This is a genomic window from Ralstonia sp. TCR112, assembly GCF_007997035.1.
In the GTDB taxonomy this organism is placed as follows: Bacteria; Pseudomonadota; Gammaproteobacteria; order Burkholderiales; family Burkholderiaceae; genus Ralstonia; species Ralstonia edaphi.
Window position 1 is genome coordinate 57,672 of record NZ_VOSS01000007.1, and the last position, 57,315, is coordinate 114,986.

Here is a 57,315-nt window from a genome sequence, read left to right on the forward strand (position 1 = left end):
GCGCATGTCGGTCAGCACCAGCGCAAAGCGCTGGCGGGAAAGCGCCTCGCGCGCCTCGGCCAGCCCGCTGGCGAGCACGACGTCGTGCCCCATGCGGCGCAGGGAAATTTCCAGCAGCTCGCGCAGGTCGGCTTCGTCATCGACGACGAGAATGGGTTCGCGAACGATGGCGGCTTTGGACATGGATCAGCAGAAGATCGGCGGAAATGCGCGGCCGGCGGACTATTCCGTTACGGCCAAGGCAGGTTGATCAAACATCAGGGTGATGACGAAGGCGCGGCGCGGCAACGTGTCGCGCGCCTCCATGGTCAACGCTCCGGTGCGATCGAGCAAGGATTCCAGTGCGATGGCACCGTAGCGGATCTGCGCATCGTTGGCGCTACACAACTCGCGCGCCATGTAGAGGCCCAGGCCAGTGCCTTGTGCGTCATTCGTGAAGAACGGCTCGAACAGGCTGCGTTGCTGCTCGGTAGGCACTTCGGGCCCGTCGTTCCAGATCACGAGTTCAGCGTGGGTGTCGTCCAGCGCGTAGGCCGCGAGTTGGATCGAGCCGGGAACGCGGCGGCAATAACGCAGCGCGTTGTCGAGCATGTTGCCCACCACCTGCTGCAACTGCGCCGGGTCGAACAGCACGGGCTTGTCGAGGTCGACGGCCACGCGCACGAGGTTCGGGTTGATCTCGGTGGCTTCGCCTGCGCGGCGCAGGGCCTCGGCACGCCAGCGCTCGACAACCTCCGGCAGCACTTGGGCCAGTTGCACGCGCACACGCTCCCCACGCGGGCGGCGCGAGAGCATCAGCACGTCAGCGACCACCTGGTCGAGCCGGCGCACGTTATCCCGGATGATGCGCAGCAGGCGCGTCTCCACGCCGGAGCTTTCCGGGCGCGGGTGCGCCCCGCCATCCTGGCCGTCGCCCGGATCGTCCAGCAGTTCGGCGGCCTGGCTGATCGCGGCCAGCGGGTTGCGGATCTGGTGCGCAACGCTGGCCACCAGCCGCCCCATCGAGGCCAGCTTTTCCTGTTGCGCCTGCTCCGCCACACGTTCCCAGCTTTCCACGTGGACCAGCACGGTGTCGTGCAACTCGTGGCGCAGAAAGGCTTCGTCGTCGCCGACCAGCCCTGCGAGATGGCGTCGGCCGATGGAATGCGCGGACGCACCTCGCCGCCCTCACCCGGCAGGCCCAGACCGATCGAGCTGACCAGGCTATCCATGTAGACGCTGCGCAGGTTGGCCAGGCTCGGCAGGATGAAGCGCAGGCGCAGGCGGGCGCTCAACATGGCGCGGCCTGCCCGGCCGCCCGCAGCGATAGGCAACAGATCCAGGATGCGCGGTGCATCGTCGTCGCCGGTGCCGTCGGTCGGACGGCTCTTGCGGCGCAGCCACTGGCGCAGCGTTTCGAGCAACGGGCGCAGGTGCGGCACGTCCTTCAGGTCGAACAACATCGCGCCGCTGCCGACAAAGGCGCTCTGCGGCACGCCCAGCAACATGGCTGCGGCCGGGTTGGCGGCAACGACGCGGCCATCGGCGCGCACGAGCATCACGCCGTCCTGCATGTCGTAGACCATCAGGCGGTTGACCAGCTGTTGCAGGCGCAGCTCGCGCTCGCGGGCCATCGTCAACCGTTCCTGCGCGATCTGGCGGTGCGACAGGCCGTACATCATCGACGCGGCCATCATGTAGACCAGGCCGTAGAGCCCCGCGGATGCCAGCCCCGGCGCAATCACGCCGTCGCTCATCATCTGCAGGAACGGATCGGCCAGCACCACGATGGATGCCACTGCCGCCGTGAACAGCGCAAACAGCAGGCTGGTAAGCGCGCCGGCGGCCAACACCGGCACCAGCAACACCATCGCCACGCTGGCCGACAAATGCGAGAGCGTGGCGTACGCCAGCCCCAGGAACAGCAGATCGAGCACCACATCGAGCCGCACGCGGAATTGGAATCGCGTGCGCCACCATCCGGCTGCGGCCAAGATCAGCAGGGCCATCGCCAGATACGGCAGCGTCAGGCTGAGCAGCGCGTCGCTATTTGCCGGGCCGACCGCTTCGTTGTGCTCGCGCGGCACCATCACGAACAACAGCAGCACGAGCGCCACGGCGGCGCGGCTGAAAGCGAAATAGCGCAGCAGGCGCCACTGGAATTCAGGCGGATCGGGCTCCAGCCAGACCGATCGCAAGGCGCGCCAGGCGTTCAGGCGCGAGAGCAGGCTGCGCGCGCCGGACGGCGTTGCCCGCGCGGCACCCGACGCTTCGGGCGCATGCGTTGCCCCGGTCAGCATGCTCGGGGCAACGATAGCGGCCGCCGCCTAGCGCGATCATGTTGGTGCGCGGCGCGTGCACGCCGCACACGGCACATTGCTCGATGGGTTGGGAGGTCTGAGGCTCAGGCGTGCGCTTGGCTGTGCCCTGTCCGCGCGAGGCGGACTGCCCTTGCCCCGAGGAGCGGGACGGCCGCGTCCCAAGGCGGCTCAACCACCACCAGCCGGCGAGCAGCATCAGGATCAGCAGGACAGGACGGGACATGGGGAACAGGCAAGAACAAGTAGCAGCGCAAGCGCCAGGAACGCGCTAGGCGCGATGCAGGATGACTTCGAGCACGAAGCGGCTGCCCACGTATGCCAGCAGCAGGGTCGCAAAGGCGGCCATCACCCAGCGCAGCGCAATGCGTCCGCGCCAGCCGCGAAAACGCCGCCCGACCAGGATGCCGCCGAACATCGCCCACGACAGCACGGCAAAGATGTTCTTGTGATCGAAATGGAAGGCGCTGTGGAACAGCTGTTCGGAGAACAGCACGCCCGACGCGATCGTCAGCGTCAGCAAGACAAAGCCCGCCCCGATCAGCCGGAACAGCAGTTTTTCGAGCGTCAGCAGCGGCGGCAACAGATCGAGCCAGCGGCTGAACCAGCCTGTCTCTGCGGGGCGGTTGATGGTGTGCAGGCGGCGCTCTGCGGCCAGCATCAGGATCGCGTGGAATGCCGCCAGCGTGAACAGCCCATAGGCGACGTTGGCAATGGCGAAGTGCAGCTTGAACAGCGGGCTGGCCGCATAGCCGAGAATTTGCGTGCCTGGAAAGGCCAACGGCAACAGGCTTCCGACCAGCGCCACCGGCATCACCAGCAGGCCGAGGCCGGCCAGGGAGAAGAAGAGACTCTCGATCCAGAAAATGCCCACGCCCAGCCATAGCATGGCCGACAGCGCGTACGCAAAGCCAAATACCATGGCGCTGGCCGGGAAAATCGTCTCGTGCAACAGCAACCCATGCGCAACCAAAGCGGCCAGCAAGCCCCAGCGCCACCAACCGGGGACCGTGTCGGCAGCGCCCGGCGGCGGCGGAACGAGCACCGTGGCACCCGGCGACTGACCGCCTGCCGCCATGGCTCCCGCCGGGGCCTGGGCACCCAGCCCGCCGCGTCGCGCCCACGCTACCGAAGCGAGGATGCCGTAGAGAAGCGCCGTCAGCGCATACAGTACAATTGACATTTGCACAGTTTACCGCAGCGCACCCCAGTTTTGGCTGGGCCTGCCCTCCTTCGAAAGTCTTGTCGGACGGCAACGCAACATGCGCGCATTAAGCACATTCCCAGCCGGTGCAAGTTGAACGCGCGCCGGTCTTCTCTTCATCCCGTCCCCAATTCCGGATTCCTGTCACTGTCATGCTGGATAACCTGACCCAACGGCTCGCGCGCGTGGTCAAGACCATGCGCGGCGAAGCGCGCCTGACCGAAGCCAACACCGCCGAGATGCTGCGCGAAGTTCGCATGGCGCTGCTCGAAGCCGACGTGGCGCTGCCGGTCGTGCGCGAGTTCATTGCCCGCGTCAAGGAAAAGGCCCTCGGCGAAGACGTCATCACCAGCCTTTCGCCCGGCCAGGCGCTGGTCGGCATCGTGCAGCGCGAGCTGACGGCCATCATCGGCGGCCAGGAAGCGCTGGAAGGCGTCGGCAGCAACATCATGGGCGGCCGCGCGGCGAGCTGAACCTCAACGTCACGCCGCCAGCGATCATCCTGATGGCCGGCCTGCAGGGCGCCGGCAAGACCACCACGGTCGGCAAGCTCGCCAAGTGGCTCAAAGAGAACAAGAAGAAGAAAGTGCTGACGGTGTCGTGCGACGTGTATCGCCCCGCCGCCATCGCGCAGTTGAAGACCGTTTCCGAGCAGGTCGGCGCAGACTTCTTCCCCTCGCAACCCGACCAGAAGCCGGTCGACATTGCGGCAGCAGCCCTGGACTGGGCCAAGAAGCACTATCACGACGTGCTGATCGTCGATACGGCCGGCCGCCTGGGCATCGACGAGGCGATGATGCAGGAGATCGCCGCGCTGCACGCCCGGCTCAAGCCGGCCGAAACGCTCTTCGTGGTCGACGCGATGCTCGGCCAGGATGCCGTCAACACCGCCAAGGCGTTCAACGACACCCTGCCGCTGACCGGCGTGGTGCTGACCAAGCTCGACGGCGATGCGCGCGGTGGCGCGGCGCTGTCGGTGCGTCACATCACGGGCAAGCCGATCAAGTTCGTCGGTGTGGCCGAAAAGCTCGACGGGCTGGAACCGTTCTATCCCGACCGCATGGCCCAGCGGATTCTGGGCATGGGCGACATCCTTGCGCTGGTGGAGGAAGCCCAGCGCGGTGTCGACATGGAAGAGGCGCAGAAGCTTGCCGCAAAGATCAAGAAGACCGGCGGCTTCGACCTCGAAGATTTCAAGGCGCAGATCGGCCAGATGAAAAAGATGGGCGGCCTGGGCAGCCTGATGGACAAGCTGCCGGCGCAGCTCGCGCAGCAGGCGCAAGGTGCCAACATGGACCAGGCCGAAAAGCAGGTCCGCCGCATGGAAGGCATCATCAACAGCATGACGGCTGCCGAGCGCGCCAAGCCTGAACTGATCAAGGCGAGCCGCAAGCGCCGCATTGCCGCGGGCGCGGGCGTGCAGGTGCAGGAAGTCAACCGTCTGCTCAACCAATTCGAGCAGATGCAAGGCATGATGAAAAAGCTCAAGGGCGGCGGCATGATGAAGATGATGCGCGCCATGGGCGGCATGAAAGGCGGCATGAAGGGGCTGTTCGGCGGCCGCTGAGCGGGCTACCCTCCTTCCTGAATCGCACTTTTGATCGACACACCGAACCGTTTCACCGAACTGACACGATGCTGAGCGCAGAACAGGCCCGCGAACTCTGGGCCAACTCCGAAGAAATCGTCAGCGAAGACGCCGTGCGCGGCTCGCTGGACCGCATGGCCCAAGAGATCACCGAGAAGATCGGCGACACGTTCCCGATGGTCCTGTCCGTGATGGGCGGCGCGGCCGTCTTTACCGGCATGCTGCTGCCCAAGCTGGCCTTCCCGCTGGAGTTCGACTACATCCACCTCTCGCGCTACAACAACACGACGGTGGGCGGCGAGATGCAGTGGCGCGTGGCGCCGCGCGAGTCGGTCAAGGGCCGCACGGTGCTGGTGCTCGACGACATCCTCGACGAAGGCGAGACGATGGCCGCCATCCGCTCGCGCATCATCGACATGGGTGCCGCCGAGTTCTACTCCGCCGTGCTGTGCGAGAAGACGCTCAGCAAGTCCAAGCCGCTGTACCCCGACTTCTGCGGCTTCAACGTGCCCGATCGCTACGTGTTCGGCTGCGGCATGGACGCCAAGGGCTACTGGCGCAACCTGCCGACCATCCGCGCGCTCAAGAACACCTGACGCAGCACCGCGGCAAGCAAAAAGGGCGACACCTCAGTCGCCCTTTTTTTGTTGCCCGCGCGCGGTTCAGAGTTGATGCGCGAACGTACGGATGCCCTTGAGCAGCATCTCCACCGAGATCGCGACGAGGATGAGCCCCATCAGCCGCTCGAACGCCATCACCGTGCGCTCGCCCACGAGGCGCTGGATGTGCGTGGCGCTCAGCAGCACTACGGCGCACACGGCCATCGTCGCGCATAGCGAACCGACCCACGTCCACATGCGGCCCGGCGCCTGCGACACCAGCAGCATCACCGTGGCCATCGCCGATGGCCCCGCGATGGCCGGGATCGCCAGCGGCACGATGAAGGGCTCGCCCGTGGGCTGAGAATCGGCAGCGCCTTCACGCGGGAAGATCATCCGCAGCGCGATCAGGAAGAGCACGATGCCGCCGGCAATCTGCAGCGACATGTCGGTCAGGCTCATCATGCGCAGGAAGCTCTCGCCGAAGAACATGAAGACGAGCAGCAGCACAAACGCAATGCCGACCTCGCGCAGCACGACGCGGTTGCGGCGCTCGGGGGCCACTGGCCGCAGCGCAGAGATGAAGATCGGAATGTTGCCGAGCGGATCGGTGATCAGCACCAGCAGGACGGTCGCCGAGAGAAACGTGTATTCCATCACCTGACGTCGATCAGGCGCCGCGACGATAGGGACGTTCACGCAGCCATTTGGTGGCGATCCACTTCTCGCCACGCTCCACCGGCAGGCCGGCGTGCAGCGTGTCTTCATCCAGCGTGCCGTCGGGCCGCTTGTAGACGAAGAAGACGGCGTTGCCCTTGACCGGCGCCACCTCCAGCCCGAGCTTCGGAAAGCCCGTCGCGCCGCCGGCTGGCACGCTGTTCAGGTAGATGACCATCGTGGCCACGCGCTGACCGCCCACTTCAAGCTGGCGCGCCTCGCCGCTGCGCCCCGGGTTGAAGAAATCGAAGTGCGGCTGATATTCGCCGCCGGGCTGGTAGTTCAGCACCTGGAAGCCTTCGCCGTGTTCGACCGGCACGCCCACCGCCTGTGCGATGCGCGCTTCGATCTTGGCGATCAGCGGGTGCTCGCCGACCTGGAACATCCCGCCCTGGCTGGTCCGGGCCGAGATCAGGTTTTCCTCGCCGGTATCGGGGTTCACGACGGGTGAACGCTTGAGGCGATTGCGCCCGATCGCGATCAGCTCGTCACACTCCTGGTCCGACAGAAAGTGCTGGAACAGCACGATGCGCGGCGTCTCGATTGCAAACAGGATCGGGATGTCGCCATCCGCGGTATGCACTGCGTTGCTGTTTTCGACGGACTGATCGGCAACGGGCGTCGGCGCGGGGGCGGCAAGCGGAGCAGGCGCGCGGCTGGCCAGCGCCTCATCGACGACACGGCGCGCAAAGGCGCGGTCGTAGCCGGATTGCACCATCGAAGCCACCAGGGATTCGGCCTCGAAACCTTCGGTCACGTGACGCTGCAGCCAGTCGCGCAGCGCGTCAGACATGGTCGCGTACGGTTGGGTGGTGGACATGCGGGATGGAGATGCGGGCGAGCGAGAGATGGCCCTATTGTAGGCCGACCGTTCGCCGACTGAAGATCACGAACCGCCAGCCGGACCGCCAGCAATACGTAGCGGCGAGAACGGATTGCGCGCCGGCACTTCCGGCAACGTCTTGGCACGCGCAGCCGGCACAGCGGGCTCGGCAGGCACCGGCGCCGACACCGTCATCGCACTCGACTCCTGATACTGCCAGCGCTTCCAGGCGGCAAGCACGGCATTCGGATACTGCGGCTGGCCCCGGCTGCCGTTGTAGCGGCCCAGCGCCAGGTACAGATTGCCGCCTTCCATGTCGAGGTAATGACGCAGGATCGTGCAGCCGTAGCGCAGGTTGCTCTGCAGATGGAAGAGCTTGCGGGAGTCGTTGTCGCCGATGCTGCGCGTCCAGAACGGCATGACCTGCATCAGGCCCATCGCACCGGCGCTGCTGATGGCGTACTTGCGAAAACCGCTTTCCACCTGGATGAGGCCGAGCACCAGCGCCGGGTCGAGGCCAGCGCGCTTGGCTTCGTAATACGCCGTCTCGATCAGTTCGACGCGTACCGACGCCTGCGGAATCTTGCCCGACATGCGCACCGACATCTCGGCCAGCCAGCGCAGGTAGCCGAGTTGCTCGTCGTTGCTGGCAAATACGGGGCGCAGCGGGCGGCTGTCGGCCACCGCGGCAGACAACGCGCTGCGCACGGAGTCCGCCAGGTATTCCTCTTTCTGGGCGCCTGCCCACGCCGCCTGCGTGCCCGCGAGCAACGCCCCCGCGCACAGCGCAGCGGCGATCGGGCGGGCAGAGAACAAGCGGCGCATGCGGTGCAGTCCTGTTATTGCGTTATTGCGCGAGACGCGCCTTCAGCGTGGCCAGCACGTCGGCCGGTGCCACGGCGGTCGCGGCTTCGTCGCGGCGGCCCTGGAATTCCAGCTTGCCTTCCTTGAGGCCGCGGTCGCCCACCACCACGCGGAACGGCACGCCGATCAGTTCCCAGTCGGCAAACATCGCGCCGGGGCGCTCGCCGCGGTCGTCCAGCATCACGTCGATGCCGGCGGCAACGAGTTCGGCGTGCAGGCGGTCGGCTTCTTCTCGCACGGCGTCGGAGCGGTCGTAACCCACGGGGCAGATCACCACCTGGAACGGCGCAATCGAGGCCGGCCAGATGATGCCGCGCGCATCGTAGTTCTGCTCGATGGCCGCACCCAGGATCCGCGTGATGCCGATACCGTAGCAGCCCATCACCATCGGCTGCGTCTTGCCGTTTTCATCGAGGAACGTCGCGTTCATCGCCTCGGAGTAGCGCGTGCCCAGCATGAAGACGTGACCGACTTCGATGCCTCGGCAGATCGCCAGCGTGCCCTTGCCGTCCGGCGAGGGATCGCCGGCCACCACGTTGCGCAGGTCGTAGACCTCGGGCTCGGGCAGATCACGGCCCCAGTTCACGCCAGTGAAGTGGTAATCCTCTTCGTTGGCGCCGACCACGAAATCGCTCATGGCAGCCGCCGTGCGATCGGCCACCACCTTCACGGGCAGCTTGGTACCGATCGGGCCGAGATAGCCAGGGCGCGTGCCGAATGCACGCAGGATTTCGCCTTCGCTGGCAAAGCGGAAGTCGGCCAGGCCGGGCACCTTCGATGCCTTGACCTCGTTGAGTTCATGGTCGCCGCGCAGCAGCAGCAGCCAGATCTGGGGTTCGCCGCCCTCGACTTCGGTGGCCAGCACGATGGACTTGATCGTGCGCTGCAGCGGAATCCCCAGTTGTTCGGCAACGGCCTCGCACTTGGCGCGGCCAGGCGTATGCGTCTTGGTGAGCGCCTCGGCGGCGGCACCACGCGGTGCGGCCGGAGCGACGGCTTCCGCAGCCTCGATGTTGGCGGCGTAGTCCGAATCCGGGCAGTAGATGATGGCGTCTTCGCCCGTATCGGCAATCACGTGGAATTCGTGCGAGCCCGACCCGCCGATGGCGCCGTTATCGGCAGCCACGGCACGGAATTCCAGGCCGAAGCGCTGGAAGATGCGCGTGTAGGCGTCGTACATCTTCTGATATGACACCTTCAGGCCTTCGGCGTCGCGGTCGAAGGAGTACGCGTCCTTCATCGTGAATTCGCGGCCGCGCATGATGCCGAAACGCGGACGGCGCTCGTCACGGAACTTGGTCTGGATCTGGTAGAAATTGACCGGCAGCTGCTTGTACGAGCGGATTTCGGTGCGCGCGATGTCGGTCACAACTTCCTCCGACGTCGGCTGCATGACGAAGTCACGCTCGTGGCGGTCCTTGAAGCGCAGCAGCTCATCGCCCATCTTGTCCCAGCGGCCGGTCTCCTGCCACAGCTCGCCCGGCTGCACCACCGGCATCAGCACCTCCACCGCGCCGGCGGCATTCATTTCCTCACGCACGATCTGCTCGACCTTGCGGATCACGCGCAGACCCACGGGCATGTACGTATAGAGGCCCGCGCCAAGCTTCTTGATCATGCCGGCACGCATCATCAACTTGTGCGAGACGATCTCCGCGTCGGCGGGCGCTTCCTTGAGCGTGGAAATGAAGAATTGGGACGCTTTCATGCGACTGACAATAAGGGATGACGCGGCCAACCAAAGCCGCGAAAACAAGGGCAAAAGCCACCGGAATCAGGAGATGAGACGAGGCGCCAGGCGCACATTCGCGCAATCGGCACCCCTCCCCCAGGAGGCGCGAGTGAGCGGCAACATTTCGGCTTCTGTGACAGCCGAGCGACGGGCCGCTCTATAATCGTCGTAATTCTAAAGTATTCGAGGTGCAGTCATGCTCGATCGTGAAGGCTTCCGCCCGAACGTCGGCATCATCCTCATCAACGCAAGAAACGAGGTGTTCTGGGGCAAGCGCATTGGCGAGCACTCCTGGCAGTTTCCACAAGGCGGCATCAAGTACGGCGAGACGCCCGAACAAGCGATGTTCCGCGAACTGCACGAAGAAGTCGGCCTGTTGCCAGAACACGTCCGGATCGTCGGTCGCACGCGCGACTGGCTGCGGTATGAGGTGCCGGACAAGTTCATCCGCCGCGAAATACGCGGCCACTATCGGGGCCAGAAACAGATCTGGTTCCTGCTGCGCATGGTCGGTCGCGACTGCGACATCCAGCTGCGCGCCACCGAGCATCCGGAATTCGATGCGTGGCGGTGGAGCCAGTACTGGGTGCCGCTCGAAGCCGTCATCGAGTTCAAGCGCGAGGTGTATCAGCTGGCGCTGTCGGAGCTTTCGCGCTTCGTGCAACGTCAGACCCGCGCGCCGCTGTCGCCCTACGGACGCGGCGGCCAGCACCGAGAGCGCGACGCACGCGATAACCGCGAACGTTCCAGCAGCCAGGGCGGCCGGAACGAACAGCACGCCCAGCCGGCCCTGACCGTCACCACCACGACGGTCATCGTCGAAACGGTGAGCGTATCCGCGCCGGCCCCTTCCTCTCCCAACCCTGACGACACGGCTCCCAAGGACAATTCGTGAATCTGATGACGACGACACGTGGAGCGCGCCGCGCTCTCGTGCCGCTCGCGCTGGCGGCTGCGCTGGCGTTGACGGCATGTGGCCATAACCGCACCGGCGACCTCGAAGACCGGCTGTTGATGGACCCATTCAACGACAAGCCTTTCAAGGAAGATGCCGTGACCTTCCCGGCCCCGCCGGTCGATCGTGATGCCGTGCCGTTCGATGTGGGCGGCCGAAGCGACTCGCCGCTGCGCTTCGCCATCGATCCGAAATCGGTGTCGATCGGCAAGGACAACGTGGTGCGGTACACCGTACTGATCACCAGCAAGACCGGCGCGCGCAACGTGAACTACGAAGGCCTGCGCTGCGACACGGCCGAGCGGCGCATCTATGCGACGTTGCGCAACGACACCAACCAGTGGGTCGGCAACCGCGCGGTCGACATGAACGAAACGGCGAATGCCGAATCGGCAAGCATGAACGCCTACAAGCCCGCGACGGATTGGCAACGCGTTGGCAATGGCGGGCCGACGGACTATGCGTCGGCGCTGATGCGCTCGTACTTCTGCGACGTGCGTTCGGTAGCGGGAGATGGAAAGGCCTCTACGCTGGTGCAACGGTTGGGGCAGAGCGGCCGGTATTTCGGGCCCTGAGCGGCGGACGCCCGCGTACAGCATCATCTGCCTCAAACACAAAGGCCAACCTCGCAGGGTTGGCCTTTTGTTTTGATGCGCAGCCGAGCGGCTGGATCAGAGCAGCACCAGGTTGTCCCGGTGCACCAGCTCCGCGGCGCTGACGTAACCAAGCACCGCCTCAATCTCCGAGGACGCCTTGCGTGCGATCAGCCGCGCCTCAGCCGACGAATAGTTCGTCAGCCCGCGCGCCACTTCACGGCCCGCCGCGTCCACGCAAGAAATCACCTCGCCGCGCGCGAATTCGCCCTGCACTTCCGTCACGCCGATCGGCAGCAACGACTTGCCGCCGGCCGTGAGTTTTTCCACCGCACCGGCATCCAGCACCACGCGACCGCGCAGCTGCAGGTGGTCGATCATCCACTGCTTGCGCGCCGTCATCCGCCCCGTCGGCGCGCGGAGCTGCGTGCCGATGGCCTCGCCGGCAGCCAAGCGCGCAAGCACGTCAGGTTCACGACCCGAAGCAATGATGGTATGCGCGCCCGACTTGGCCGCGCGCTTCGCCGCCAGAATCTTCGTCAGCATGCCGCCCTTGCCGATGCTCGAACCAGCGCCGCCGGCCATCTGTTCAAGGTCGGGCGTGCCGGCTTGCGCTTCGTCGACAAACCGGGCGCCGGGATCCTTGCGCGGATCAGCGGTGTACAGACCGCGCTGGTCGGTCAGGATGATCAGCGCGTCGCCTTCGATCAGGTTGGTGACGAGCGCGCCCAGCGTGTCGTTGTCGCCGAACTTGATTTCATCGGTGACGACCGTGTCGTTCTCGTTGATGATCGGCACGACACCAAGGCTCAGCAGCGTGAGCAGCGTGGAGCGTGCATTGAGATAGCGCTCGCGATCGGCCAGGTCGCCATGCGTGAGCAGAACCTGCGCCGTGCGGATGCTGTGCCGCGCGAACTCGGATTCGTACACCTGCGCCAGCCCCATCTGCCCGACAGCGGCGGCGGCCTGCAACTCGTGGATTTCCTTCGGACGCTTGGCCCAGCCCAAGCGCTGCATGCCCTCGGCGATGGCGCCTGAACTGACCAGCACGACTTCCTTGCCAGCCGCCCGTAGCGCCGCGATTTGCGCGGCCCAGCGGGCAATGGCAGCCTGGTCGAGGCCACGGCCGTCGTTGGTAACCAGGCTGGAACCGACCTTGACGACAAGGCGGCGCGCATCGGCAATCAGCGAATGCAGGGCCATGGTGGGCGTGTCTCCGAAGGATGTTTGTTGTGTTTACGCTTGATCGTCGTGGTCGACGTTGTGCAGGCTCGGGTCCAGACGCTGGTCGGGCGCGGCAGCCGCGGCATCTTCTTCGGCGCGCAACTCGTCGAGGTATTCCTGAATCGCGTGGACAAGCGCCTGCGTGCCATCGTGCGTCAACGCAGAAATGCGATGCACGGGCCCCTTCCACTTGAAGCGCTTCACGAAGTCCTTCACGCGCGCTTCGCGTTCGTCCTCGGGCACCATGTCGAGCTTGTTGAGCACGAGCCAGCGCGGCTTGTCGAAGAGTTCAGCGTCGTATTTCTTCAGCTCGCCGACAATCGCCTTGGCTTCGGCCACCGGGTCGACGCTCTCGTCGAACGGGGCAAGATCGACCACATGCAGCAGCACGCGCGTGCGTTGCAGATGCCGCAGGAACTGATGCCCCAGACCGGCGCCTTCCGCTGCGCCCTCGATCAGACCAGGAATGTCGGCCACCACGAACGACTTCGACGGGCCCGTCCGGACCACGCCGAGGTTCGGGTGCAGCGTCGTGAACGGGTAGTCGGCAATCTTCGGGCGCGCGTTGGAAATCGCGGTGATCAGCGTCGACTTGCCGGCATTCGGCATGCCGAGCAGACCCACGTCGGCCAGCACCTTCAACTCCAGGCGCAGGTTGCGGCGCTCACCGGCCTTGCCGTCGGTCTTCTGGCGCGGTGCGCGGTTGGTACTCGACTTGAAGTGGATGTTGCCCCAGCCGCCCTCGCCGCCCTGCGCCAGGCACAGGCGCTGCCCGTGGACGGTCAGGTCGGCGATCAGCTCTTCCGTGTCGGCATCGTAAATGGCCGTGCCCACAGGCATGCGCAGCGTGATGTCGTCGCCTGCAGCGCCGTAGCAGTCGGCGCCCCGGCCGTTTTCGCCGTTGCGCGCGAGATGCTTCTTGGCAAAGCGGTAGTCGATCAGGGTGTTGATGTTGCGGTCAGCCACGGCCCACACGCTGCCGCCACGCCCACCGTCGCCGCCGTCGGGTCCGCCGAACGGGACGAATTTCTCGCGGCGCATCGAGGCGCTGCCGTTGCCGCCGTCACCAGCGATCACTTCAATCCGGGCTTCGTCGATGAACTTCATGGAGGTCTCCGCCCGTGCGGCGTGCGCACGGCAGGTAAAAAGGAAATCGGCGCCACTCGCGCCATTGCTAACAGAACGCGCCTGGAAACACGCGCCAAGAGCAGCGTGCCGCCCAGGATCGGGGTCGCGTTTTGTTAGCAGCCAGAAACGAAAAAGCCCCGCACGGGTGCGGGGCCTTTCTACTACAAGGCTGAATCAGGCCGCCGGAACAACGTCGACGAACTGCTTCTTGCCTTCGCCGCGGGTGGCGAACTTCACGTGGCCATCGACCAGCGCGAAGAGGGTGTGGTCCTTGCCCATGCCCACGTTCACGCCAGCGTGCGTGCGGGTGCCGCGTTGGCGAACGATGATGCCGCCAGCGTTGATGGCTTGGCCGCCGTACACCTTCACGCCCAGGCGCTTCGACTCGGAATCGCGGCCGTTCCGTGTGGAACCGCCGCCTTTTTTCTGTGCCATGACTGAACTCCTATCCGGTTACGTAGACGACGCAGCCTTAGGCCACGATCGAGTCGATACGCAACTCGGTGTAATTTTGACGATGCCCTTGGCGCTTTTGATAGTGCTTACGACGGCGCATCTTGAAGATGTGCACTTTGTCGTGACGACCGTGGGAGATGACGGTGGCTTTGACGGCAGCCCCGCTCACCAGCGGCGCACCAACCTTGAGTTGGTCGCCGGCGCCCACTGCGAGCACCTGGTCAAGCGTGATTTCTGCGCCAACGTCCGCCGGTATCTGTTCTACTTTCAGTTTTTCGCCAGCAGCAACCTTGTATTGCTTACCGCCGGTTTTTACGACCGCGTACATTGTCGGACCTCGATAAAAGAACTAAAACGTGACTCTTGTGCCACTCGCAGCCCACATGCGCAGACAGCGGACACAGAGAACTCGCAACTATACAAGAAAACCCAAGCAAATCAAAGACTAATCGAGTTACGAGGGTGCTGCGCCCACGCAACAGCCAGCCGCGCCATGCATCCACCGCCGCGCCATCGGGCGAACTGCCTGCTTGCTCTATAATCTCGCGGTTTTTTGCGTCGCATCGATCGCGCGCAAGTCGACCATCAGCTCCACGCCTTCTGTCGGAATTCGCCTTGACCCAGACCTCCGCCTCCGTCCTGCTCGCCCCTGTCGCTGAAGACATGCGCGCCGTCGATGCCGTGATCCGCCGCCGCCTGGGCTCGGAGGTGGTGCTGATCAACCAGATCGGCGAATACATCATCAGCGCCGGCGGCAAGCGCCTGCGCCCCGTGATTCTGTTGCTGGTGGCGAATGCGCTCGGCTACAAGGGCGAGCATCAGCACGAGCTGGCTGCCGTGGTCGAGTTCATCCACACCGCCACGCTGCTGCACGATGACGTGGTCGACGAATCCGACCTGCGCCGCGGACGCAAGACCGCCAATGCGGTATTTGGCAACGCTGCGAGCGTGCTGGTGGGCGACTTCCTGTATTCGCGCGCCTTCCAGATGATGGTGCAGGCCAACAGCATGCGCATCATGCAGATCCTGGCCGACGCGACCAACATCATCTCCGAAGGCGAAGTTCTGCAGCTGCTGAACATGCACGATCCGGACGTGACGGAAGAGCGCTACCTGCAGGTCATCCGCTACAAGACCGCCAAGCTGTTCGAGGCGGCCGCGCAGATCGGCGCGGTGCTCTCGGGCGCGGACGCGCGACCGAAGAAGCCGCGGCTGAATATGGCCGCCGCATCGGCACGGCGTTCCAGATCGTCGACGACCTGCTCGACTACACGTCCACCGCCGACCAGATGGGCAAGAACGCTGGCGACGACCTGCGCGAAGGCAAGCCGACGCTGCCGCTCATCCATCTGCTATCGAACGGCACGGAAGAACAGCGCGCGCTGGTGCGCCAAGCCATCGAGCAAGGCGGCACGGAACATTTCGACGCCATCTTCGCGGCCATCCAGGCTTCCGGCGCGCTGGAGTACACGCGCCAGGCCGCCGAGCGCGAAGCCGCTGCCGCCGAAGCAGCAGCAAACGCATTACCCCCTTCCCTTTTCCGTCAGACGCTGATAGACTTGTGTGCTTTCTCGCTGCAACGTCAGTCCTGACACGCACGAGATCTGTGAAGAAGCATCGGGGTGTAGCTTAGCCTGGTAGAGCGCTACGTTCGGGACGTAGAGGCCGGAGGTTCGAATCCTCTCACCCCGACCAGAAATTCCCTTGTCGATCAAGGACATCAAGCCCAGCAATTGCTGGGCTTTTTTGTTTCTGAACGACCACCCGAGGGGAATCTGCATTCGCTGCATGCGCAACGGCTGCCCGCATCGGCGCGGCAAACCCCTCTGTTATAGTGGGCGCTTCGCCGCCCCTCCTCTCCTGCCTTGGACTCTTGGCCGCTCTGGGCACAAATCGGCGCCGTCGTGGTGCTATTGTGCTGCTCCGCCTTCTTCTCGATTTCCGAAACTGCGATGATGGCGCTCAACCGCCATCGCCTGCGGCATCTTGCCAAGTCCAACGTATCGGGCGCGCGCAATACGCAGCAGTTGCTCGGTCAGACCGACAAGCTCCTCTCGCTCATCCTGATCGGCAACAACCTGATCAACACCGCCGTGCCGGTGCTGATCACCACCCTGGCGATCCACTACTTCGGCAACAACGGAACGACGCTGTCGATTGCCACGGCCATCGTCGCGTTTCTGATCATCGTGTTCGCCGAAATCGCCCCGAAGATCGTGGGCGCGACTTACCCCGAGCGCGTTGCGTTTCCCGCCAGCTTCATCATCAAGCCGCTGATGCAGGTTTCGACGCCGCTGGTCGCGGTGGTCAACGCGTTTGCAATGGGGGTGCTGCGGCTGGTGCGCATCAATACGCGCAAGGCGCCGGAGCAGCGCATGTCGACCGAGGAATTGCGCACGCTGGTCCTGGAATCAGGCAATTTCATTCCGCACAAGCACCGCAGCATCCTGCTCAACCTGTTCGATCTGGACGCCATCACCGTGGACGATGTGATGACGCCGCGCGCCCGGGTGGAATCGCTCGACCTGTCGCGCCCGATCGAGGAAGTCATCCAGCAGCTCGAAACCTGCTACCACAACAAGCTGCCGGTGTTCGAGCAGGACAGCGATCAGGTGATCGGCATCCTGCACGTGCGCAAGGCGCTGTCGCTGCTGGGGCACACCGAACTTACGCACGACGATTTCCGCGGCCTGCTCGCCGAGCCGTATTTCGTGCCGAGCGGCACGCCCGTCTTCCGGCAACTACAGTACTTTCAGGAGAACCGCCGCCGCCTTGGCCTGATCGTCAATGAATACGGCGACATGCTCGGGCTGGTGACGCTCGAAGACATCATCGAAGAGATGATCGGCGAATTCACCACCACGCTGCCCAACGCCGGCAAGCTGGCCTGGGACAAGGAAGGCACTTATCTTGCGGATGCGGGAATGTCGTTGCGCGACGTGAACCGGCGCTTGGGGCTGAGCCTGCCGACCGACGGCCCGAAGACCCTCAACGGACTGGTACTCGAAGTGCTGGAAGAGATTCCGGAGGCGACGGTTAGCGTGAAGATTGCGAACTGCGTGATGGACATCGTCCAGATGGACAGCCAGTCGATCCGCACGGTACGGCTGCATCGGCCGCCGCAGTCAAAGCGCAGTTGACGCCACACCCGAGGCCAAACGCTTCAGTTCGGGCGGTTTTCTGCCGATGTGGCACAAATGCAAGCTGCGCTTTGATGTGCGCTTTACAAATGCAGGGGCGGTCGGCAAACTGCCCCGGTTCCGGGCACCACCCCCCACGAATGGGTGGGTACCGGCTGCAGAACCTATAACAATCGCCTTGGGGGGCGAGCGCGCGCTTGAGGCAGTGGGGCCCGGCGCACGCTGAAATGGTCAGCTTCAGCCTGACGGACTGGACTCATGACACTCGGACTCGCTCTTGCGCAGAGCCGGCGGATCGCACCGACGCTACTGACTCAGCTCGAACAGAGCGCGCGTGAAAAACGCACGCAACTGATCGACGAACTGGTAGGCAGCGGAATCATGAGTGCGCATGACCTCGCCGTGTTCGTGGCCGGCAAGTACCAGATGCCGTTGCTGGACCTCGCCCAGTACAAGCTCGACACTGTGCCGGCCGTGCTGTCGGCCAACAAGCACTTCGCCCAGTTGCGCCTGTTGCCGCTAGGCCGCCGCGAAAACCGCCTCATTCTCGCCACATCCGACCCGAGCGACCCCAAGCCGATCGAAGAGCTGCGTCAGAAGATGAACGTGGCCATCGAAACGGTGATCGTCGAGCACGACAAGCTGGTCCGCCAACTCAGCCTCGCCAACGAGGCCCCGGCCGAGATCAAGTCGCTCTTCCCCAAGCAGGAAGCCACGCAGATCGAGTACGACCCGGGCGCCGCTGCCGCCACGCGTCGCACAACCACCGATGGCATCGACGATGCCCCCGTGGTGCGCTTCCTGCAGAAGCTCTTTACCGAGGCCCTGTTGCGCGGCGCGTCGGACTTGCATTTCGAGCCGTTTGAAACGTTTTACCGCGTGCGTTTCCGCATCGACGGCATCCTCGCGCAGGTCGCACAGCCACCGCTGGATATCCGCGACAAGATTGCCACCCGGATCAAGGTGCTCTCGCGCCTGGACATCTCGGAAAAGCGCGTGCCGCAAGACGGCCGCATGAAGCTGCTGATCACTGTCCCGAAAGACCGCAAGGACAAGGACAACAAAGAGACGATCGAACGCGCCATCGACTTCCGGGTGTCGACGCTGCCGACGCTGTTCGGCGAGAAGATCGTGATCCGGATTCTGGAGTCGTCCACCGAACGGCTCGATATCGACCAGCTCGGCTACGAGCCCGAGCAAAAGCAGTTGCTGCTCGACGTGATCAAGCGGCCGTACGGGATGGTGCTGGTGACCGGCCCGACGGGCTCAGGCAAAACGGTGTCGCTGTACACCTTCCTGAACCGGCTGAACCAGGGCGACATCAATATCTCCACAGCCGAAGACCCGGCGGAAATCCAGTTGCCGGGCATCAACCAGGTCAACGTGAACGACAAGGCGGGGCTGACCTTTGCAGCGGCGCTGAAGTCGTTCCTGCGGCAGGATCCGGACATCATCATGGTGGGCGAAATCCGGGACCTGGAAACGGCTGATATCTCGATCAAGGCCGCGCAGACCGGTCACCTGGTGTTTTCGACGCTGCACACCAACGACGCGCCGACGACGCTGACCCGCCTGATGAACATGGGCGTGGCGCCGTTCAACATCGCATCGTCGGTGCTGCTGATCACGGCGCAGCGCCTGGCGCGACGGCTGTGCAAGGAATGCAAGAAGCCCGGTCCGCTGCCCAAGGAGACGCTGCTCGACGCGGGCTTCACCGAGGCCGACCTCGACGGCTCGTGGCAGCCGTATCACCCGGTCGGTTGCGAGGTCTGCAACGGCAGCGGTTACAAGGGCCGCGTCGGCATCTACCAGGTCATGCCGATTACCGAAGCGATCCAGGAAATCATTCTCACGCACGGCACGGCGCTGCAGATCGCCGAGCAGGCGCGCAAGGAAGGCGTGCTGTCGCTGCGCGAATCGGGCTTGCGGAAAGTAAAGCAGGGGCTGACTTCCCTTGAGGAAGTACTGGCCACCACGAACCAATAACCTTCTCGATCAATCGTTCCCATACCGGGGGGTAGGAACCAACCATGGCCACACGAGCACCTGCCGCAAACCGCGCGGCCGCCGCGCCGGCACGAAAGACCACCAAGACAAAGGCGCCCACGCAGTACATCTTCGAGTGGGAAGGCAAAGATCGCAAAGGCAAGATCTTCAAGGGCGAGATGCGCGCCGAGAGCATCACCGAGGTGAATGCCGTCTTGCGCAAGCAGGGCCTGTCGATCACCAAGTCAAAGCGTCGCCGCGCGGCCCGGGGTAAGAAGATCACGCCGAAGGACGTGGCGTACTTCACCCGCCAGCTCTCGACCATGCTGAAGGCCGGCGTGCCGCTGCTGCAGTCGGTCGACATCATCGCGAAGGGCCATGCCAACCCGAACTTTACGCAGCTGCTGACGGAAATCCGTGTCGATATCGAGTCGGGCAGCAGCATGGCGCAAGCCTTCCGCCGTCATCCGCAGTACTTCGACACGCTGTACTGCAACCTGATCGACGCGGGTGAACAGGGCGGTATTCTCGATGCCCTGCTCGAGCGCCTGTCGCTGTACATGGAAAAGTCGATTGCGCTGAAGGCGCAGATCAAGTCCGCGATGATCTACCCGATCTCGGTGCTGACGGTGGCCTTCCTGGTGACGGTGGTGCTGATGATTTTCGTGGTGCCGGCGTTCAAGGGCGTGTTCTCGAGCTTCGGAGCCACGCTGCCGGCCCCAACGCTGGTGGTGATGAGCATCTCCGACTTCTTCGTCCAATGGTGGTACATCATCGTTTTTGTCCCCATCATCGGCATCGTGTTGTTCACGCGGGCGTTCAAGCGCTCGGAAAACGTGCAACGCTCCACGCACCGCTGGATTCTGCGCATGCCGATCTTCGGCAGCATCATCCGCAAAGCCACCATCGCGCGCTGGACACGTACGCTGGCCACCATGTTCGCCGCCGGCACACCGCTCGTGGAATCGATGGAATCGGTGGCTGGAGCAGCCGGCAACTGGGTCTATCACGACGCAACGATCGAAATTCAACAGGCCGTGCGCATTGGTACGAGCCTGACCAACGCCATGCAGGCTACGCACGTGTTCGACAACATGGTGCTGCAGATGACACAGATCGGTGAGGAATCCGGTGCGCTCGACAGCATGCTGCTCAAGGTTGCAGAATTTTACGAGCGCGAGGTGGACGATGCGGTGGCCAACATCTCGGCGCTGATCGAACCGATCATCATCGTGATCCTTGGCGTGTTGATCGGCGGCATGGTGGTGGCAATGTACCTGCCGATCTTCAAGCTGGGTCAGGTGGTCTGATGCCGGAGATGTTCGTCATTCCCACGCTGGCGCAACTGCCAGCGTGGTTTTTAATTGCGACCGGCGGGTTGGTGGGCTTGCTGGTCGGCAGTTTCCTGAACGTGGTGATCCACCGCCTGCCGCGCATGATCGAGCGGGAGGAGGCCAACTACATCGCCGAGCTGCGCGAAGAGCCGCTGCCTCACCCTGACGCATACAACCTGGTCGTGCCGCGCTCGGCGTGCCCATCGTGCGGTCATCAGATCAAGGCGATCGAGAATATTCCCGTGTTGAGCTGGCTGGCGCTACGCGGCCGCTGCAGCGCCTGCAAAACACCGATCTCCTGGCGCTATCCCGCAGTGGAGCTGGTCACGGGTGTGCTGACCGCAGCTTGCCTCTGGCACTTCGGCCCGACGTGGGTCGCGGTGGCGTCGGCGGTGCTGCTGTGGTTCCTGATCGCCGGCACGATGATCGACGCAGACACGCAGCTGTTGCCCGACGCCGTCACCCAGCCGCTGCTCTGGCTCGGCCTGGGCGTGAATCTGTTCGGCATGTTCGCGCGCCTGCACGACGCGGTGATTGGCGCGATGGCAGGCTACCTGTTCCTGTGGTCGATCTACTGGACCTACAAGCTGCTGCGCGGCCGCGAAGGCATGGGCTACGGCGACTTCAAGCTGATGGCCGCACTGGGCGCGTGGTTCGGTTGGCAAGCGCTGCCGCTGCTGGTGCTGCTGTCGTCGGTCGTGGGACTGGTGTTTGGGCTGGTGCGCATTGCGCGCGGCGCGACGAGCGAATCGCCGTTCTCGTTCGGACCGTTCATTGCCGGGGCCGGCGTGATCGCACTGCTGGCCGGCCCGCAGTTGCTCATGCTGGCAGGCCTCGGCCCCCTGCTTGCGCCATAAGGGCACGATCAGCATGCGCGTGATCGGCCTGACCGGCGGCATCGGCAGCGGCAAGAGCTACGTGGCGGATCGCCTTGCGGAGCGCGGTGCCGCCATCGTTGACACCGACGCCATCGCCCACGAGATCACTGCACCGGGCGGCGCCGCCATCCCGAAGCTGGTCGAAACATTCGGCGCCGGCATCCTACGCCCGGACGGTGCCATGGACCGCGATGCCATGCGCGCCCTCGCCTTCTCGGATGCCACGGCCAAATCGCGACTGGAGCAGATCACGCATCCGCTCATCCGCGAGATTGCGCTGTCGCGTGGGGCCGCCGCGCAGGCATCGGACGCGCATCCGTACCTGGTCTACGTCGTCCCCCTGTTGGTGGAATCCCTCGCCGGCCATCAGAGCTGGCGCAGCTTGGTCGACCGCATTCTGGTGGTCGACTGCCCGGTCGAGACGCAGATTGCCCGTGTGATGGCCCGTAACGGTCTGCCGCGCGCGCAGGTGGAAGCCATCATCGCGCGTCAGGCTTCACGCGAAGCGCGCTTGGCAGCAGCCGACGACGTGATCGACAACGGCGGTACGCTGGCCGACCTCCAGCCGCAGATCGACCGTCTGGACCTAACCTACCGGTCGAACTGAAACAGCTTGAAAGCCGTCGTCACATCCCTTTGCATTGTGATGAGCGAGGGTCTCGCATAGAATGCGGGCAGATCGAGGCCAAATGGGCTTCGGGGCCGCATATGCAGCGGGCCAGCACACCGGGCACCCAAGTTTTGATCCTGTACGAATATCCCTTCAACGAACGCATTCGGACGCTGCTGCGCCTCGAAGACCTGTTCGAGCGGCTGGATTTCTTTCTCGTGCAGGAACACCCACTGCAGCACCATGTGGCCTTGACCACGCTGTTCGAAGTGGTCGACGTGGCCGGGCGTGCCGACCTCAAATCCGATCTGCTGAAAGAACTTGATCGCCAGCGCCAGACGCTCACCGCGCTGCGCGCCAATCCGCAGATCGACCAGGACGCGCTCGACGCCGTCATCAGCGAGCTGGAAACCGCCTCCGGCAATCTCACTGCCACACATGGCAAGGCCGGCCAGCTCATTGCCGACAACGAGTGGCTGACGAGCATCCGCAGCCGCGCCATCATCCCCGGTGGTACGTGTGAATTCGATCTGCCGGCGTATTTTGCATGGCAGCATCATCCGGCCGAGCGCCGCCGCGCCGACATCATCAAATGGGCTCAACCGCTGGTGCCGCTGCGCGACGCCACGATGATCGTGCTGCGCCTGCTGCGCGAGTCAGGCCAGAGTGGCAAGGTGATTGCTAACGCTGGGAGCTATCAGCAGATGCTGTCGGGCCGCGTGTACCAGCTGATGCAGGTGCGCCTGGATGAGTCGCGCTGGGGTTCATTCCCGAGATCAGCGCCAACAAATACATGCTCTGGGTGCGCTTTACCCAGCAGGATGGCGACCTGCGCCCCAAGCCGGTCGATGCGGATATCCCGTTCCAGCTGAAGCTCTGTAATTTCTGAGCCGCACCATGAATGTGAAGACCGTCAAATGCCCCAGCTGCGGCAAGCCCGTGCCTTGGGTGCCTGAGAGCCGCTACCGCCCCTTCTGCTCCGAGCGCTGCAAGCAGATCGACCTGGGCGCCTGGGCCGCCGAGCAGTACACCATCCCCGTGGTCGAAGAAGACGACCTGCCCGAAGCACCCGGCAACGATACAAGCGGCAGGCTCAACTAGCCGCTGCTTCCTCGCGCATCCATTCGAAGACGGGCAACGTTGCCGGCAGTACAGGATCGACGCTGATCGGCAGCGTCTGCCAGGCGAAATCCTGGCCTTCCAGCGCGCGCAAGGTCCCGTCCCATGCCGTCACCTTGCAGAAATGCAGGCGCACATACGCGTGAGGGTAGTCGTGCTCGATGGTGTGCCAGGGCACGCAGGTGCGCAGCGTGACGTCCAGCTCCTCCTTCAGCTCACGGGTCAGCGCGGCTTCCACGGATTCACCCGCTTCCAGCTTGCCGCCCGGAAATTCCCAGTAGCCTGAGTAAGGCTTGCCTTCCGGGCGCTGGGCCAGCAAGAACTGGCCGTCCGGCTGCACGAGTACGCCAACGGCCACTTCGGTGATCTTGCGGCCATCGGGCGTGTGCGTCGGGGGCACTTGCGTGAGGTTGTCAGTCGACATGCTGCCGCCCATGCTTGCCGCCCCAGTCGCGGGCGAATTGCCACGCCACGCGCCCTGAACGCGAACCACGTTCGAGCGCCCAAACCAGCGCGTCGCCACGTGCGACGGCGATGTCCTCGTCGCTGCAGCCGAAATGCTTGAGCCAGTGGCCGACGATGGTCAGATATTCGTCCTGCTTGGGCGGATAGAATGACAACCACAGCCCGAAGCGCTCCGACAGCGAAATCTTCTCTTCCACCACCTCGCCCGGATGGATTTCGCCGTCCGAGGTGTGCTGATAGGTCTCGTTGTCCTTCATGTATTCCGGCAGCAGATGGCGCCGGTTGGACGTTGCGTAGATCAGCACGTTGTCTGATTGCGCGGCGACCGAGCCGTCCAGCGCAGACTTCAGCGCCTTGTAGCCGGATTCGCCGTCTTCAAACGAAAGGTCGTCGCAGAAGATCGCGAAGCGCTCCGGGCGCGTCGAGAGCTGCTCGACGATATCGCCCAGGTCGGCCAGATCGTCCTTGTCGACTTCGACCAGACGCAGGCCTTCCTTCACGAACTCGTTCAGGCACGCCTTGATGAGCGACGACTTGCCGGTGCCCCGCGCGCCCGTCAGCAGCACGTTGTTGGCCGGCAACTTGCGCACGAACTGGCGCGTGTTGGCGACGATCGCGTCTTTCTGGCGCTCGATGTTGTGCAGATCGCTCAGATGGATCGGCGGCAACTGCCGGATCGGTGCGAGATAGCCGATGTTGCCGAACAGGCTCTGGCGCTTGCGCCAGCGGAAGGCGACGGCCTCGTTCCAGTCGGCGTCGGTCAGTTCAGGCGGCAGCCATTGCTCCAGCCGCCCGAGAAAGCGGTCGAGCCGTGCGGAAAGGTCAGACGACATGGCGGCAACCTCCGGATTACGAACGGTAGTCCGCGTTGATCGACACGTAGTCGTGCGAGAAGTCGCATGTCCACACGGTGGCGGTGGCGTCGCCGCGGCCGAGCGCGATGCGCACGGTGATCTCCGCCTGCTTCATCACGCGCTGGCCGTCTTCTTCGCGGTATTCGGGGTTGCGGCCACCGTCACGTGCGACCCAGACGTCGTCGAGCCACAGGTTGACGCCGTTCACATCGAGATCCGTCACGCCGGCGTAGCCGACGGCCGCCAGGATGCGCCCCAGGTTGGGGTCCGATGCGTAGAACGCGGTCTTGACCAGCGGCGAGTGCGCGACCGCATAGGCGATCAGGCGGCACTCCTCAACGTTGCGGCCGCCCTCCACCTGGATGGCCATGAACTTCGTCGCGCCCTCGCCATCGCGCACGATCTTCTGCGCAAGCTCTTGTGCGAGGCCCGTCAGCGCATCGCGCAGCGCAGCGTAGTCGGGGTGCGATTCGGAATCGATGCGCGGCGTACCGGCCCGGCCCGTCGCGATGACGACGAACGAGTCGTTGGTGGAGGTATCGCCATCCACCGTCACGCTGTTGAACGAATGATCGGCCGCGTGGCGCACCAGCCCCTGAAGCACAGCTTCGTCCACATTGGCATCGGTGGCGATGAAGCCGAGCATCGTCGCCATGTTGGGGCGGATCATGCCTGCGCCCTTGCTGATGCCCGACATGCGCACCGTCTTGCCCGACAGCGTGCACGTGGCCGACGCTGCCTTGGGTACGGTGTCGGTGGTCATGATGGCCTCGGCGGCGGCCAGCCAGTTGTCCGGCTTGGCGTTCGCCTCAGCAGCAGGCAGTCCGGCGATGATGCGGTCGACCGGCAGCGGCTCCAAAATCACGCCCGTGGAGAACGGCAGCACCTGCTCCGCCGACACGCCCAGCAGCTTGGCAACGGCATCACAGGTCTGGCGCGCATGCGCAAGGCCAGGCGCGCCGGTGCCGGCATTCGCATTGCCCGTGTTGACGATGATCGCGCGTGCGCCCTTGCCGCTCGCCAGATGCTCGCGGCACACCTGCACGGGTGCTGCGCAGAAGCGGTTCTGCGTGAACACACCGGCCACCGTCGAGCCCTCGGCGATACGAACGAGCAGCACATCCTTGCGATTGGCCTTGCGTACACCGGCCTCGGCCCAGCCGAGTTCCACGCCGTCGATCGGCAACAGTGAGTCAGCGGCGGGCGCGACGAGATTCACAGCCATGGAGCACACCTTTCAAAATGAGGATGCCCGCATTGCGGGCATATGAATCAACAGAAACAGGTTCTAGGCAGCGTCAGACGAGTTTGCCGTGGCACTGCTTGTATTTCTTGCCCGAACCGCATGGGCATGGGTCATTGCGGCCAACCTTCGGCACTTCGCCCGCCAGCGCGGCAGCAGCGGCAGATGCTGCCGAACGCGGTGCTGCCATGGCCGGCGTTGCACCGTGGATCTCCGCATCGCCGGCAGCCACTTCGGCCAGTTCGCTGAACTCGTCGTGCTTGTACTGCACGTTGCTCAGCGCGGAAAGATCTTCTTCGATCTGCTCGGAAGCCTGCTCCAGCTCTTCCTGAGACTGGATGCGCACCGTGAAGACAATGCGCGTGACCTCGTTGCGGATGGTGTCGAGCAGGCGGCCGAACAGCTCGAACGACTCGCGCTTGTATTCCTGCTTCGGATCCTTCTGCGCATAGCCGCGCAGGTGGATGCCCTGGCGCAGCATATCGAGCGCTGCCAAGTGCTCCCGCCAATGCGTGTCGAGGCTTTGCAGCATCACCGAACGCTCGAAGCCGGCGAAGGACTCACGGCCAACCTGCGCCACCTTGCCTTCGTACACCGCTTCGGCTGCATCCAGCACCATCTTGAGCAGGTCTTCGTCTTCGATCGACTGCGCAGCTTCCAGCGTCTTGACCAGCGGCTGATCGACGCCCCAGTCCTCACGCAGCGTCTTCTCCAGCCCGGCAACATCCCACTGCTCTTCCATGGTCTCGGCCGGCACGTAGGTGCGGAACAGCTCGGTGAACACGGATTCACGCAGGTTCTTGACCAAGTCGCCCACATCCTGCGCTTCGAGAATCTCGTTACGCAGCTTGTAGAGTTCCTTGCGCTGGTCGTTGGAGACGTCGTCGTATTGCAGCAGTTGCTTGCGGATGTCGAAGTTGCGGCCTTCGACCTTGCGCTGCGCCGATTCGATCGAGCGCGTGACGATGCCGGCTTCGATCGGTTCGCCTTCGGGCATCTTCAGGCGATCCATGATCGCGCGCACGCGGTCGCCCGCGAAGATGCGCAGCAGCTGATCGTCCAGCGACAGATAGAAGCGCGACGAACCCGGGTCGCCCTGACGGCCGGCACGGCCACGCAGCTGGTTGTCGATCCGGCGCGACTCGTGGCGCTCGGTGCCGATGATGTGCAGACCGCCCGCAGCCTTCACCTGCTCGTGCAGCGATTGCCATTCGTCCTGCAACTGCTTCACGCGCGCGGCCTTTTCTTCGTCGGAGAGCGACTCGTCGGCCATCACGAAGCTGGACTGTTTCTCCACATTGCCGCCCAGCACGATGTCGGTACCACGGCCCGCCATGTTGGTGGCGATGGTGATCATCTTCGGGCGTCCGGCCTGCGCGATGATCTCGGCTTCACGCTCGTGCTGCTTGGCGTTGAGCACTTGGTGCGGCAGCTTCGCCTGGTTCAGCAGGTTCGACAGCAGTTCAGAGTTTTCGATGGACGTCGTGCCCACCAGCACCGGCTGGCCGCGCTCGTAGCAATCGCGAATGTCGCGAATGACGGCGTCGTAGCGCTCCTTCGAGGTCTTGTAGATCTGATCCTGCAAGTCCTTGCGCTGCGGCGTGCGGTTCGTCGGGATCACCACGGTTTCCAGGCCGTAGATCTCCTGGAATTCATACGCTTCCGTGTCCGCCGTACCGGTCATGCCCGACAGCTTGTTGTACATGCGGAAGTAGTTCTGGAACGTGATGGTCGCCAGCGTCTGGTTTTCCTGCTGGATCTGCACGCCTTCCTTGGCTTCCACGGCCTGGTGCAGACCGTCGGACCACCGGCGGCCCGACATCAGGCGGCCGGTGAATTCATCGACGATCACCACTTCACCGTTCTGCACCACGTAGTGCTGATCACGGAAGAACAGGCTGTGCGCGCGCAGGGCGGCGTACAGGTGGTGCATAAGCGTGATGTTCTGCGGCGCGTAGAGCGATTCGCCCTCGCCGATCAATCCGGCTTGCAGCAGGATCTGCTCAGCCTTCTCGTGACCCGATTCGGTCAGGTAGACCTGGTGCGATTTTTCGTCGACGTAGTAGTCGCCCGGCTTCTCGACGCCCGTGCCATCCGACTTCTCTTCGCCGATCTGGCGCGTGAGTTGCGCCGGGATGCTGTTCATGCGGCGGTACAGGTCGGTGTGGTCTTCGGCCTGGCCGGAGATGATCAGCGGGGTACGCGCCTCATCGATCAGGATCGAGTCAACCTCGTCGACGATCGCGTAGTTCAGCGGACGCTGCACGCGCTGGCCTGCGTCGTACACCATGTTGTCGCGCAGGTAGTCGAAGCCGAACTCGTTGTTGGTGCCGTAGGTGATGTCCGACGCGTAGGCGGCCTGCTTCTGGTCGTGATCCATGGTGGTCAGGTTGACCCCCACCGACAGGCCCAGCCAGTTGTACAGGCGACCCATCCACTCGGCGTCGCGCTGCGCCAGATAATCGTTGACCGTCACGACGTGCACGCCCTGGCCAGAGATGGCGTTCAGGTACACGGCGAGCGTAGCGGTCAGCGTCTTCCCTTCACCCGTGCGCATTTCGGCGATCTTGCCGTCGTGCAGCACCATGCCACCGATCAGCTGCACGTCGAAGTGCCGCATCTTCATCACGCGCTTGCTGGCCTCGCGGCACACGGCGAACGCTTCGGGCAGCAGCGCATCAAGCGTCTCGCCCTTGGCAAAACGTTGGCGGAATTCCTCGGTCTTGGCCTGCAGCTCGGCATCGGAGAGCGCTTCGAACTTGGGCTCGAGCGCATTGATCTGCGCCACCTTGCGGCGGTACTGTTTGATCAGCCGTTCATTACGGCTGCCGAAAATCTTCTTGAGAAGGCCCGTGATCATCGATGGCTAGGGCCGGCGAGCCACCCGGAGAGCGCGTCGAAAGAGACCGCGAAACACAGGCAGCACAACGGCCCGGAAAGGGTTGGCGCAAAGGCGGGAGTTTAGCATGTGCAAAACACCGGCTTGATGGCAGCAGAACCGCCGGATGTGGCAGGAACGCCGCACTTTAGGGCTGCGCGGAACGTCGTCCGCATAGGCACACACTCACGCTGAATTGGGGACGGGCGCCCCTGATTGCAATTAGGGCGGGCTCAGTGGCCGGCAGCCGCCATGCTCTTGCCGATATCGGCCGCCGCGACCTTCGCCGGCGCCTTGTTGGCCGCCATCTTGGGCTGGCCGGCGTTTTCCAGGAAGGCCACCGGATTCTGCGGGACGTCGTTGACGTGCACCTCGAAGTGCAGGTGCGGGCCGGTGGCGCGGCCCGTGCGGCCGATCAGCGCGATGCGCTCGCCCGCCTTGACGATGTCACCGACCTTCACGAAAACCTTGGACGCGTGGGCATAGCGCGTCTTCAGGCCATTGCCGTGATCGATATCGATCATGTTGCCGTATTCGTGGTGAAACTCACTGGCGACGACCACGCCGCCGGCAGCCGCTACGATCGGCGTGCCAACCGGGCCCACAAAGTCGACGCCGTCATGCTGCGTGCGGCGGCCCGTGAACGGATCGATCCGCGTGCCAAAACCGGAGGAGTCGTAACCCGTCGCCACCGGGCGCACGGTCGGCATCATCTTCGCGTGGATCTGACGGTCCATCAGGGTGCTCTCGAGCACGCTGAGGTAATCGTTGCGCTGGTCAGCCGAGCGCGTCAGGCGACTCAGCTCGGATTGGATTTCCGGCATCGACATCGGCCGCGAGAACGCGCCTTCCGGCCCGCCGCGGCTCGGCTGCGACTTGAAATCGAACTCGCGCGGGGGCACACCCGCCAAGCCCGACACCCGGGCGCCCAGCGCGTCTAGGCGCGCGATCTGCGCCTGCATTTCGCCGATGCGCGCGGCCATCAGGTTGAGGTTTTCGCGGGTGACACGCGGGTCTGCGCCGGCAACCGTGGAAGCGGCCGCCCCCGGCAGCAGGCCCTGCTTGGCCGCCAGCCACGTACCACCGACGGACAACGCCGCCACCGTCAGCAGCGCCGCGCCGATCGCCACGAAGACGCCGCGTCGCGACAAATGCGTCGCGCCGGCCTTGCGCGGGTGAATCAGGATGATCTGCATCGCTCGTTTTCCGGACAAAAAAGCTGCCCACCGGCACGAAAGCGCGATGAACGCCCTACAATGCCGGCATGCGAATCTTTGTTCATCCCGCTCTCAAGACGCCTGTGGCAAAACCCGTCCAGGACTGGCTCTCGGGTGCCGGTTCGGTCGGCCCGCTGATGCAGGCGGCCAGGCAATTGGCGTCGTTGGAAGCGGAGGTGTTGTCGCTGTTGCCGCCCGGCTTGGGCGGCGGCGTGGCCATCGGCGGCATCAAGAACGATGCGCGCGACAGCCGGGAAGCGACTCTGGTGTTGCTCGCCGCACACAGTGCGGCTGCGGCGCGCTTACGGCAGGTGGTACCCACCTTGCTGGAGCGTCTGCAGCGCCGGGGATCGCAGATTACCGCAATTCGTGTACGCGTACAACCGCAGGGCGGCAGCGACAGTTTGTGGCCACAAGAGACCGAAAAGCCGCCTAAACGCGCCAAGATGACGGCAGTTGGGGTTAACAGCTTGGCGGCCCTGGCTAATGAACTGCCCGACTCGCCGCTGCGCCAAGCCTTGGCCGAAATGATTGCGCGGCACGTCGCACCGGCCGCCAAGCCCAAATAAAAAGCGCCCCGCAGGGCGCTTTTTTCATACGAACGACGGCTCAACCGATTACGAGAACGCCGGCTGCAACTGCGGCAGGAACGCGCGCGGGGCTTCTTCCACCTTGTCGAACGTCACGATCTCGTAGGCCGTTTCGTCGGCCAGCAGCGCGCGCAGCAGCGCGTTGTTCAGGCCATGACCGGACTTGTGCGCGGTGTATGCAGCGATGAGCGGGTGGCCCACCACATACAGGTCGCCAATCGCGTCGAGGATCTTGTGACGGACAAACTCATCGCCGTAGCGCAGTTCGTCGTTGTTCAGCATGCGGTGCTCGTCAAGCACGATGGCGTTGTCGAGGCTGCCGCCGCGCGCCAGGCCGACCTCGCGCAGCATCTCGACTTCGTGTGCGAAACCAAACGTACGGGCGCGGGCGATTTCGCGCGTGTAGCTCGTGTCGGCAAAGTCTATCTCGAACGTCTGGCCGGTCTTGTCGACCGCCGGGTGGCGGAATTCGATCGTGAACGAGAGCTTGAAACCGAAGTACGGGTCGAGGCGGGCAAGCTTGTCGCCCTCGCGGATTTCCACGGGCTTGATCACCCGGATGAACCGTTTGGCCGCGCCCTGCTCTTCGATGCCCGCCGATTGCAGCAGAAACACGAACGAGGCCGCGCTGCCGTCCATGATGGGAATTTCTTCGGCGTCGACGTCGACATAGAGATTGTCGATGCCGAGGCCGGCGCAAGCGGACATCAAATGTTCGACGGTCGACACGCGGGCGCCATCCTTCTGCAGGACGGACGCTAGGCGGGTGTCGCCGATGGCGCTGGCGGTGGCGGGAATCTCAACGGCCGGGTCGAGGTCAACGCGCGTGAAAACGATGCCGGTGCCTGCGGCTGCCGGACGCAACGTCAACGTCACCTTACGGCCCGAGTGCAACCCGATGCCGACGGTCTTGACGAGGGACTTGATGGTGCGTTGTTTCAACATGGCCGCCCTCAACTCACGAAATTTCTACGATTGTTTTTATCTATGCGGTCTGCATAAGTGATAACCCTAAGCATACCATTTTCACATCCCTGCCTTCAAAACGACTTTTGTATCGGGATGTTAGGGGTGCACACACTTTGCTCGACCTTAGTACACGCAGATTCGGCGCCAGAATCTCGTCGAGCTCGCGGTGGGGCGGGATAGCGGGCGGTACTCCGCCATTCGGGGGAGGTTGCAAGGTGGCGTCAGAGTATCGCGAGGATGGATTCCGCGCTGCTGACGGCAAACTGTCCGGGCGCTTCCACCTGTAGCGCTGTTACCACACCGTCCTTCACGACCATCGCGTACCGCTGTGAACGAATGCCCATGCCGCGCTTGGAGAGGTCCTGCTCCAGGCCGAGTTTGCTGGTGAACTCTGCGCTGCCGTCACCAAGCATGCGGATTTTGTCGTCAGTGCCCTGCGCGCGAGCCCAGGCGCCCATCACGAAGGCGTCGTTGACGGACACACACCAGATCTCGTCGACGCCCTTGGCACGCAGTGCGTCGAAGTTGGCGAGGTAGCCGGGCACATGCCGCGCGAGCAAGTCGGCGTAAATGCACCGGGCAGCCCGAAGATAACGATCGTCTTACCCTCGGACAGATCCTGGACCGAGAAAGCGTTCGGGCCGAGCGCGCAGCCGTCCTTTTCCACTTCAAAGAACTCGTAGAGCGTTGCGTCGGGAAGCGGTTGACCAGGCTGGATCATGATCGTCAGGAAGCGGTTGCGTGGATATCGCGATCATAGAACTTGCCGCGTGAACGCGCAGCCAGCTCGTAAAACAAGACGCCCGCGTGAACGCATCACGCGGGCGGTCTTGGGAGACAACATCATCAGGCCGCTTGGCTCAGAGCGCAGCGCGCGCGGCACAACGAACGGACACACCCGCCGGGCGGGGTGAACCCTTCCGGGGAGGCGGCCAGAGGCCAACCTGCCCGGCGGCAACGACTGAGTCCGGTTCGTCGAGCGCTGTCGACTGACGAGCGGTGGGCCATCACACAACGGCGATCACGGGAGGGGAGCCGTGAATCGCGCGCGGCGTGCGGTGCCGCAGGCAGTCGGACGTGCGCGAGCGCTATCGAACCAACGCGGGCCCGATCAGTCCGCCTGCTTGCGCAGGAATGCCGGAATGTCGTACGTGTCGACGCCCTTCTCTTGCAACGCTGCCACGTGAGCCGATGCCGACTCACGCGAGCTGCGCCACACGGCCGGGGTGTCGAAGTTGCTGTAGTCCGGCGCGGCTGCCACCGAGTGACCGGCGCCACCGCCGAACGCCACCGGCTGGTTGTCGGTGCCGGTCTTCAGCAGCGTCATCGTCTGCGGCTGTTGTTGCTTGTTGCGGGCAGCGCGGCCCAGACCCGTGGCCACAACGGTCACGCGCAGAGCGTCGCCCATGGCGTCGTCGTAGACCGTACCGAAGATGACGGTGGCATCTTCCGCGGCATAGCTGCGGATGGTGTTCATCACTTCCTTGGTCTCGGACAGCTTGAGCGAGCGGCTTGCCGTGATGTTGACCAGCACGCCACGCGCGCCCGACAGGTCCACGCCTTCCAGCAGCGGGCTCGCAACGGCTTGCTCAGCCGCCAGACGCGCACGGTCGACGCCGGACACGGTGGCCGTGCCCATCATCGCCTTGCCCTGTTCGCCCATCACGGTCTTCACGTCTTCAAAGTCGACGTTCACCAGACCATCGACGTTGATGATTTCCGCAATGCCGGCAACCGCGTTGTGCAGCACGTCGTCGGCACACTGGAAGCACTTGTCCATCTCGGCGTCGTCGCCCATGACTTCGAAGAGCTTTTCGTTGAGCACGACGATCAGCGAATCGACGTTGCCTTCGAGGTCGTTCGCGCCATGCTCGCCGACCTTCGAGCGGCGTGCGCCTTCGAAGTCGAACGGCTTGGAGACCACGCCCACGGTCAGGATGCCCATTTCCTTGGCGACCTGTGCAACCACCGGCGCTGCGCCCGTGCCCGTACCACCGCCCATGCCGGCGGTGATGAAGACCATGTGCGCGCCGCGCAGTGCGTCGGCGATCTGCTCACGGGCTTCCTCTGCGCAGTGCTTGCCCACTTCCGGCTTGGCCCCGGCGCCCAGGCCGGTGCTGCCGAGCTGCAGCACGCGCGATGCGGTCGAGCGCTTGAGCGCCTGCGCATCGGTGTTCATGCAGATGAATTCCACGCCTTGCACGCCGCGGTTGATCATGTGCTGCACGGCATTACCGCCCGCGCCGCCGACGCCGACCACCTTGATGATGGTGCCGTCCTGCATTTCCGTTTCAATCATGTCGAAGTCCATCATTGCCTCCAGAAGTGATCAGTCCCAGACGATGCAGCCTCCCCGCCGCAACTCCTGGTTCCTGAACAAAAAACATCAAAACAAGAAACTCAACTTGCTCCCCCCAGGGAGCACATCGCCAACACCCGGCACTCACGTGCTCAGAAGTTGCCGATGAACCATTCCTTCATGCGCGTCCAGATCTGCTTGGCCGAACCGGACTGCACCACGACCTTGCGCCCGCGCACACGCTGCACGCGACCTTCCTGCAGCAGGCCCATCACCGTTGCGTAACGCGGACTCTTCACCACTTCGTGCAGATTGCCGCGGTACTCGGGCACGCCCACGCGCACGGGCTTCAAGAACATGTCTTCGCCCAGCTCGACCATGCCGGGCATCATTGCCGTACCGCCAGTCAGGACCACGCCGCTGGAGAGCAGTTCCTCGTAACCGGATTCGCGCACCACCTGATGCACAAGCGAGAACAGCTCTTCTACGCGCGGCTCGATCACGGCAGCCAGCGCCTGACGCGAAAGCGTGCGCGGGCCGCGGTCGCCGACGCCCGGCACATCGATCATCTCGTCCGGATCGGCCAATACCTGCTTGGCGATGCCGTACTGGATCTTGATGTCCTCGGCGTCCGGCGTTGGCGTGCGCAGGGCCATGGCAATGTCGTTGGTGATCTGGTCGCCCGCGATGGGGATCACGGCCGTGTGGCGAATCGCGCCTTCGCTGAAGATCGCGATGTCGGTCGTGCCGCTGCCGATGTCGACCAGCACGACGCCGAGTTCCTTCTCGTCTTCGGTCAGCACCGCCAGGCTCGACGCCAGCGGCTGCAGGATCAGGTCGTGCACTTCCAGGCCGCAGCGGCGCACGCACTTGACGATGTTCTGCGCCGCACTCACGGCGCCCGTCACGATATGCACCTTCACCTCGAGCCGGATGCCGCTCATGCCGATCGGCTCGCGCACGTCTTCCTGGCCGTCGATGATGAATTCCTGCGTGAGGATGTGCAGGATCTGCTGGTCGGTCGGGATGTTGACGGCCTTGGCGGTCTCGATCACGCGGGCCACGTCGGTCGAGGTGACTTCCTTGTCCTTGATCGCCACCATGCCGCTGGAGTTGAAGCTGCGGATATGGCTGCCGGCAATGCCAGTGAAGACCTCGCTGATCTTGCAGTCGGCCATCAGCTCCGCTTCTTCGAGCGCCTTCTGGATCGACTGGACGGTCGCTTCGATGTTGACGACCACGCCCTTCTTCAGCCCCTTCGATTCGGTCTGGCCCATGCCGATGACCTCGTAGGCGCCGTCCGGACGCAGCTCGGCGACCACCGCCACCACCTTGGAGGTGCCGATATCCAGCCCGACCAGAAGATCCTTGTATTCCTTGCTCATCGCGTTTTCTCTGTGCTTCGCGTTGCTTTGTTGTTGGCCGCCGGCTTACCCCCCAGCGTGGCTTTCGGCTTTGCAGCACCGCTGGTGCCATTCGCGGTGCCGGGCAGCTTGCCCCCCTTGGCCAGCACCGCAGCCTGCGCATCGGTCAGGAAGCGCACACCCGCCGCACGAACTGCGAATCCGTTGGGATACCGCAGATCGGCGTATTCAATCTGACCGCCCCAGCGCTTCGTCACCTCGGGCCACGCGCGCACAAAGCGGCGGGCACGCGCGGCGAGCGCGGTGCGGTCATCGTCATTCAGTTCGCGGCCCAGCTCGATGACCGTGCCGTTGGACAACCGCGCGCGCCAGGCGTAGCGGTCGGTGAGCGTCACGCTCAGCGGCTCGACGTTCATCGGCTTGAACCACTCGGTCATGGTCTCCAGCTTGTCGACCACGTCCTGTTCGGTACCTTCAGGGCCGGCCAGCGCCACCAGGTCGGTGTCGTCCTCGGCTTCGGCCAGGTTGGCGACGAACACTTCGCCATACGTGTTGACCAGCTTGCCGGACTCGTTGCCGCCCCAGGTACCGAGTGCTTCGTGTTCCTGCACTTCGACCAGCAACCCGTTCGGCCACACGCGGCGCACGCTCGCACGCCGCACCCACGGCACCGATTCGAACGCGGCACGCGCTTCGTCCAGATTCAGCGAGAAGAAATTGCCGCGCAGCTTGGGTAGCGCGTTGGCGCGCAGACTCGGCACATTCACGTGGCGCAACTCGCTGCCCGCCATCGGCATCACGCGCACCTGCTGCAGCTGGAACATCGGGCGCTGCATCAGCCAGACCGCCCCAACGCCCAACGCGCCAAGCGCGAGCAGCGCATACAGCGCACTCGCGACGGCGTTGAGGAGACGGGTGTTGTGCCACATAACGTTGTGTTGTCCGGTTTCGCTGACGTTGCGTTGGTTACTCGGGTTTCCAGTCGGTGCTCGCGTGCAGCTCCAGCGACGCACTCGCCGCCAGTTGCAAGACGAAATCTTCATAGCTGATGCCGGCAGCGCGCGCGCCCATCGGCACCAGTGAATGGCCGGTCATGCCCGGCGACGTGTTCATCTCCAGCAGGAACGGCGCGTTGTCGGACTTGCGCAGCATGATGTCGGCGCGGCCCCAGCCGCGGCAGCCCAGCCCGCGATATGCCTGCACCACGAGCGCCTGCACGCGCGCGGCCACATCGGCGGGAATCGGTGCCGGGCATTCGTAGCGCGTGTCGTCGGTGAAGTACTTGTTCTGGTAGTCGTAATTGGCCTGCGGCGCGACGATGCGGATGAGCGGCAGCGCGGTTGCGCTCTCGCCTTCGCCGATGATCGGGCAGGTCAGCTCGTCGCCTTCGACGAACTGCTCGGCCATCACATCGCGGTCCAGGCGCGCGGCCTTTTCGTAGGCGGTGGGCAGCTCGGCGACGCTCGTGACCTTCGTCAGCCCGATCGACGAACCTTCGCGCGCGGCTTGACGATCAGCGGCAGGCCAAGGCGATCGGCCACGGCTTGCCAGTCGGCGCCGGCGTGCAACATCACGAAATCGGGCGTCGGCAGGCCGTGCGTCTGCCATTGGCGCTTGGTGGCCTCCTTGTCCATCGCCAGCGCAGACGCGAGTACGCCGCTGCCCGTGTACGGAATACCGAATTGCTCGAGCAGGCCTTGGACCGTGCCGTCTTCGCCAAAGCGGCCGTGCAGCGAGATCACCACGCGGTCGAATCCTTGCTTGGCCAAGTCGGCCACGGCCTGCAGGCCCGGGTCGAACGGATGTGCATCGACGCCGCGCGCGCGCAGCGCAGCCAGCACGCCGTTGCCGGACATCAGCGAGATTTCGCGCTCGGCGGAACGACCGCCCATGAGCACGCCCACCTTGCCGAGGGACTTCGGATCAATCGTCGGATGTGGAACAAACGGACCGGTCGTCATGCTGCGGCGCCTCCGTTCAGATCCACGACGTTGGCGGTGCGCGCCTGCGCCTGCAACGCAACCACTTGACCGGGCACCTGCCCGATCGACCCTGCGCCCATGGTGATGACCACGTCGCCGTCCTGCGCTGCATCCAGAATCGCTTGCGGCATGTCTTCAATCTGTTCCACGAATACCGGCTCGATCTTGTTGGCCACGCGCAGCGCACGCGTCAGCGAGCGGCCGTCGGCGGCGACGATGGGCGGCTCGCCGGCGGCGTAGACCTCGGCCAGCAGCAGCGCATCGACAGTGCCAAGCACCTTGATGAAATCTTCAAAACAATCGCGCGTGCGCGTGAAGCGGTGCGGCTGGAACGACAGCACGAGGCGGCGACCGGGGAACGCACCGCGCGCGGCGGCCAGCGTGGCGGCCATCTCGACGGGGTGGTGGCCGTAGTCGTCGATGAGCGTGAACTGGCCCTTGCCGTCAGCGGTCGGCACTTCACCGTAGCGCTGGAAACGGCGGCCCACGCCGTTGAACTCGGCCAGCGCCTTGACGATCGCCTCGTCAGGCACTTCCAGCTCGGTGGCGATGGCGATGGCGGCCAGCGCGTTCTGCACGTTGTGCAGGCCCGGCAGGTTGAGGGTGATCGACAGCGGCGGCTCGGCATGGCCGTTGAGCTGGCGGATCACGGTGAATTCCATGCGGCCATCGACGGCACGCGCATTGACGGCACGCACCTGCGCGTCTTCGGCAAAACCGTAGCGCACGACGGGCTTGGAGACGAACGGCAGGATTTCGCGCACGTTCGGATCGTCCACGCACAGCACGGCAATGCCGTAGAACGGCAGACGCTGCGTGAACTCGATGAACGCCTGCTTCAGGCGCGAGAAATCGTGCCCGTACGTCTCCATGTGATCGGCGTCGATATTGGTGATGACTTCGATCACGGGGAACAGGTTGAGGAACGACGCATCGGATTCGTCGGCCTCGGCGACGATGAAGTCGCCCGTGCCGAGGCGCGCGTTGGCGCCCGCAGAGTTGAGACGGCCGCCGATGACGAACGTCGGGTCCAGCCCGCCCTCGGCCAGCACGGAGGCGACGAGGCTGGTGGTCGTCGTCTTGCCGTGCGTACCGGCGATGGCGATGCCCTGCTTCAGGCGCATCAGCTCGGCCAGCATCACCGCACGCGGCACGATCGGGATGCGCTTGGCGCGCGCGGCCAGCACTTCCGGGTTATCACCGCGCACGGCGGTGGAGACCACCACGGCATTGGCGCCGATCACATGTTCCGGCGCGTGGCCCTGCATGATCGTCGCGCCGAGCGTTGCCAGACGCTGCGTGGTCGCGCTGCTGCCCAGATCCGAGCCCGTCACGCGGTAGCCCAGATTCAGCAGCACCTCGGCGATGCCGCTCATGCCGGCGCCGCCGATGCCTACAAAATGGATGTTCTTGACGATGTGCTTCATATCGATTCGATTCCCTATGCCCGTGCCACCGCTACACACGCGTCGGCGACACGCTCGGCCGCTTCGGGCCGCGCCTGCTCGCGTGCTTTAGCCGCCATATCGGCCAATTGCGCACGCGTCAGGGACGCGAGTGTATCTGCCAGCGACGCCGGGCCCAGCTCCTGCTGTGGCACCAACAGCGCCGCACCGCGTTCGGAGAGGAAGCGCGCGTTGGTGGTCTGGTGATCGTCCACGGCGTGCGGGAACGGCACGAACAGCGCCGCGACACCCGCCGCGGCCACTTCTGAAACGGTCATGGCGCCCGCGCGGCAGATCACGAGATCGGCGTGTGCATACGCAGCCGCCATGTCGTCGATGAAGGGCACGGCTTGCGCATGGGCATCGTCGATGCCGGCGGCGGCATAGTTGGCGCGCAGCGTGTCGATCTGCTTGGCGCCCGCCTGATGGATGACGATCGGGCGCGTATCGGCCGGCAGCAACGCCAGCGCCTTGGGCACCACGTCGTTGAGCGCCGCCGCGCCAAGGCTGCCGCCGACGACCAGCACGCGCAGCGGGCCGGTTCGCTCGGCGTAGCGCGCCCGCGGCGAAGCCAGGTTGGCCAGATCGGCGCGGATCGGATTGCCGACCCACTCGGCGCCGGGCAGCGCATTCGGAAACGCGCAAAGCACACGATCAGCCACGCGCGCGAGCACGCGGTTGGCCAGACCTGCAATGGAATTCTGTTCGTGCAGCACCAGTGGACGACCCAGCAGCACGCTCATCATGCCGCCCGGGAACGTGATATAGCCGCCCATGCCCAGCACCACGTTGGGACGCACGCGGCGCACCACGCCAAGGCTCTGCCAGAAGGCGCGCAGCAGATTGAGCGGCAGCAGAAACTTGGTGACGAGGCCCTTGCCGCGCAAACCACCGAACTGCACCGACTCCAGCGGAAAACCGTGCTTGGGGACGAGCTGGCCTTCCATGCCGTTTGCATTGCCGAGCCACACCACCTTCCAGCCACGCGCGGCCAACAGCTTGGCCACCGACAGCGCAGGGAAGATGTGACCGCCCGTACCGCCGGCCATGACGAGGAGCGTGCGGGGCGCCAGACCGGCCGACATGCCTGCCGTCATACCTTGCCTCCACGCATCAGCACGCGGTTTTCGTAGTCGATACGCAGCAGAAGCGCGAGCGCCACACAGTTCATCAGGATGCCGGAGCCCCCGTAGCTGACCATCGGCAGCGTCAGGCCCTTGGTCGGCAGCAGTCCCAGGTTCACACCCATGTTGATGAAGGCCTGCCAGCCGATCCAGATTCCCAGCCCCTTGGCAACCAGGCCGGCGAACGTGCGGTCGAGCTGCAGCGCAGTGCGGCCGATCTCGAACGCGCGACGCACCATCCAGTAGAACAGCAGGATCACGATCAGCACGCCGACAAAGCCCAGTTCCTCACCGATCACGGCGAGGATGAAGTCGGTATGCGCTTCAGGCAGGTAGTGCAGCTTCTCGATGCTGCCGCCCAGGCCGACGCCAGTCCATTCGCCGCGGCCGAAGGCGATGAGCGAGTGCGTGAGCTGGTACGCCTTGCCCTGTGCGTATTCCTCTTGCCACGGGTTCAGGTACGCGAAGATCCGCTCTCGCCGCCACGGCGACGCCACGATCAGCAGCGAGAAGGTGGAAACCGCGGTCAGCACGAGACCGCCGAACAGCTTGCCGTTCACGCCGCCCAGGAACAGGATGCCCATGGCCACGGCCGCAATGACCAGGAACGCGCCCATGTCGGGCTCCAACAGCAGGAGCGAACCGACAAACGCCACGGCCACGCCCATCGGCAGGAAGCCCTTGCGCACGCTTTGCATCCAGTCCTGCTTGCGCACGGTGTAGTTGGCGGCGTACAGCACCACGGCCAGCTTCATCAGTTCGGACGGCTGGAAGTTCATGACGCCCAGCGGCAGCCAGCGCCGTGCGCCGTTCACGCCCTTGCCCACGTGCGGCACGAGCACGATCACCAGCATGACCAGCGCGATGATGAAAAGCTTCGGTGCGTATTTGTCCCAGAACTTGACCGGAATCTGGAAGGCGACGATCGCACCGATCAGGCCGATCACCAGCGAGAAGATGTGCCGGATCAGGAAATGCCCGTTGCTGTAGTTGGCGTACTTGGGCGAATCCGGCAACGCAATCGACGCCGAATACACCATCACCAGCCCGAGGCCCAGCAGCACGATCGCCACCCACATCAGGGGCTGGTCGTACTCCATCATCCTGGAGCGCGTGGGCTTGACGCCTGAAACGGCGTCGCGAAGGCCACCCCACGCATTACCGATGGTCGCGCCGATGAAGCCGCTGCGCTTGATCTGGGTGTCGCTCATAGGAGGACTCCTCGGTCTGCCGCCAGCGCTGCCACGGCCTCGTGGAACACCTGGGCGCGGTGTTCGTAATTCCGGAACATGTCGAAGCTTGCACACGCCGGCGACAACAGCACGGCGTCGCCCGGTTGCGCGTGCGCGGCGGCTTCCTGCACGGCGGCTTCCAGCGTGGGGGCGTCGATCAGCTCGACACCGGCATTGGCCAGCGCCTCGCGAATCAGCGGCGCATCGCGGCCGATGAGGATCACGGCGCGCGCGTACTGCGCGACCGGCTCGGCCAGCGGCGAGAAGTCCTGACCCTTGCCATCGCCGCCCGCGATCAGCACGACGTGCTTGGACAAGCCCGACAGCGCTGCCACCGTCGCGCCGACGTTGGTGCCCTTGCTGTCGTCGAAGAATTCGATGTCGTCGAATGCGGCGATCAGCTCGACGCGGTGCGGCTCGCCGGCGTAGTCGCGCAGGCCGTGCAGCAGCGCGCTCACGGGTAGGCCGATCGCGCGGCACAGCGCCAGCGCGGCCATCGCGTTGGTGGCGTTGTGCAAGCCGCGGATGCGCAGCGCGTCGGCGGGCATCAAGCGCTTGAGGCGCACCGGCACCGGGGCGGCGGGCGCGCTGTCGCCCTTCTTGCGGCGCGTGGGCTTGGGCAGATCTTCCTCGTCGGCTTCGGCCAAGACGATCCAAGGCATGCCGCCATCGCGCAGCAGGCCGAGCGCATCGGGCGTGCCCGGCTCGTCGATGCCGAAGGTGATATCGCCGCCGTTCTTGCTGGCGAATGCCATCACGCCGGCGTCTTGACGGTTCAGCACGCGCACGGTGTTGGCACCGAAGATGCGGCCCTTGGCTGCGGCATAGGCGTCCATCGTGCCGTGCCAGTCAAGGTGATCCTGCGTGATGTTCAGGACGGTGGCCGCGTCGGCGTCCAGCGTGTGCGTGGTTTCGAGCTGGAAGCTGGAAAGCTCCAGCACCCACACGTCAGGCAGCGTCCCCGCATCAACGCATTCGCTCAGCTTGTCCAGTGCCGACGGGCTGATGTTGCCCGCCACGCCGACGGTCTTGCCGGCGCGCTCGACCAAGGCGCCCGCGAGCGCCGTGGTGGTCGTCTTGCCGTTCGTCCCGGTGATGGCCAGCACGCGCGGCGCGTAGCCTTGCGCGGCCTTGAGACCCGCCAACGCGCGGGCAAACAATTCGATTTCGCCCCACACCGGCACGCTGTTCGCATTGGCGGCGCTCAGCAGCGCAGCGACGTTGGCATCGAGCGGTGACAGGCCCGGGCTGATCGCCACCAACGTCACACCGTCCAGCAGCGACACGGCAAACGGGCCGCTCACGAATTCTGCGTCCGGCACATGCGCGCGCAGCGCCGGCAGGTTGGCCGGTGCCTCGCGCGTGTCGGCCACGCGCACGCGCGCGCCATGACGTGCGCACCAGCGCGCCATGGCGAGGCCGGATTCGCCAAGGCCGAGCACGAGCACCACCGGCGCGTCGAACTCGCCGAACATGCGCGGCGCTTGTGCGGTTTCAGCGGCGGGCATCGGCTCGGCGGAATCGAGCGTTGCGACAACGGCGTCCACGGCGGCGTGCGGCGGCGTGGCGGCCATGTCGTCGTCCGGAGTGATGGGGGCGTCGGTCATGTCTGTCATGTCCGTGCTCACCGCAGTTTCAGGGTCGACAGGCCGATCAGCACCAGCATCATGGTGATGACCCAGAAGCGCACGACCACTTGCGTTTCCTTCCAGCCGGACAGCTCAAAATGATGATGCAGCGGCGCCATGCGGAACAGGCGCCGGCCCTCGCCATAACGCTTCTTGGTGAACTTGAACCACGTCACCTGCAGCATCACGGAGACGGTCTCGGCGACAAAGATGCCGCCCATGATGAAGAGCACGATTTCCTGACGCACGATCACGGCGATGGTGCCCAGCGCACCGCCCAGCGCCAGCGCGCCGACGTCACCCATGAACACCTGCGCCGGATGCGCGTTGAACCACAGGAAGGCAAGCCCCGCCCCCGCCATCGCCGAGCAGAAGATCAGCAGCTCGCCCGCGCCCGGAATGTGCGGGAACAGCAGGTACTTGCTGTAGACCGCACTGCCCATCACATAGGCGAACACGCCGAGCGCGCTACCCACGAGCACGACCGGCATGATGACGAGGCCATCGAGGCCGTCGGTCAGGTTCACCGCGTTGCTGGAGCCGACGATCACGAGGTACGTCAGGATGATGAAACCGAACACGCCAAGCGGGTAGCTGATCTCTTTGAAGAACGGCACGATCAGATGCGACTTGGCCGGCAGGTTCAGCGACAGGCCGCTGCGCACCCACTCCATGAACAGCTCGAGCACACGCATGTTGCTCGTCTCGGACACCGAGAACGCCAGATACGCCGCTGCAAACAGGCCGATCACGGTCTGCCAGAAGAACTTCTCACGCGAAGACATGCCCTTCGGATCACGGTGCACGACCTTGCGGTAGTCATCCACCCAGCCAACGGCGCCGTAGCCGAGCGTGACGAGCAGCACGATCCAGATGAAGCGGTTGCCCCAGTCCGCCCACAGCAGCGTCGACACGGCAATGCCGATGAGCACCAGCACGCCGCCCATGGTGGGCGTGCCGGCCTTGACCAGGTGCGTCTGCGGACCATAGCTGCGCACAGCCTGGCCGACTTTCAGTTCCGTCAGGCGACGGATCACCCATGGCCCGAACCCGAGGCCGATCACCAGCGCCGTGAGCGATGCCATCACGGCGCGGAACGTCAGATAGTTGAAGACGCGCAGGAAGCCGTAGTCGTTCTGCAACCATTGCGCCAATGCCAATAACATGGGTTCTTGCTTCCCTTAATGCTGCTGTTGTGTGTTGGAACCGGTCGGCAAATCCGCTACCGGGTCTTTCAAGACCAGCGCTTCCACAATGCGTTCCATCCGCATGAAGCGCGAGCCCTTCACCAATACCGTCGCGCCTGGCGCAATGGCGGCCAGGCCGTGTTCGATCAAGTCTTCCGCGGACGCAAAATGCTGCGCGCCCGCGCCGAATGCATCGACTGTGTGACGCGCAAGCTCGCCGGTTGCGAGCACCGCGTCGATGCCGTGCGCGCGCGCATACGCGCCGATCTCTTCGTGGAACGCCGGGCCCTGCGACCCCACTTCACCCATGTCGCCCAGCACTAGGCAGCGCGGCGCGGGCAGCGTGACGAGCGCGTCGATCGCCGCGCGCATCGAATCGGGGTTCGCGTTGTACGTGTCGTCGATGACAAGGCCGCCGTGCGTGCCCTGCTTGCGCTGCAACCGCCCCTTGACGGGCGCGAAGCGGCCGAGCGCTTGTGCAATGACCTCGGGAGCCACACCGGCCGCCAGCGCGCATGCCGTGGCGGCCAGCGCATTGCGCGCGTTGTGCAAGCCGAGCAGCGGCAAGGTGATAACGAAGCGCTGGCCCGGCGCCTGCACATCGATGCGTTGCCCGGCGACGGTGTCCACCACCGTGCCCGTCACAGCCCCGGCCTCGATACCGAAGTCGAGCACGCGGCGCGAACCGGCCGCGGCTTGCCACACCGGCGCGTATTCGCCCCCGTTGGCCGCATCGCGCGGATACACCGCTACGCCATCGGCCGGCAACGCGGCCAGCACGGCGGCGTGTTCTTCAGCCACCGCTTCCACGCTGACCATGAATTCCTGGTGCTCGCGCTGGGCGTTGTTGATCATTGCGACGGTCGGCTGCGCAATGGCGGCCAATACGGCCGTCTCGCCCGGATGATTCATGCCGAGTTCGAGCACGGCCAGCTTGTGTTGCGCGTTCAGGCGGAACAGCGTGAGCGGCAGGCCGATGTCGTTGTTGAAATTGCCGGCAGTCGCCAGGCGGGCGTCTTCACCAACGGCCTGCGCAAAGATCGCGGAGATCATCTCCTTGACCGTGGTCTTGCCGTTGCTGCCCGTCACGGCGACGACGGGAATCGGGAACTGGCGGCGCCAGCCGGCGGCAAGCTGGCCGAGCCCGATGCGCGTATCGGCGACGGTCAGCACGGCCACATTGGTGACATCGAGCGTGGCGGCCGGTGCGCGCGACACCAGCACGGCAGCAGCGCCACGCGCCACCACTTCGGGCAGGAAGTCGTGCGCATCGAAACGCTCGCCGATCAGCGCGACGAACAGATCGCCGGGTTGCACGGCGCGGCTGTCGGTCGTCACGCGCAGGATCGCTGCGTCGGGGCCGGCGAGATAGGCACCGGCCATCCAGGCAGCGGCGTCGGTGGCGTGCATCATGACGGTTGCGGCGCTCATGCATTCACCCCGCGGGCGGCGAGCGCCAGACGCACATGCTCCTGATCGGAGAAGGGCCGCTTGCGACCGGCAATCTCCTGCGTCGATTCATGCCCCTTGCCAGCCACGACGATTACGTCATGCGCATCGGCGTGGCGCACGGCGTGCAGGATGGCAGCCGCGCGATCTTCGATCTGGGCGGCGGCGCGCGGGTTATCCATGCCGTCGGCGATCTCGTCGAGGATGTGCTGCGGATCTTCGCTGCGCGGGTTGTCGGAGGTCAGCACCACGTGCGGCGCCAGGCGCTCGGCGATGGCGCCCATCTGCGGACGCTTGCCGGGGTCGCGGTCGCCACCGCAGCCGAACACGGCCCAGAGCTTGCCGCCCCGCGCTTCGGTAATCGGCGCGAGTGCGCGCAGCGTTTGCTCCAGCGCGTCGGGCGTATGGGCGTAGTCGACCACCACGAGGGGGCCGTCTTCACCGCCGAAACGCTCCATGCGGCCGCTCACGGGCTGCAGCTTTTCCAAGCGCGCGATAGCGTCCTGCCACGGCACGCCAGCCGCAAGCAGTGCGCCCAGCACACCCAACAGATTCGATACGTTGAACAGGCCGACGGTGGGGGCATGCACGGTTGCGTGGCCAAAGCTGCCATCCAGGTCGAACGACGTGCCGGTGCGATGCGCACGCACGTTGCTGGCGCGCAGCCATTGCGTGGCGCCGTGCTGCGCAGCGGCTTCGCCGTCGATGCCGTATTCGATGGTTTCGACTTCGGCGCGGGCGTTCTGCAGCAGGCGCACACCGGCCGCATCGTCACGGTTGATGACCGCCGCGCGCAGGCCGGGCCAGCGGAACAGGCGCGCCTTGGCCAGTTCGTACTCGGCCATCGTGCCGTGGTAGTCGAGGTGATCCTGCGTCAGGTTGGTGAACACTGCGATGTCGAAGCAGGTGCCATCCACGCGACCCTGCTCCAGGCCATGCGACGACACTTCCATGGCGATGGAGCGCGCACCCGCGCGATGCAGATCGGCGAGGCTTCGCTGGAGCTGGATGGCGTCCGGCGTGGTGAAGCCGGTCGCGGCCAGCGCATCGACAAACCCCGTGCCGAGCGTACCCACCACTGCGCAACGCTCGCCGTGTTTGGTCAGCGCCTGCGCAATCCATTGCGAACACGAAGTCTTGCCGTTGGTGCCCGTCACGCCAATGACGCGCAGCGCCTCGGGGCCCGGCACGCCGTACCACTGCGCGGCCAGCGGCCCGGCCAATTCGGCCAAGCCATCCACCGGCAGGATGCGCACGGGCGCATCGGCAGGCATCGCGTAACCGTGGGCTTCGGCCAGCACGGCGGAAGCGCCAGCCTCGATGGCCTGCGGAATATGCGGACGGCCATCGCCACGTTGGCGCACATTGCCGAGCACGTAGGCGACGAACACATCGCCGGTCTTGAGCTTGCGCGTATCGCTGGTGAGGTCGGCACCGGCCGGCGCCTGGGCGCGCAGCCAATCGACAACCGGCGCAAGACGAGCGGCGATCGTCGGACGGTCGGAGGTGGGCTTGGCTGTCATTGCAGGCCTCCCACCGGCTCTTCCGGCACGTCCGGCGTCATCACGAGCTGGCGCACCGGCGAATCCGGCGGCACGTTGAGTGCGCGCAGGGTGCCACCGACGATCTGCGAGAACACCGGGCCGGCCGCGCCACCGCCGTAGCGGTTGCCCACCGTGGGCTCGTCCACGCTCACCGCCACGATGATCCGCGGGTTCGACATCGGCGCCAGGCCAATGAACGAGGCGCGATACTTGGAGCGGTCATAGCCGCGTCCAGTGTGCTTCCAGGCCGTGCCGGTCTTGCCGCCGACGCGATAGCCCATCACCTGGGCTTGCGGTGCGGTGCCGCCCGGCGCCGTCACCGTCTCCAGCATCTGGCGAACCTGGCGCGCCACCTCCGGCGAAATCACACGTTCACCCTGCGGCGGCTGGCCATCGGTGCGGTACATGGTGATCGGAATCAGCTCGCCATCGTGCGCGAAGATGGTGTACGCATGGGCAATCTGGAACAGCGACACCGACAGGCCGTAGCCGTACGACATGGTCGCCTGCTCGATGCGGCGCCATTTGTTTGCCGGCCGCAGCCGCCCCGCCACCGCGCCCGGGAAGCCGATCTTCGGCGCCTGCCCCAGGCCCACGCTTGTGAACATGTCCCACATTTCCTGCGGCTTCAGCATCATCGCGATCTTCGTCGTGCCGATGTTGCTGGAGTGCTGGATGACCTGCGCGACCGTCAGCGTGCCGTAGTTGCCGGTGTCGGAGATGGTCGCGCCTTCAAAGCTGTACTTGCCGTTGGTCTGCACCAGCGTGTTGGGCGTCACGCGCTTGAGCTGCAGCGCCAGGCTGATGGTGATCGGCTTCATCATCGAGCCGGGCTCGAAGGTGTCGGTCAGCACGCGGTTGCGCAGCTGTTCGCCCGACAGGCGCGTGCGGTCGTTCGGGTTGTAGGTCGGGTAGTTGGCGAGTGCCAGCACCTCGCCGGTCTGGGCGTCCAGCACGATCGCGCTGGCGGCCTTGGCGTGGGTACGCTCGATGGCGGCCTTCAGCTCGTTGAAGGTCAGGTACTGGATCTTGGCGTCGATCGACAGGGTCTGGTCATGCCCATCCCGCGGGGCCTTGAGCACACCCACGTCTTCCACCACGCGGCCCAGTCGATCCTTGATCACCTGGCGCTGGCCGGCGGCACCCGCAAGGTCGGACTCGCGCGCCAGCTCCATGCCTTCCTGGCCCTTGTCCTCGACGTTGGTGAAGCCGACGATGTGCGCCATCGCCTCGCCTTCGGGATAGAAGCGCTTGTATTCACGCGTCTGATAGATACCTTCGATCTTCAGCGCGGCGATCTGATCGGCCACCTCGGGCAGCACCTGGCGCTTGAGGTAGACGAAGCCCTTGTCTTCGCCCAGCTTGCCCGACAGCTCCTTGTTGTTCATGCCGAGGAGCTTGGCGAGCTTCTTCATGTCTTCGCCGGGCACGTTGTTGGGCACGTCTTCGGGCACAGCCCAGATGGCCTTCACCGGCAGGCTGGTGGCCAGCACCAGACCATTGCGATCGAGAATCTTGCCGCGCGTGGCCGGCAGCTCCAGCGTGCGCTGGAAGCGCTTCTTGCCCTCGGCTTCATAGAAGCGATTGCCAGGACCTTGAATCCACAGCGCGCGGCCGATGAGCGCCAGGAACGCCGCGAACATCAGGAAGACGACCAGCTTCGAGCGCCACATCGGCAGGCGCAAGCCCAGAACCGGGCTGGCGGAAAACTGGCCCAGGCGCGCGCGTGCCGTGGTGCCGTTGGATTTGCGTGCGCCGCTCATGGCTGGACTCCGGAAGCCGTGGGCGCGCTGCCCGCCACCGAGGACGCCATCGAGGACGTCCCAGCGGCCGGCAAATCGGCAAACCCCTGCAGATACTGCGTGCGGCCCGCCTGCGCGGGCGACATCTTCAATTGCCTGCTCGCGATGTCGGCAATGCGAGCGCTCTTGCCCAGCGCGCTCTGCTCATATTGCAGACGCGACCAGTCGGTGTTCAGTTGCTTCTCTTCCGCCTGCGCACGATCCAGCGCGACAAACAGTTGCCGCGCCTGATGCTGTGCGTTGACCAGCGACAGCGCACACAGCACCAGCGCGGTCAGCAGGAACATGTTCAGGCGGTTCATGGCATGGGTCTCCGCGAGTCAGCAGCTGTCAGCAACGCTCGGCCACGCGCATGATTGCCGAGCGCGCACGCGGGTTGGCCGACACCTCGGCCTCCGACGGCTTCACGCGGCCGAGCAGGCGCAACTGCGGCGCCGGCAGCTCATGCGCACGCAGCGGCGCCCGACGCAGTTCCGGCGCGGCGGATTGCTCCGGACGCGCCAGGGCCTGCATGAAGCGCTTGACGATGCGGTCTTCCAGCGAATGGAAGCTGATCACGACGAGACGTCCCCCCTGTTCCAAGCGTTCAAAGGCGGCCTTCAGACCGGTTTCGAGGTCCGCAAGCTCTTGATTGACGTGAATCCGTAAAGCTTGAAAGGTGCGGGTCGCAGGGTCTTGACCCTTCTCGCGTGTTTTGACGGCTTGCGCCACGAGCGCGGCAAGCTCGGATGTGCGATCGAGAGGACCTCGATCCCCGGATTGGCCCCGGCGAGCAACAATCGCCTTTGCAATCTGTACAGCAAACCGTTCTTCCCCATAGTCCCGTATCACCCTCGCAATGTCGCGCTCATCAGCCTCGGCCAGCCATTGGGCTGCGGTGATGCCGCGCGTGGTGTCCATCCGCATGTCGAGCGGGCCATCCATCCGGAACGAGAAGCCACGTGCGCCTTCGTCGATCTGCGGCGAGCTGATGCCGAGATCGAGCAGCACGCCGGCCACCCGCTCCACGCCACGCGCGTCCAGGCACTGGGCCATCTGCGCGAAGCTGTCATGCTCAATAGCGAAGCGGGCATCCTCTACGGTGCCCGCTTCGGTGATTGCTGCTGGGTCCTTGTCGAAGGCGACAAGTCTGCCGCCGGGCCCCAGCCGTTCCAGGATGCGCCGGCTGTGCCCGCCCCTCCCGAACGTTCCATCGATATAGATGCCGTCGTCGCGCCAGATGAGCGCGTCGACCGCTTCGTCTAAGAGCACCGTCTGATGGCGCAGTCCCGTACTGGCTTGGGTTGTCATCGCGCGTCATCAAAAGGAGAAATTCTTGAGGGCGTCGGGCATGCCTTGCGCCATGGCGGCCTGCTCCTTCGCGGTGTACGTGGCGGCGTCCCAGACTTCGAAGTGGCTGCCCATGCCGAGCAGCATCACGTCACGTTCAAGGGAGGCGGCCGTGCGCAGTTCCGGGGTAATGAGGACGCGACCGGCGGTATCGAGTTCGACATCGGCGGCACTGCCCAGGAAGATCCGTTTCCACCAGTGGGCTTCCATCGGCAGCGCGGCGATGCGCTCGCGGAAGCGTTCCCACTCCGGGCGCGGAAACAGCATGAGGCAACCGTCCGGGTGCTTGGTCACAGTCACCCGGCCCTCGGCCTGCAGCTGGAGCGCTTCGCGGTGCCGCGACGGAATGGACATCCGCCCTTTGGCATCCAGCGTCAGCGCCGACGCACCCTGGAACACGTTGGTTTCTCTCTCCGTGTGGCGACCCGATCGCCACTCACCTTGCCGTCAACTGGTCTGCAAACGGCCTCTTTAAACCACAAAACTACACTTTCTGACACTGTTTCCCACTTTAGAGGAACGACTTTGGGCGGTCAAGGCTTGCGCAGGCCTGCGAGACGGAAAATTTGCAATCAGAACAATGACTTAGCGCACCCGCCCGGAGGCACCCAGCCACTTTTCCCAATCAAATGAAGGAGATAGCGTGGTTTATGCAGAAACCACGTGAGAGAACGGCGAGCGACGACCCGCCAGAGGGAGGGCGCGGAGCACCGACAGTAAAGCTCGGGCGAATGGAGGAGCGAACGCCGTGTCGTCGGGCTGTCGACCCGCGACACGCGCTTCAGATGCGGTAGGCGGCGGTCGTCATGATGCGCGACGCGGCACGCATCGCTTGGCGGATGGGCGCGGGGAGATCAATGCCACCAGCTTGGCGCGCGTTGTCGCCGTGGCGGATTTCGTCGTCGCGCATCTGGGCGACGATGGCGCGCGAGCGGGTGTCCTGGTCGGGCAATGTGTCGAGATGGCCGTCGAGGTGGTGTTCGACCTGGCGCTCGGTCTCTGCGACGAAGCCGAGGCTGATCTTGTCGCCCAGGCGTCCGGCGACCGCGCCGATGGCGAAAGCGCCGGCATACCACAGCGGATTCAGCAGGCTCGGGCGGTCATTCAATTCCTGCAGGCGTTGCGCGCACCAGGCGAGGTGATCCTCTTCTTCGCGTGCCGCTTCGTCGAGCTGGGCTCGGATGGCGGGATCCCGGGCGAACAGCGCTTGCCCCTGGTACAGGGCCTGGGCGCAGACCTCGCCGACATGGTTCACGCGCATCAGGCCGGCGGCATGGCGGCGCTCGGCCTCGGAAAGTTTGGTGGCGTTGTCGGCCCTGTCCGGGGAGGTGGACGCGATAACGGCATCGGCAGGGTTCGGTCGGCTGGCGCGGGTGACGCCTGCCACAGCGCGCAAGGCGCGGTCGAATTCAGGGATGAAGCGGTCGAGCATATGTTCGGGCACCGCCGGCAATGGCGTGCGGCGCGATCGTCATTGTAAGGCCGGCATCGGGCGGGACCTTGCGTCCGATCAGGACGTCGTTGACCAAACACTACTGTACGGGATAACCCTGTTGGCGCGCGGATCGCATCTAAAACCGCAACGAATCAACGCCGCCCATCGCCAATCTATTTCAAATTCGGAAACAGCCTGTTGCCGGGATCAGACAGCAAACGGGCGTTTACGAACATTCGTTCGCAAATTTCGACCGGGCCCAGTACCGCGTTGCTACATTAGTCAGCGACTTCGTTTGAAAGTCATGGGGCGGGAAGACAAGAACGGAGGGTCTGCCTGCCGCTGAATTCAATAAATAAAGATCTGGAGACCGACCGATGAAGAAATCGCTGCTGGCATTGGCAGTGCTGGGCACGTTTGCGGGTGTTGCGCAGGCTCAGTCGAGTGTGACGCTGTATGGCGTGGTCGACGCCAACGTTGAGTACGTCAACCACGCGCAAGCCGTAACGGCTGCGGGGGTGGTCATCCCGGGCAGCAGCGGTTCGCGCCTGGCGATGCAGGCCGGTGGCCTGTCTTCCAACCGCTGGGGCTTGCGCGGCGTCGAAGACATCGGTGGCGGTCTCAAGGGCCTGTTCGTACTGGAATCGGGCTACGGCATGGACACGGGCACGCTGCAGCAGGGCGGACGCCTGTTCGGCCGCCAGGCGTTTGTCGGCTTGCAGGGCAACTGGGGCAAGATCACGCTGGGCCGGCAATACACCACGATCTTCGACATGATGGCGAACTTCTCGCCGACCGGTTACGCCACACAGTATGAGCCGGTGGTCGGCCAGCTGGGCCCGAACTTCCGCGAAGACAACGTCATCAAGTACACCGGCGCATTCGGCCCGCTGACCGTGGAAGGCCACTGGTCGTTCGGCGAGCGCGCCGGCAGCCAGACCGCCAACTCGGCGTACGGCGTGGGCGCAAACTACTTTGGCGGCCCGTTCGGCCTGGGTATCGCCTATGACGAAGTGAAGGTCCTGACGGCAGCCGAAGCCCTGGGCGGCCCCGGCAACGAGTACGCCAAGGACAAGCGCGCCGCCATTGCCGCGAGCTACACGGTGGGGCCGGTCAAGGTCATGGGCGGCTATCGCTACGGCAAGACCGATACGACCTCGTCTGGCGCCACGCTGGCGCTGCTGCCGCACCGCGACGACTATTACTGGGCGGGCGTGAACTACCAGGTGACGCCGGCCCTGGGCCTGACGCTGGCGTACTACTACGACAACATCAAGGAAGCGACCATCGGCGGCGCCACGGTCAACCCGCGCAACCCGCAGCAGTGGCAGTTCATTGCCGACTACAACTTCTCCAAGCGCACCGACGTGTACCTGAGTGCCGCGTATGCACGCAATGCATCGCTGAACTGGGATTCGATCGGCTATGTGACGAACCCGGCAACGGGCGCGCAGACGTCGGTGGGCTACCTGCCGGCTGCATCGCAGACGTACTTCATCACGCCGAACTCGGATAACCAAGTCGGTGTGGCGATCGGCGTGCGCCACAAGTTCTGACGCACGCTTTGTTTTTGCCCGCCGCCCCTCTCCTTGGCGGGCGCAGGAAGGCACCTTCGGGTGCCTTTTTGCATGGCTGCGCGCTATGCTGTGCCGACCCAAAAACATCATCGGAGGAGACATGACTGTGCCTTGCACGCTGCGCCGCACCTTGCTGCGCGCAGCCCTTGCCGGTGCTGCTGCCGGCGTCATCGCGTTGCCTGCGGCGGCGCAAACCCCGCCGTATCCAGCCAAGCCGATCACCATCGTCGTGCCGTTCACGCCGGGCGGCACGACCGACATCCTGGCGCGCGCGTCGCCGCCGAGCTCACGCGCGGCGCCGGCTGGAACGTCATCGTCGACAACCGGCCTGGTGCGGGCGGCAACATCGGCTCGACGCTCGTGGCCAAGGCCGCGCCCGACGGCTACACGCTGCTGATGGGCACGGTCGGCACGCACGCCATCAACCAGACCCTGTACTCGCAGAACGGCGTGCGACTGGGTTTCGATCCGATCAAGGACTTTGCGCCGATCACGCTGGTGGCCTCCGTGCCGAACGTGCTCGTGGTCAACCCGACCTTTGCGCAGAAGAACAAGATCAACTCGGTGAAGGACCTCATCGACTACGCGAAGGCCAATCCGGGCAAGCTGAACATGGCGTCGTCGGGTAACGGCACGTCGATCCATCTGGCCGGCGAGCTGTTCAAGACGCAAACGGCCACGAGCATGGTCCACGTGCCTTACAAGGGCAGCGGTCCAGCGCTGACCGATCTGATCGGCGGCACGATGGACCTGATGTTCGACAACCTGCCCTCGGCCATGCCGCAGATCAAGGGCGGCAAGCTGAAGGCGCTGGCCGTCACGAGCGCCAAACCCTCGCCGGCGCTGCCCGGTGTGCCAACCGTCGCGCAAGCCGCCGGCCTGCCTCAATACGAGGCGAGCTCGTGGTTCGGGCTGCTGGCGCCAGCCGGCACGCCGCCGGCCATCGTGTCGCGCATCCAGCAGACGGTGGCGAAATCGCTGGCAAGCCCCGCCGTCAAGGAGAAGCTCGAAGCGCAAGGCGCCGAGCCCGTGGGCGACACGCCCGAGCAGTTCGCCGCGCACATCCGTGCCGAGACGGCGAAGTGGGCCGCGGTCGTGAAGGCCTCGGGCGCAAAGGTGGATTGACCGCGCAGCCATTGAGCACGCCGCCCGCCGCGCGCACAATGGGCGGCCTTCATAACGACAACAACGCAACGTCCCCGGGAGACCTGCATGTCCTCTTCGACTTCCCCGACCCTGGCGTCGTCCGCCTCGGACGCGGCCACCGACGCCAGCCGCTCGCGCATCGTCTTTGCGAGCTTCATCGGCACGGCCATCGAGTTCTACGACTTCTACGTCTACGCCACGGCCGCGGCGCTGGTGATCGGGCCGGTGTTCTTTCCGCACGGATCGGCCACGGCGCAAGCGCTGTCGGCGTTCGTCACGTTCGGGATCGCGTTCATCGCACGGCCGATCGGCTCGTTCCTGTTCGGCCACTTCGGCGACCGGATCGGGCGCAAATCCACGCTCGTGGCCTCGCTGCTGGTGATGGGCATTTCCACCACGTTGATCGGGCTAGTGCCAGGCTATGACAGCATCGGCACGCTGGCGCCTGTCCTGCTGTGCATCCTGCGCTTTGGCCAGGGCATCGGCCTGGGCGGGGAATGGGGCGGCGCGGCGCTGCTGGCCACCGAGAACGCGCCGCAGGGCAAGCGCGGCTGGTTTGGCATGTTTCCACAGCTGGGGCCGTCGGTGGGCTTCCTGGCATCGAACGGGCTGTTCTTTGGCCTGGCGATCGCGCTATCGGACGAGCAGTTCCGCAGCTGGGGCTGGCGCGTGCCGTTCCTGGTGAGCGCCGTGCTCGTGGCGTTGGGCCTGTATGTGCGATTGAAGATCGCCGAGACACCGGCCTTCCAGGCGGCCATCGATCGGCACGAACGAGTGAAGGTGCCCGTCGCCGAACTGCTGGCACGCCACTGGTGGCCGACGCTCCTGGGCGCGCTGGCCATGGTCGTCTGCTACACGCTCTTCTATATCTCGACGGTGTTTTCGCTGTCGTACGGCGTGGGTACGCTGCACTTCTCGCGCCCGAGCTTCCTGGGGCTGCTGTGCCTGGCTGTGGTGTTCATGGGGCTGGCGACGCCGCTGTCAGCGTGGGCGTCGGACCGCTTTGGGCGCAAGCCGGTGCTGATCGTCGGCATCGTCGCAGCCATTTTGTCGGGCTTCACCATGGCGCCGCTGCTGGGGAGTGGGCAGACGCCGCTGGTGGCGCTGTTCCTCATCATCGAGCTGTTCCTGATGGGCGTGACCTTCGCGCCGATGGGCGCGCTGCTGCCGGAGCTGTTCCCGACCAACGTGCGCTACACGGGCGCCGGCGTGTCGTACAACCTGGGCGGTATTCTGGGCGCGTCGATTGCGCCGTACATCGCGCAGAAGCTGGCTGAGCAAGGCGGCCTGAGCTGGGTCGGCATGTATGTGTCGGCGGCCGCGGTGGTCAGCCTGATCGGCGTGCTGTGCATGCGCGAAACGCGTGATACCCGGCTGATGTAAGGACCGCGCATAGCGACGCGCTTAATCCCACGAGTGGCGGCCCGAGCGACCACGCTTGACGTCGCCACGCGCGCGCTTGCCTTCCAGACGGCGCGTCTTGGAAGCGCGCGTGGGCTTGGTGGCGATCCGCGACTTCGGCACCGAAAGCCCCGTCGCGATGAACGCGATCAGACGTTCACGCGCATCCTGGCGGTTGCGGTCCTGCGTGCGAAACCGTTGCGCATCAATCACAATCACGCCCTGGTCGGTCAAGCGTCGGTCGCGCTTTCCCAACAGGCGAGCCCGCAATGCCTCCGGCAACGACGGCGATTGGGCGATGTCAAAGCGCAACTCCACCGCCGTCGATACCTTGTTGATGTTTTGCCCACCCGCCCCGCTTGCGCGCACAAAGCGCTCGACCAGTTCGGACTCCGGAATGGACAATTGAGGGGTGATTTTGAGATCGGTGCCGGGCATTGGGGCATTGTAGGGAGAACCCGTTTTTTCTGGAGATCAGCGTATGTATCGCGGAGAACGTTTCAACGGCTTCAGCCACCTGGCCGGGGCCATCCTTGCCGCCGCTGGCATGGCCGTTCTGGTAACGTCGTCCGCCCTGCACCACGACGCGTGGAAGGTCGTCAGTTCCGTCGTCTACGGCACGACGCTCGTCCTCCTCTACACCATCTCCACGCTGTATCACAGCGTGCGCGGGCCGGCCAAAAGCATCTTCCAGCGGCTCGACTATTGCGCCATCTATCTGTTGATCGCCGGTAGCTATACCCCTTTTGCGCTCGTTACGTTGCGCGGCCCCTGGGGCTGGGCGCTGTTCGGCATCAACTGGGCGCTGGCGGCCATCGGCATTGCGCAGGAACTCTGGATCGGCCGTCGCACGCGCCTGTTTTCCCTGCTGATCTACGTGGTGATGGGCTGGCTGGTGCTGATCGCCATGGGGCCGCTGGCAGCCGCCCTGCCTGCGCCGGGCCTGTGGTGGCTGGTGGCCGGAGGTGCGCTTTACACGATCGGCATCGGCTTCTTTCTCTTTGACGAGAAGGTGCGGCACTTCCACGGCATCTGGCATTTGTTCGTGCTGGCGGGCAGCGCGTGCCAGTTCGTCAGCATCCTGCTGTACGTCGGCTGACCGCCATGAAAAAAGCCGCGATTCCTCGCGGCTTTTTTATTGCAGCTACGCAGACTCAGGCTCGCTTCTTCATCGCCTCGTCCCGCAGTTCGCGGCGCAAGATCTTGCCGACGTTGGTCTTCGGCAGCTCGTTGCGGAACTCGATGAACTTCGGGCGTTTGTAGCCGGTGAGCTGGTCCTTGCAGAATTCCTGCAGCTTCTGTTCGGTCAGTGTCGGGTCACGGCGCACCACGAACAGCTTCACCACCTCGCCCGAATGCACGTCGGGCACACCCACGGCCGCCACTTCCAGCACGCCCGGGCACATCGCCACCACGCCTTCGATCTCGTTCGGATACACGTTGAAGCCCGACACCAAAATCATGTCCTTCTTGCGATCGACGATCTTGGTGTAGCCACGCTCGTCCATCACGCCCACGTCGCCGGTTTTGAAGAAGCCGTCGGCGTACATGACCTTGGCGGTCTCGTCGGGGCGCTTCCAGTAGCCCGCCATGACCTGCGGGCCGCGGATGCAGATTTCGCCCGCCTGGCCTATCGGTAGGTCGCGGCCTTCGTCGTCGCGAATGGCGATTTCAGTGCCCGGAATCGGCAAACCAACGGTGCCCGAAAACTTGTCGGTATCGGTCGGGTTGCAGATGGCCGACGGCGAGGTCTCCGACAGGCCATAGCCTTCGATGATCGGGCACCCCGTCACCTCCAGCCACTTCTTGGCCACCGCCTCCTGCACCGCCATGCCGCCGCCGTTGGCCACGCGCAGGTTGGAGCAGTCGACATCCTTGAATTCGGGATGGTTCAGCAGCGCGTTGTAC

46 protein-coding genes, 1 tRNA gene and 8 pseudogenes (2 of these 55 running past the window's edge) are annotated in these 57,315 nt (G+C 64.8%); 18 read left to right on the forward strand and 37 right to left on the reverse strand.

Features of this window, described 5'->3' with window-relative positions:
- The 4 genes and pseudogenes from FUT88_RS03200 to FUT88_RS03215 form a co-directional block, all read right to left on the reverse strand.
- Positions 1 to 183 carry the 5' portion of a sigma-54-dependent transcriptional regulator gene (locus FUT88_RS03200; protein WP_147213788.1) on the reverse strand. Its footprint begins 1,443 nt before the window's first position, so the window shows 183 of its 1,626 coding nt (coding positions 1-183); its start codon is at positions 181 to 183; its stop codon lies beyond the left edge, outside the window.
- A gap of 39 nt (positions 184 to 222) precedes the next feature.
- Positions 223 to 2,279, reverse strand: a pseudogene (locus FUT88_RS03205) (ATP-binding protein).
- Positions 2,260 to 2,523: pseudogene (locus tag FUT88_RS26530) on the reverse strand (PP0621 family protein); the annotation flags it as partial. The pseudogenes FUT88_RS03205 and FUT88_RS26530, both read right to left, overlap by 20 nt.
- A 45-nt stretch (positions 2,524 to 2,568) precedes the next feature.
- Complete coding sequence (locus FUT88_RS03215) at positions 2,569 to 3,480, reverse strand: inner membrane protein YpjD (protein ID WP_147213789.1); 912 nt, start codon at positions 3,478 to 3,480, stop codon at positions 2,569 to 2,571.
- A gap of 173 nt (positions 3,481 to 3,653) precedes the next feature.
- Between FUT88_RS03215 and ffh the strand changes: the two are divergent.
- Both ffh and FUT88_RS03225 read left to right on the forward strand, forming a co-directional pair.
- A pseudogene (ffh, locus tag FUT88_RS03220) lies at positions 3,654 to 5,068 on the forward strand (signal recognition particle protein).
- A gap of 68 nt (positions 5,069 to 5,136) precedes the next feature.
- On the forward strand, positions 5,137 to 5,685 hold the full coding sequence (locus tag FUT88_RS03225; protein ID WP_147213790.1) for a hypoxanthine-guanine phosphoribosyltransferase: 549 nt from the start codon (positions 5,137 to 5,139) through the stop codon (positions 5,683 to 5,685).
- A gap of 66 nt (positions 5,686 to 5,751) precedes the next feature.
- Here the strand turns inward: FUT88_RS03225 and FUT88_RS03230 are convergent, their stop codons facing one another.
- The 4 genes from FUT88_RS03230 to FUT88_RS03245 form a co-directional block, all read right to left on the reverse strand.
- The gene (locus FUT88_RS03230; RefSeq protein ID WP_147213833.1) at positions 5,752 to 6,345 is read right to left on the reverse strand and encodes a MarC family protein; all 594 of its coding nucleotides are present in this window, start codon (positions 6,343 to 6,345) and stop codon (positions 5,752 to 5,754) included.
- A gap of 13 nt (positions 6,346 to 6,358) precedes the next feature.
- Positions 6,359 to 7,225, reverse strand: a complete 867-nt coding sequence (locus FUT88_RS03235; protein WP_147213791.1) for a 2OG-Fe(II) oxygenase — start codon at positions 7,223 to 7,225, stop codon at positions 6,359 to 6,361.
- Between the two features lie 66 nt (positions 7,226 to 7,291).
- Positions 7,292 to 8,053: a lytic transglycosylase domain-containing protein gene (locus FUT88_RS03240; protein WP_147213792.1), complete on the reverse strand. Its 762-nt coding sequence runs from the start codon at positions 8,051 to 8,053 to the stop codon at positions 7,292 to 7,294.
- 22 nt (positions 8,054 to 8,075) lie between these two features.
- Positions 8,076 to 9,800, reverse strand: coding sequence for a proline--tRNA ligase (locus tag FUT88_RS03245; RefSeq protein ID WP_147213793.1), 1,725 nt, complete (start codon positions 9,798 to 9,800; stop codon positions 8,076 to 8,078).
- A 220-nt stretch (positions 9,801 to 10,020) separates the two neighbouring features.
- Between FUT88_RS03245 and FUT88_RS03250 the strand changes: the two genes are divergently transcribed.
- On the forward strand, positions 10,021 to 10,719 hold the full coding sequence (locus FUT88_RS03250; RefSeq protein ID WP_147213794.1) for an RNA pyrophosphohydrolase: 699 nt from the start codon (positions 10,021 to 10,023) through the stop codon (positions 10,717 to 10,719).
- A gap of 5 nt (positions 10,720 to 10,724) precedes the next feature.
- Positions 10,725 to 11,354, forward strand: a complete 630-nt coding sequence (locus FUT88_RS03255) for a CNP1-like family protein (RefSeq protein ID WP_147213795.1) — start codon at positions 10,725 to 10,727, stop codon at positions 11,352 to 11,354.
- Positions 11,355 to 11,450: 96 nt separating this feature from the next.
- Here FUT88_RS03255 and proB read toward each other — a convergent pair whose 3' ends face one another.
- The 4 genes from proB to rplU form a co-directional block, all read right to left on the reverse strand.
- Positions 11,451 to 12,575 carry a glutamate 5-kinase gene (gene proB, locus FUT88_RS03260; protein WP_186829225.1) on the reverse strand — a complete coding sequence of 375 codons (1,125 nt, stop codon included), beginning with the start codon at positions 12,573 to 12,575 and terminating at the stop codon, positions 11,451 to 11,453.
- 33 nt (positions 12,576 to 12,608) lie between these two features.
- On the reverse strand, positions 12,609 to 13,703 hold the full coding sequence (gene obgE / locus FUT88_RS03265; RefSeq protein WP_147213796.1) for a GTPase ObgE: 1,095 nt from the start codon (positions 13,701 to 13,703) through the stop codon (positions 12,609 to 12,611).
- Between the two features lie 195 nt (positions 13,704 to 13,898).
- Entirely contained in the window at positions 13,899 to 14,159 is a 261-nt protein-coding gene (rpmA, locus tag FUT88_RS03270; RefSeq protein WP_009241587.1) for a 50S ribosomal protein L27, read from the reverse strand.
- A 37-nt stretch (positions 14,160 to 14,196) separates the two neighbouring features.
- On the reverse strand, positions 14,197 to 14,508 hold the full coding sequence (gene rplU / locus FUT88_RS03275) for a 50S ribosomal protein L21 (RefSeq protein ID WP_004633023.1): 312 nt from the start codon (positions 14,506 to 14,508) through the stop codon (positions 14,197 to 14,199).
- A gap of 335 nt (positions 14,509 to 14,843) precedes the next feature.
- On the opposite strand from rplU, the pseudogene ispB reads away from it, so the two are divergent.
- From ispB to FUT88_RS03320, 9 genes and pseudogenes are all read left to right on the forward strand, one after another.
- Positions 14,844 to 15,772 (forward strand): annotated as a pseudogene (gene ispB, locus FUT88_RS03280) (octaprenyl diphosphate synthase).
- A 26-nt stretch (positions 15,773 to 15,798) separates the two neighbouring features.
- Positions 15,799 to 15,875: transfer RNA gene (locus FUT88_RS03285), tRNA-Pro, on the forward strand.
- A 170-nt stretch (positions 15,876 to 16,045) separates the two neighbouring features.
- On the forward strand, positions 16,046 to 17,320 hold the full coding sequence (locus tag FUT88_RS03290; RefSeq protein WP_147213797.1) for an HlyC/CorC family transporter: 1,275 nt from the start codon (positions 16,046 to 16,048) through the stop codon (positions 17,318 to 17,320).
- A gap of 258 nt (positions 17,321 to 17,578) precedes the next feature.
- Positions 17,579 to 19,306: a type IV-A pilus assembly ATPase PilB gene (pilB, locus tag FUT88_RS03295; RefSeq protein WP_147213798.1), complete on the forward strand. Its 1,728-nt coding sequence runs from the start codon at positions 17,579 to 17,581 to the stop codon at positions 19,304 to 19,306.
- Positions 19,307 to 19,350: 44 nt separating this feature from the next.
- Positions 19,351 to 20,616, forward strand: coding sequence for a type II secretion system F family protein (locus tag FUT88_RS03300; RefSeq protein ID WP_147213799.1), 1,266 nt, complete (start codon positions 19,351 to 19,353; stop codon positions 20,614 to 20,616).
- On the forward strand, positions 20,616 to 21,497 hold the full coding sequence (locus FUT88_RS03305; RefSeq protein WP_147213800.1) for a prepilin peptidase: 882 nt from the start codon (positions 20,616 to 20,618) through the stop codon (positions 21,495 to 21,497). Before FUT88_RS03300 ends, FUT88_RS03305 begins: the two co-directional genes overlap by 1 nt.
- Positions 21,498 to 21,510: 13 nt before the next feature.
- A complete protein-coding gene (coaE, locus tag FUT88_RS03310) occupies positions 21,511 to 22,125 on the forward strand; it encodes a dephospho-CoA kinase (protein ID WP_147213801.1) in 615 nt (204 codons plus the stop codon).
- A gap of 134 nt (positions 22,126 to 22,259) precedes the next feature.
- Positions 22,260 to 23,017: pseudogene (gene zapD / locus FUT88_RS03315) on the forward strand (cell division protein ZapD).
- 8 nt (positions 23,018 to 23,025) lie between these two features.
- Entirely contained in the window at positions 23,026 to 23,229 is a 204-nt protein-coding gene (locus FUT88_RS03320; protein ID WP_027680324.1) for a DNA gyrase inhibitor YacG, read from the forward strand.
- On the opposite strand, the gene FUT88_RS03325 is transcribed toward FUT88_RS03320, so the two are convergent.
- The 5 genes from FUT88_RS03325 to FUT88_RS03345 form a co-directional block, all read right to left on the reverse strand.
- Positions 23,222 to 23,671 carry an NUDIX domain-containing protein gene (locus FUT88_RS03325; RefSeq protein ID WP_147213802.1) on the reverse strand — a complete coding sequence of 150 codons (450 nt, stop codon included), beginning with the start codon at positions 23,669 to 23,671 and terminating at the stop codon, positions 23,222 to 23,224. The genes FUT88_RS03320 and FUT88_RS03325 overlap by 8 nt on opposite strands.
- Entirely contained in the window at positions 23,661 to 24,545 is an 885-nt protein-coding gene (locus FUT88_RS03330; RefSeq protein ID WP_147213803.1) for an ATP-binding protein, read from the reverse strand. Before FUT88_RS03330 ends, FUT88_RS03325 begins: the two co-directional genes overlap by 11 nt.
- A 16-nt stretch (positions 24,546 to 24,561) precedes the next feature.
- The gene (gene argJ / locus FUT88_RS03335) at positions 24,562 to 25,791 is read right to left on the reverse strand and encodes a bifunctional glutamate N-acetyltransferase/amino-acid acetyltransferase ArgJ (RefSeq protein WP_147213804.1); all 1,230 of its coding nucleotides are present in this window, start codon (positions 25,789 to 25,791) and stop codon (positions 24,562 to 24,564) included.
- A 73-nt stretch (positions 25,792 to 25,864) separates the two neighbouring features.
- Complete coding sequence (gene secA, locus FUT88_RS03340) at positions 25,865 to 28,669, reverse strand: preprotein translocase subunit SecA (RefSeq protein ID WP_147213805.1); 2,805 nt, start codon at positions 28,667 to 28,669, stop codon at positions 25,865 to 25,867.
- 251 nt (positions 28,670 to 28,920) lie between these two features.
- A complete protein-coding gene (locus FUT88_RS03345; protein WP_147213806.1) occupies positions 28,921 to 29,883 on the reverse strand; it encodes a M23 family metallopeptidase in 963 nt (320 codons plus the stop codon).
- A gap of 68 nt (positions 29,884 to 29,951) precedes the next feature.
- On the opposite strand from FUT88_RS03345, the gene FUT88_RS03350 reads away from it, so the two are divergent.
- On the forward strand, positions 29,952 to 30,473 hold the full coding sequence (locus FUT88_RS03350; protein ID WP_147213807.1) for a DciA family protein: 522 nt from the start codon (positions 29,952 to 29,954) through the stop codon (positions 30,471 to 30,473).
- Between the two features lie 48 nt (positions 30,474 to 30,521).
- Here the strand turns inward: FUT88_RS03350 and lpxC are convergent, their stop codons facing one another.
- The 18 genes and pseudogenes from lpxC to coq7 all read right to left on the reverse strand — a co-directional run bounded on the left by lpxC (position 30,522) and on the right by coq7 (position 51,280).
- The gene (gene lpxC, locus FUT88_RS03355; protein WP_147213808.1) at positions 30,522 to 31,439 is read right to left on the reverse strand and encodes a UDP-3-O-acyl-N-acetylglucosamine deacetylase; all 918 of its coding nucleotides are present in this window, start codon (positions 31,437 to 31,439) and stop codon (positions 30,522 to 30,524) included.
- A gap of 245 nt (positions 31,440 to 31,684) precedes the next feature.
- A pseudogene (locus tag FUT88_RS03360) lies at positions 31,685 to 32,184 on the reverse strand (peroxiredoxin).
- A gap of 390 nt (positions 32,185 to 32,574) precedes the next feature.
- Positions 32,575 to 33,774 (reverse strand): cell division protein FtsZ, encoded by a 1,200-nt coding sequence (gene ftsZ, locus FUT88_RS03365; RefSeq protein WP_012763009.1) that lies wholly within the window; start codon positions 33,772 to 33,774, stop codon positions 32,575 to 32,577.
- A gap of 140 nt (positions 33,775 to 33,914) precedes the next feature.
- The gene (gene ftsA / locus FUT88_RS03370) at positions 33,915 to 35,147 is read right to left on the reverse strand and encodes a cell division protein FtsA (protein ID WP_024979178.1); all 1,233 of its coding nucleotides are present in this window, start codon (positions 35,145 to 35,147) and stop codon (positions 33,915 to 33,917) included.
- A complete protein-coding gene (locus tag FUT88_RS03375) occupies positions 35,144 to 36,055 on the reverse strand; it encodes a cell division protein FtsQ/DivIB (RefSeq protein WP_147213809.1) in 912 nt (303 codons plus the stop codon). Before FUT88_RS03375 ends, ftsA begins: the two co-directional genes overlap by 4 nt.
- A gap of 37 nt (positions 36,056 to 36,092) precedes the next feature.
- A pseudogene (locus FUT88_RS03380) lies at positions 36,093 to 37,087 on the reverse strand (D-alanine--D-alanine ligase).
- Complete coding sequence (murC, locus tag FUT88_RS03385; RefSeq protein ID WP_147213810.1) at positions 37,084 to 38,535, reverse strand: UDP-N-acetylmuramate--L-alanine ligase; 1,452 nt, start codon at positions 38,533 to 38,535, stop codon at positions 37,084 to 37,086. Before murC ends, FUT88_RS03380 begins: the two are co-directional and overlap by 4 nt.
- A 14-nt stretch (positions 38,536 to 38,549) precedes the next feature.
- A complete protein-coding gene (murG, locus tag FUT88_RS03390; RefSeq protein WP_147213811.1) occupies positions 38,550 to 39,650 on the reverse strand; it encodes an undecaprenyldiphospho-muramoylpentapeptide beta-N-acetylglucosaminyltransferase in 1,101 nt (366 codons plus the stop codon).
- Positions 39,647 to 40,888, reverse strand: a complete 1,242-nt coding sequence (gene ftsW / locus FUT88_RS03395) for a putative lipid II flippase FtsW (RefSeq protein ID WP_147213812.1) — start codon at positions 40,886 to 40,888, stop codon at positions 39,647 to 39,649. The genes murG and ftsW overlap by 4 nt, the downstream gene beginning before the upstream one ends.
- Positions 40,885 to 42,384: a UDP-N-acetylmuramoyl-L-alanine--D-glutamate ligase gene (murD, locus tag FUT88_RS03400; protein ID WP_186829229.1), complete on the reverse strand. Its 1,500-nt coding sequence runs from the start codon at positions 42,382 to 42,384 to the stop codon at positions 40,885 to 40,887. Before murD ends, ftsW begins: the two co-directional genes overlap by 4 nt.
- A 149-nt stretch (positions 42,385 to 42,533) precedes the next feature.
- A complete protein-coding gene (mraY, locus tag FUT88_RS03405; RefSeq protein ID WP_009241610.1) occupies positions 42,534 to 43,703 on the reverse strand; it encodes a phospho-N-acetylmuramoyl-pentapeptide-transferase in 1,170 nt (389 codons plus the stop codon).
- 15 nt (positions 43,704 to 43,718) lie between these two features.
- Positions 43,719 to 45,155, reverse strand: coding sequence for a UDP-N-acetylmuramoyl-tripeptide--D-alanyl-D-alanine ligase (gene murF / locus FUT88_RS03410; protein WP_147213814.1), 1,437 nt, complete (start codon positions 45,153 to 45,155; stop codon positions 43,719 to 43,721).
- Positions 45,152 to 46,696 carry a UDP-N-acetylmuramoyl-L-alanyl-D-glutamate--2,6-diaminopimelate ligase gene (locus FUT88_RS03415; protein WP_147213815.1) on the reverse strand — a complete coding sequence of 515 codons (1,545 nt, stop codon included), beginning with the start codon at positions 46,694 to 46,696 and terminating at the stop codon, positions 45,152 to 45,154. The genes murF and FUT88_RS03415 overlap by 4 nt, the downstream gene beginning before the upstream one ends.
- A complete protein-coding gene (locus tag FUT88_RS03420) occupies positions 46,693 to 48,480 on the reverse strand; it encodes a peptidoglycan D,D-transpeptidase FtsI family protein (RefSeq protein ID WP_147213816.1) in 1,788 nt (595 codons plus the stop codon). The genes FUT88_RS03415 and FUT88_RS03420 overlap by 4 nt, the downstream gene beginning before the upstream one ends.
- Positions 48,477 to 48,821, reverse strand: coding sequence for a cell division protein FtsL (ftsL, locus tag FUT88_RS03425; RefSeq protein WP_147213817.1), 345 nt, complete (start codon positions 48,819 to 48,821; stop codon positions 48,477 to 48,479). The genes FUT88_RS03420 and ftsL overlap by 4 nt, the downstream gene beginning before the upstream one ends.
- A 28-nt stretch (positions 48,822 to 48,849) precedes the next feature.
- A complete protein-coding gene (gene rsmH, locus FUT88_RS03430) occupies positions 48,850 to 49,809 on the reverse strand; it encodes a 16S rRNA (cytosine(1402)-N(4))-methyltransferase RsmH (protein WP_027680304.1) in 960 nt (319 codons plus the stop codon).
- Between the two features lie 9 nt (positions 49,810 to 49,818).
- A complete protein-coding gene (gene mraZ / locus FUT88_RS03435) occupies positions 49,819 to 50,247 on the reverse strand; it encodes a division/cell wall cluster transcriptional repressor MraZ (RefSeq protein ID WP_024979191.1) in 429 nt (142 codons plus the stop codon).
- A gap of 382 nt (positions 50,248 to 50,629) precedes the next feature.
- On the reverse strand, positions 50,630 to 51,280 hold the full coding sequence (gene coq7 / locus FUT88_RS03440; RefSeq protein ID WP_147213818.1) for a 2-polyprenyl-3-methyl-6-methoxy-1,4-benzoquinone monooxygenase: 651 nt from the start codon (positions 51,278 to 51,280) through the stop codon (positions 50,630 to 50,632).
- A gap of 380 nt (positions 51,281 to 51,660) precedes the next feature.
- Between coq7 and FUT88_RS03445 the strand changes: the two genes are divergently transcribed.
- From FUT88_RS03445 to FUT88_RS03455, 3 genes and pseudogenes are all read left to right on the forward strand, one after another.
- The gene (locus FUT88_RS03445; RefSeq protein ID WP_147213819.1) at positions 51,661 to 52,839 is read left to right on the forward strand and encodes a porin; all 1,179 of its coding nucleotides are present in this window, start codon (positions 51,661 to 51,663) and stop codon (positions 52,837 to 52,839) included.
- 121 nt (positions 52,840 to 52,960) lie between these two features.
- Positions 52,961 to 53,985, forward strand: a pseudogene (locus FUT88_RS03450) (Bug family tripartite tricarboxylate transporter substrate binding protein).
- Between the two features lie 87 nt (positions 53,986 to 54,072).
- Complete coding sequence (locus tag FUT88_RS03455) at positions 54,073 to 55,389, forward strand: MFS transporter (RefSeq protein WP_147213820.1); 1,317 nt, start codon at positions 54,073 to 54,075, stop codon at positions 55,387 to 55,389.
- 21 nt (positions 55,390 to 55,410) lie between these two features.
- Here the strand turns inward: FUT88_RS03455 and arfB are convergent, their stop codons facing one another.
- Positions 55,411 to 55,845, reverse strand: a complete 435-nt coding sequence (gene arfB / locus FUT88_RS03460; protein ID WP_147213821.1) for an alternative ribosome rescue aminoacyl-tRNA hydrolase ArfB — start codon at positions 55,843 to 55,845, stop codon at positions 55,411 to 55,413.
- Positions 55,846 to 55,888: 43 nt separating this feature from the next.
- Between arfB and trhA the strand changes: the two genes are divergently transcribed.
- Entirely contained in the window at positions 55,889 to 56,506 is a 618-nt protein-coding gene (trhA, locus tag FUT88_RS03465; protein WP_147213822.1) for a PAQR family membrane homeostasis protein TrhA, read from the forward strand.
- A 55-nt stretch (positions 56,507 to 56,561) separates the two neighbouring features.
- On the opposite strand, the gene FUT88_RS03470 is transcribed toward trhA, so the two are convergent.
- Positions 56,562 to 57,315, reverse strand: the 3' end of a protein-coding gene (locus FUT88_RS03470) for a long-chain fatty acid--CoA ligase (protein WP_147213823.1). The gene runs 956 nt beyond the window's last position; only the last 754 of its 1,710 coding nucleotides appear in the window; its start codon lies beyond the right edge, outside the window; it ends in the stop codon at positions 56,562 to 56,564.

Bases quoted from the DNA above. Each gene is read 5' to 3' on its own strand.
- rsmH (WP_027680304.1), bottom strand. From the start codon at position 49,809: ATGACAACCCAAGCCAGTACGGGACTGCGCCATCAGACGGTGCTCTTA.
- FUT88_RS03420 (WP_147213816.1), bottom strand. From the start codon at position 48,480: ATGAGCGGCGCACGCAAATCCAACGGCACCACGGCACGCGCGCGCCTG.
- FUT88_RS03250 (WP_147213794.1), top strand. From the start codon at position 10,021: ATGCTCGATCGTGAAGGCTTCCGCCCGAACGTCGGCATCATCCTCATC.
- obgE (WP_147213796.1), bottom strand. From the start codon at position 13,703: ATGAAGTTCATCGACGAAGCCCGGATTGAAGTGATCGCTGGTGACGGC.
- coaE (WP_147213801.1), top strand. From the start codon at position 21,511: ATGCGCGTGATCGGCCTGACCGGCGGCATCGGCAGCGGCAAGAGCTAC.
- FUT88_RS03320 (WP_027680324.1), top strand. From the start codon at position 23,026: ATGAATGTGAAGACCGTCAAATGCCCCAGCTGCGGCAAGCCCGTGCCT.
- ftsW (WP_147213812.1), bottom strand. From the start codon at position 40,888: ATGAGCGACACCCAGATCAAGCGCAGCGGCTTCATCGGCGCGACCATC.
- ftsZ (WP_012763009.1), bottom strand. From the start codon at position 33,774: ATGGACTTCGACATGATTGAAACGGAAATGCAGGACGGCACCATCATC.
- arfB (WP_147213821.1), bottom strand. From the start codon at position 55,845: ATGCCCGGCACCGATCTCAAAATCACCCCTCAATTGTCCATTCCGGAG.
- rpmA (WP_009241587.1), bottom strand. From the start codon at position 14,159: ATGGCACAGAAAAAAGGCGGCGGTTCCACACGGAACGGCCGCGATTCC.
- rplU (WP_004633023.1), bottom strand. From the start codon at position 14,508: ATGTACGCGGTCGTAAAAACCGGCGGTAAGCAATACAAGGTTGCTGCT.
- murG (WP_147213811.1), bottom strand. From the start codon at position 39,650: ATGACGGCAGGCATGTCGGCCGGTCTGGCGCCCCGCACGCTCCTCGTC.
- FUT88_RS03305 (WP_147213800.1), top strand. From the start codon at position 20,616: ATGCCGGAGATGTTCGTCATTCCCACGCTGGCGCAACTGCCAGCGTGG.
- FUT88_RS03240 (WP_147213792.1), bottom strand. From the start codon at position 8,053: ATGCGCCGCTTGTTCTCTGCCCGCCCGATCGCCGCTGCGCTGTGCGCG.
- FUT88_RS03235 (WP_147213791.1), bottom strand. From the start codon at position 7,225: ATGTCCACCACCCAACCGTACGCGACCATGTCTGACGCGCTGCGCGAC.
- FUT88_RS03445 (WP_147213819.1), top strand. From the start codon at position 51,661: ATGAAGAAATCGCTGCTGGCATTGGCAGTGCTGGGCACGTTTGCGGGT.
- secA (WP_147213805.1), bottom strand. From the start codon at position 28,669: ATGATCACGGGCCTTCTCAAGAAGATTTTCGGCAGCCGTAATGAACGG.
- lpxC (WP_147213808.1), bottom strand. From the start codon at position 31,439: ATGTTGAAACAACGCACCATCAAGTCCCTCGTCAAGACCGTCGGCATC.
- FUT88_RS03230 (WP_147213833.1), bottom strand. From the start codon at position 6,345: ATGGAATACACGTTTCTCTCGGCGACCGTCCTGCTGGTGCTGATCACC.
- FUT88_RS03255 (WP_147213795.1), top strand. From the start codon at position 10,725: ATGACGACGACACGTGGAGCGCGCCGCGCTCTCGTGCCGCTCGCGCTG.
- FUT88_RS03245 (WP_147213793.1), bottom strand. From the start codon at position 9,800: ATGAAAGCGTCCCAATTCTTCATTTCCACGCTCAAGGAAGCGCCCGCC.
- murD (WP_186829229.1), bottom strand. From the start codon at position 42,384: ATGTTCGGCGAGTTCGACGCGCCGGTGGTGCTCGTGCTCGGCCTTGGC.
- pilB (WP_147213798.1), top strand. From the start codon at position 17,579: ATGACACTCGGACTCGCTCTTGCGCAGAGCCGGCGGATCGCACCGACG.
- FUT88_RS03350 (WP_147213807.1), top strand. From the start codon at position 29,952: ATGCGAATCTTTGTTCATCCCGCTCTCAAGACGCCTGTGGCAAAACCC.
- proB (WP_186829225.1), bottom strand. From the start codon at position 12,575: ATGGCCCTGCATTCGCTGATTGCCGATGCGCGCCGCCTTGTCGTCAAG.
- FUT88_RS03375 (WP_147213809.1), bottom strand. From the start codon at position 36,055: ATGTGGCACAACACCCGTCTCCTCAACGCCGTCGCGAGTGCGCTGTAT.
- FUT88_RS03300 (WP_147213799.1), top strand. From the start codon at position 19,351: ATGGCCACACGAGCACCTGCCGCAAACCGCGCGGCCGCCGCGCCGGCA.
- FUT88_RS03225 (WP_147213790.1), top strand. From the start codon at position 5,137: ATGCTGAGCGCAGAACAGGCCCGCGAACTCTGGGCCAACTCCGAAGAA.
- FUT88_RS03455 (WP_147213820.1), top strand. From the start codon at position 54,073: ATGTCCTCTTCGACTTCCCCGACCCTGGCGTCGTCCGCCTCGGACGCG.
- ftsL (WP_147213817.1), bottom strand. From the start codon at position 48,821: ATGAACCGCCTGAACATGTTCCTGCTGACCGCGCTGGTGCTGTGTGCG.
- FUT88_RS03325 (WP_147213802.1), bottom strand. From the start codon at position 23,671: ATGTCGACTGACAACCTCACGCAAGTGCCCCCGACGCACACGCCCGAT.
- FUT88_RS03330 (WP_147213803.1), bottom strand. From the start codon at position 24,545: ATGTCGTCTGACCTTTCCGCACGGCTCGACCGCTTTCTCGGGCGGCTG.
- murC (WP_147213810.1), bottom strand. From the start codon at position 38,535: ATGAAGCACATCGTCAAGAACATCCATTTTGTAGGCATCGGCGGCGCC.
- murF (WP_147213814.1), bottom strand. From the start codon at position 45,155: ATGAGCGCCGCAACCGTCATGATGCACGCCACCGACGCCGCTGCCTGG.
- FUT88_RS03345 (WP_147213806.1), bottom strand. From the start codon at position 29,883: ATGCAGATCATCCTGATTCACCCGCGCAAGGCCGGCGCGACGCATTTG.
- argJ (WP_147213804.1), bottom strand. From the start codon at position 25,791: ATGGCTGTGAATCTCGTCGCGCCCGCCGCTGACTCACTGTTGCCGATC.
- coq7 (WP_147213818.1), bottom strand. From the start codon at position 51,280: ATGCTCGACCGCTTCATCCCTGAATTCGACCGCGCCTTGCGCGCTGTG.
- trhA (WP_147213822.1), top strand. From the start codon at position 55,889: ATGTATCGCGGAGAACGTTTCAACGGCTTCAGCCACCTGGCCGGGGCC.
- FUT88_RS03215 (WP_147213789.1), bottom strand. From the start codon at position 3,480: ATGTCAATTGTACTGTATGCGCTGACGGCGCTTCTCTACGGCATCCTC.
- ftsA (WP_024979178.1), bottom strand. From the start codon at position 35,147: ATGAGCAAGGAATACAAGGATCTTCTGGTCGGGCTGGATATCGGCACC.
- mraY (WP_009241610.1), bottom strand. From the start codon at position 43,703: ATGTTATTGGCATTGGCGCAATGGTTGCAGAACGACTACGGCTTCCTG.
- FUT88_RS03415 (WP_147213815.1), bottom strand. From the start codon at position 46,696: ATGACAGCCAAGCCCACCTCCGACCGTCCGACGATCGCCGCTCGTCTT.